This is a genomic window from Polaromonas sp. (assembly GCF_030680935.1).
Lineage (GTDB): Bacteria > Pseudomonadota > Gammaproteobacteria > Burkholderiales > Burkholderiaceae_C > Polaromonas.
In genome coordinates, this window is the sequence record NZ_JAUXUP010000002.1 from 1 (window position 1) to 57,671 (window position 57,671).

General features: G+C 62.0%; 48 protein-coding genes and 2 tRNA genes (1 of these 50 running past the window's edge). 25 read left to right on the forward strand and 25 right to left on the reverse strand.

The window, feature by feature from the left end:
* Positions 1-28: 28 nt before the first annotated feature.
* Together Q8L50_RS00160 and Q8L50_RS00165 are read right to left on the reverse strand one after the other, a co-directional pair.
* Positions 29-1,252, reverse strand: coding sequence for an ISL3 family transposase (locus Q8L50_RS00160; protein ID WP_305346619.1), 1,224 nt, complete (start codon positions 1,250-1,252; stop codon positions 29-31).
* Between the two features lie 51 nt (positions 1,253-1,303).
* Positions 1,304-2,092, reverse strand: a complete 789-nt coding sequence (locus tag Q8L50_RS00165) for a FimV family protein (protein ID WP_305346620.1) — start codon at positions 2,090-2,092, stop codon at positions 1,304-1,306.
* Positions 2,093-2,230: 138 nt separating this feature from the next.
* Between Q8L50_RS00165 and Q8L50_RS00170 the strand changes: the two genes are divergently transcribed.
* The 6 genes from Q8L50_RS00170 (at position 2,231) to Q8L50_RS00195 (ending at position 8,344) form a co-directional block, all read left to right on the forward strand.
* On the forward strand, positions 2,231-2,626 hold the full coding sequence (locus tag Q8L50_RS00170) for a hypothetical protein (protein ID WP_305346621.1): 396 nt from the start codon (positions 2,231-2,233) through the stop codon (positions 2,624-2,626).
* A gap of 103 nt (positions 2,627-2,729) precedes the next feature.
* Positions 2,730-4,250: a 3-hydroxyacyl-CoA dehydrogenase gene (locus Q8L50_RS00175; RefSeq protein WP_305346622.1), complete on the forward strand. Its 1,521-nt coding sequence runs from the start codon at positions 2,730-2,732 to the stop codon at positions 4,248-4,250.
* Position 4,251: 1 nt separating this feature from the next.
* A complete protein-coding gene (locus tag Q8L50_RS00180) occupies positions 4,252-5,031 on the forward strand; it encodes an oxepin-CoA hydrolase, alternative type (RefSeq protein WP_305346623.1) in 780 nt (259 codons plus the stop codon).
* Between the two features lie 107 nt (positions 5,032-5,138).
* On the forward strand, positions 5,139-5,864 hold the full coding sequence (locus Q8L50_RS00185) for a Crp/Fnr family transcriptional regulator (RefSeq protein ID WP_305346624.1): 726 nt from the start codon (positions 5,139-5,141) through the stop codon (positions 5,862-5,864).
* 4 nt (positions 5,865-5,868) lie between these two features.
* A complete protein-coding gene (locus tag Q8L50_RS00190) occupies positions 5,869-6,966 on the forward strand; it encodes a phosphotransferase family protein (RefSeq protein WP_305346625.1) in 1,098 nt (365 codons plus the stop codon).
* 118 nt (positions 6,967-7,084) lie between these two features.
* Positions 7,085-8,344: an acyl-CoA dehydrogenase family protein gene (locus tag Q8L50_RS00195; protein WP_305346626.1), complete on the forward strand. Its 1,260-nt coding sequence runs from the start codon at positions 7,085-7,087 to the stop codon at positions 8,342-8,344.
* Between the two features lie 110 nt (positions 8,345-8,454).
* Here Q8L50_RS00195 and Q8L50_RS00200 read toward each other — a convergent pair whose 3' ends face one another.
* Positions 8,455-9,135 carry a hypothetical protein gene (locus tag Q8L50_RS00200; RefSeq protein ID WP_305346627.1) on the reverse strand — a complete coding sequence of 227 codons (681 nt, stop codon included), beginning with the start codon at positions 9,133-9,135 and terminating at the stop codon, positions 8,455-8,457.
* A gap of 160 nt (positions 9,136-9,295) precedes the next feature.
* On the opposite strand from Q8L50_RS00200, the gene Q8L50_RS00205 reads away from it, so the two are divergent.
* Positions 9,296-9,372: transfer RNA gene (locus Q8L50_RS00205), tRNA-Pro, on the forward strand.
* A gap of 73 nt (positions 9,373-9,445) precedes the next feature.
* Positions 9,446-9,522: transfer RNA gene (locus tag Q8L50_RS00210), tRNA-Arg, on the forward strand.
* Between the two features lie 67 nt (positions 9,523-9,589).
* Here Q8L50_RS00210 and boxB read toward each other — a convergent pair.
* The 3 genes from boxB to Q8L50_RS00225 form a co-directional block, all read right to left on the reverse strand.
* Positions 9,590-11,014, reverse strand: a complete 1,425-nt coding sequence (gene boxB, locus Q8L50_RS00215; protein WP_305346628.1) for a benzoyl-CoA 2,3-epoxidase subunit BoxB — start codon at positions 11,012-11,014, stop codon at positions 9,590-9,592.
* Positions 11,015-11,113: 99 nt separating this feature from the next.
* Entirely contained in the window at positions 11,114-12,808 is a 1,695-nt protein-coding gene (boxC, locus tag Q8L50_RS00220; RefSeq protein ID WP_370869702.1) for a 2,3-epoxybenzoyl-CoA dihydrolase, read from the reverse strand.
* A 32-nt stretch (positions 12,809-12,840) separates the two neighbouring features.
* Positions 12,841-13,809, reverse strand: a complete 969-nt coding sequence (locus Q8L50_RS00225) for a helix-turn-helix transcriptional regulator (protein ID WP_305346630.1) — start codon at positions 13,807-13,809, stop codon at positions 12,841-12,843.
* Between the two features lie 101 nt (positions 13,810-13,910).
* Here Q8L50_RS00225 and Q8L50_RS00230 point away from each other — a divergent pair, with 101 nt between their 5' ends.
* From Q8L50_RS00230 to Q8L50_RS00270, 9 genes are all read left to right on the forward strand, one after another.
* Positions 13,911-14,402: a flavodoxin domain-containing protein gene (locus Q8L50_RS00230; RefSeq protein WP_305346631.1), complete on the forward strand. Its 492-nt coding sequence runs from the start codon at positions 13,911-13,913 to the stop codon at positions 14,400-14,402.
* A gap of 80 nt (positions 14,403-14,482) precedes the next feature.
* Positions 14,483-16,069, forward strand: coding sequence for a benzoate-CoA ligase family protein (locus tag Q8L50_RS00235; RefSeq protein ID WP_305346632.1), 1,587 nt, complete (start codon positions 14,483-14,485; stop codon positions 16,067-16,069).
* 140 nt (positions 16,070-16,209) lie between these two features.
* Positions 16,210-17,409, forward strand: a complete 1,200-nt coding sequence (locus Q8L50_RS00240) for an ABC transporter substrate-binding protein (protein WP_305346633.1) — start codon at positions 16,210-16,212, stop codon at positions 17,407-17,409.
* 80 nt (positions 17,410-17,489) lie between these two features.
* Positions 17,490-18,116 carry a LysE family translocator gene (locus Q8L50_RS00245; RefSeq protein ID WP_305346634.1) on the forward strand — a complete coding sequence of 209 codons (627 nt, stop codon included), beginning with the start codon at positions 17,490-17,492 and terminating at the stop codon, positions 18,114-18,116.
* A 9-nt stretch (positions 18,117-18,125) separates the two neighbouring features.
* The gene (locus Q8L50_RS00250; RefSeq protein ID WP_305346635.1) at positions 18,126-18,989 is read left to right on the forward strand and encodes a branched-chain amino acid ABC transporter permease; all 864 of its coding nucleotides are present in this window, start codon (positions 18,126-18,128) and stop codon (positions 18,987-18,989) included.
* Positions 18,986-20,005: a branched-chain amino acid ABC transporter permease gene (locus Q8L50_RS00255; protein ID WP_305346636.1), complete on the forward strand. Its 1,020-nt coding sequence runs from the start codon at positions 18,986-18,988 to the stop codon at positions 20,003-20,005. Before Q8L50_RS00250 ends, Q8L50_RS00255 begins: the two co-directional genes overlap by 4 nt.
* A complete protein-coding gene (locus Q8L50_RS00260) occupies positions 20,002-20,751 on the forward strand; it encodes an ABC transporter ATP-binding protein (RefSeq protein ID WP_305346637.1) in 750 nt (249 codons plus the stop codon). Before Q8L50_RS00255 ends, Q8L50_RS00260 begins: the two co-directional genes overlap by 4 nt.
* 46 nt (positions 20,752-20,797) lie before the next feature.
* Complete coding sequence (locus tag Q8L50_RS00265) at positions 20,798-21,508, forward strand: ABC transporter ATP-binding protein (protein ID WP_305346638.1); 711 nt, start codon at positions 20,798-20,800, stop codon at positions 21,506-21,508.
* 124 nt (positions 21,509-21,632) lie between these two features.
* On the forward strand, positions 21,633-25,052 hold the full coding sequence (locus Q8L50_RS00270; RefSeq protein WP_305346639.1) for a PAS domain-containing protein: 3,420 nt from the start codon (positions 21,633-21,635) through the stop codon (positions 25,050-25,052).
* A 66-nt stretch (positions 25,053-25,118) separates the two neighbouring features.
* Here Q8L50_RS00270 and Q8L50_RS00275 read toward each other — a convergent pair whose 3' ends face one another.
* The gene (locus Q8L50_RS00275; protein WP_305346640.1) at positions 25,119-25,958 is read right to left on the reverse strand and encodes an IclR family transcriptional regulator C-terminal domain-containing protein; all 840 of its coding nucleotides are present in this window, start codon (positions 25,956-25,958) and stop codon (positions 25,119-25,121) included.
* Between the two features lie 114 nt (positions 25,959-26,072).
* On the opposite strand from Q8L50_RS00275, the gene pobA reads away from it, so the two are divergent.
* Positions 26,073-27,257, forward strand: a complete 1,185-nt coding sequence (gene pobA / locus Q8L50_RS00280) for a 4-hydroxybenzoate 3-monooxygenase (protein WP_305346641.1) — start codon at positions 26,073-26,075, stop codon at positions 27,255-27,257.
* 131 nt (positions 27,258-27,388) lie between these two features.
* Here pobA and Q8L50_RS00285 read toward each other — a convergent pair whose 3' ends face one another.
* Together Q8L50_RS00285 and Q8L50_RS00290 are read right to left on the reverse strand one after the other, a co-directional pair.
* A complete protein-coding gene (locus Q8L50_RS00285; RefSeq protein WP_305346642.1) occupies positions 27,389-27,613 on the reverse strand; it encodes a helix-turn-helix transcriptional regulator in 225 nt (74 codons plus the stop codon).
* A 9-nt stretch (positions 27,614-27,622) separates the two neighbouring features.
* Entirely contained in the window at positions 27,623-28,192 is a 570-nt protein-coding gene (locus Q8L50_RS00290) for a DUF2975 domain-containing protein (protein ID WP_305346643.1), read from the reverse strand.
* Between the two features lie 185 nt (positions 28,193-28,377).
* On the opposite strand from Q8L50_RS00290, the gene Q8L50_RS00295 reads away from it, so the two are divergent.
* The gene (locus tag Q8L50_RS00295) at positions 28,378-29,283 is read left to right on the forward strand and encodes a CoA transferase (protein WP_305346644.1); all 906 of its coding nucleotides are present in this window, start codon (positions 28,378-28,380) and stop codon (positions 29,281-29,283) included.
* 147 nt (positions 29,284-29,430) lie between these two features.
* Here Q8L50_RS00295 and Q8L50_RS00300 read toward each other — a convergent pair whose 3' ends face one another.
* Both Q8L50_RS00300 and iaaH read right to left on the reverse strand, forming a co-directional pair.
* The gene (locus Q8L50_RS00300; RefSeq protein WP_305346645.1) at positions 29,431-31,677 is read right to left on the reverse strand and encodes an ATP-binding protein; all 2,247 of its coding nucleotides are present in this window, start codon (positions 31,675-31,677) and stop codon (positions 29,431-29,433) included.
* A gap of 290 nt (positions 31,678-31,967) precedes the next feature.
* Positions 31,968-33,500: an indoleacetamide hydrolase gene (gene iaaH / locus Q8L50_RS00305; protein WP_305346646.1), complete on the reverse strand. Its 1,533-nt coding sequence runs from the start codon at positions 33,498-33,500 to the stop codon at positions 31,968-31,970.
* Positions 33,501-33,661: 161 nt separating this feature from the next.
* Here iaaH and Q8L50_RS00310 point away from each other — a divergent pair, with 161 nt between their 5' ends.
* A complete protein-coding gene (locus tag Q8L50_RS00310) occupies positions 33,662-34,399 on the forward strand; it encodes a helix-turn-helix transcriptional regulator (RefSeq protein ID WP_305346647.1) in 738 nt (245 codons plus the stop codon).
* Between the two features lie 53 nt (positions 34,400-34,452).
* Here the strand turns inward: Q8L50_RS00310 and Q8L50_RS00315 are convergent, their stop codons facing one another.
* The 3 genes from Q8L50_RS00315 to Q8L50_RS00325 form a co-directional block, all read right to left on the reverse strand.
* On the reverse strand, positions 34,453-35,298 hold the full coding sequence (locus Q8L50_RS00315; RefSeq protein ID WP_305346648.1) for a hypothetical protein: 846 nt from the start codon (positions 35,296-35,298) through the stop codon (positions 34,453-34,455).
* Positions 35,299-35,440: 142 nt separating this feature from the next.
* Positions 35,441-36,121, reverse strand: a complete 681-nt coding sequence (locus Q8L50_RS00320) for an SDR family oxidoreductase (RefSeq protein WP_305346649.1) — start codon at positions 36,119-36,121, stop codon at positions 35,441-35,443.
* A gap of 239 nt (positions 36,122-36,360) precedes the next feature.
* Positions 36,361-38,739, reverse strand: a complete 2,379-nt coding sequence (locus Q8L50_RS00325; protein WP_305346650.1) for a YgiQ family radical SAM protein — start codon at positions 38,737-38,739, stop codon at positions 36,361-36,363.
* Between the two features lie 178 nt (positions 38,740-38,917).
* Between Q8L50_RS00325 and Q8L50_RS00330 the strand changes: the two genes are divergently transcribed.
* Entirely contained in the window at positions 38,918-39,877 is a 960-nt protein-coding gene (locus Q8L50_RS00330) for a tripartite tricarboxylate transporter substrate binding protein (protein ID WP_305346651.1), read from the forward strand.
* 48 nt (positions 39,878-39,925) lie between these two features.
* Here Q8L50_RS00330 and Q8L50_RS00335 read toward each other — a convergent pair whose 3' ends face one another.
* The 3 genes from Q8L50_RS00335 to Q8L50_RS00345 are packed head-to-tail and all read right to left on the reverse strand — an operon-like array spanning position 39,926 to position 42,175.
* The gene (locus Q8L50_RS00335) at positions 39,926-40,351 is read right to left on the reverse strand and encodes a MarR family winged helix-turn-helix transcriptional regulator (RefSeq protein ID WP_370869696.1); all 426 of its coding nucleotides are present in this window, start codon (positions 40,349-40,351) and stop codon (positions 39,926-39,928) included.
* A 37-nt stretch (positions 40,352-40,388) separates the two neighbouring features.
* Positions 40,389-40,595 carry a hypothetical protein gene (locus tag Q8L50_RS00340; protein ID WP_305346653.1) on the reverse strand — a complete coding sequence of 69 codons (207 nt, stop codon included), beginning with the start codon at positions 40,593-40,595 and terminating at the stop codon, positions 40,389-40,391.
* Positions 40,592-42,175 carry an FAD-dependent monooxygenase gene (locus Q8L50_RS00345; protein ID WP_305346654.1) on the reverse strand — a complete coding sequence of 528 codons (1,584 nt, stop codon included), beginning with the start codon at positions 42,173-42,175 and terminating at the stop codon, positions 40,592-40,594. Before Q8L50_RS00345 ends, Q8L50_RS00340 begins: the two co-directional genes overlap by 4 nt.
* A 130-nt stretch (positions 42,176-42,305) precedes the next feature.
* Here Q8L50_RS00345 and Q8L50_RS00350 point away from each other — a divergent pair, with 130 nt between their 5' ends.
* The gene (locus tag Q8L50_RS00350) at positions 42,306-43,208 is read left to right on the forward strand and encodes a crotonase/enoyl-CoA hydratase family protein (protein WP_305346655.1); all 903 of its coding nucleotides are present in this window, start codon (positions 42,306-42,308) and stop codon (positions 43,206-43,208) included.
* Positions 43,209-43,218: 10 nt separating this feature from the next.
* Here Q8L50_RS00350 and Q8L50_RS00355 read toward each other — a convergent pair whose 3' ends face one another.
* The gene (locus Q8L50_RS00355) at positions 43,219-43,398 is read right to left on the reverse strand and encodes a hypothetical protein (RefSeq protein WP_305346656.1); all 180 of its coding nucleotides are present in this window, start codon (positions 43,396-43,398) and stop codon (positions 43,219-43,221) included.
* Positions 43,399-44,012: 614 nt separating this feature from the next.
* Between Q8L50_RS00355 and Q8L50_RS00360 the strand changes: the two genes are divergently transcribed.
* Together Q8L50_RS00360 and Q8L50_RS00365 are read left to right on the forward strand one after the other, a co-directional pair.
* Complete coding sequence (locus Q8L50_RS00360) at positions 44,013-44,255, forward strand: hypothetical protein (protein ID WP_305346657.1); 243 nt, start codon at positions 44,013-44,015, stop codon at positions 44,253-44,255.
* 51 nt (positions 44,256-44,306) lie between these two features.
* A complete protein-coding gene (locus Q8L50_RS00365) occupies positions 44,307-46,475 on the forward strand; it encodes a catalase (RefSeq protein ID WP_305346658.1) in 2,169 nt (722 codons plus the stop codon).
* 27 nt (positions 46,476-46,502) lie between these two features.
* Here Q8L50_RS00365 and Q8L50_RS00370 read toward each other — a convergent pair whose 3' ends face one another.
* Positions 46,503-49,052 (reverse strand): penicillin acylase family protein, encoded by a 2,550-nt coding sequence (locus tag Q8L50_RS00370; protein ID WP_305346659.1) that lies wholly within the window; start codon positions 49,050-49,052, stop codon positions 46,503-46,505.
* A gap of 63 nt (positions 49,053-49,115) precedes the next feature.
* Positions 49,116-50,543, reverse strand: coding sequence for an aldehyde dehydrogenase family protein (locus Q8L50_RS00375; RefSeq protein WP_305346660.1), 1,428 nt, complete (start codon positions 50,541-50,543; stop codon positions 49,116-49,118).
* A gap of 293 nt (positions 50,544-50,836) precedes the next feature.
* On the opposite strand from Q8L50_RS00375, the gene Q8L50_RS00380 reads away from it, so the two are divergent.
* The gene (locus Q8L50_RS00380) at positions 50,837-51,178 is read left to right on the forward strand and encodes a hypothetical protein (RefSeq protein ID WP_305346661.1); all 342 of its coding nucleotides are present in this window, start codon (positions 50,837-50,839) and stop codon (positions 51,176-51,178) included.
* A gap of 13 nt (positions 51,179-51,191) precedes the next feature.
* On the opposite strand, the gene Q8L50_RS00385 is transcribed toward Q8L50_RS00380, so the two are convergent.
* The 5 genes from Q8L50_RS00385 to guaB form a co-directional block, all read right to left on the reverse strand.
* A complete protein-coding gene (locus Q8L50_RS00385) occupies positions 51,192-52,142 on the reverse strand; it encodes an LD-carboxypeptidase (RefSeq protein WP_305346662.1) in 951 nt (316 codons plus the stop codon).
* Complete coding sequence (tadA, locus tag Q8L50_RS00390) at positions 52,139-53,560, reverse strand: tRNA adenosine(34) deaminase TadA (RefSeq protein ID WP_305346663.1); 1,422 nt, start codon at positions 53,558-53,560, stop codon at positions 52,139-52,141. The genes Q8L50_RS00385 and tadA overlap by 4 nt, the downstream gene beginning before the upstream one ends.
* A 63-nt stretch (positions 53,561-53,623) precedes the next feature.
* Positions 53,624-54,247 (reverse strand): FMN-binding negative transcriptional regulator, encoded by a 624-nt coding sequence (locus tag Q8L50_RS00395; RefSeq protein ID WP_305346664.1) that lies wholly within the window; start codon positions 54,245-54,247, stop codon positions 53,624-53,626.
* Positions 54,248-54,523: 276 nt separating this feature from the next.
* Positions 54,524-56,143: a glutamine-hydrolyzing GMP synthase gene (gene guaA / locus Q8L50_RS00400; RefSeq protein ID WP_305346665.1), complete on the reverse strand. Its 1,620-nt coding sequence runs from the start codon at positions 56,141-56,143 to the stop codon at positions 54,524-54,526.
* A gap of 65 nt (positions 56,144-56,208) precedes the next feature.
* A protein-coding gene (guaB, locus tag Q8L50_RS00405; protein WP_305346666.1) for an IMP dehydrogenase crosses the window boundary here: on the reverse strand, positions 56,209-57,671 show its 3' portion. 7 nt of this gene lie beyond the right edge of the window; 1,463 of the gene's 1,470 nt are visible here — the last part of the coding sequence; its start codon lies off the right edge, out of view; its stop codon occupies positions 56,209-56,211.

A 57,671-nucleotide genomic window follows, 5' to 3' on the forward strand; every position in this document is an offset into this window, starting at 1 on the left:
GGAGCTTCGTTGAATTCACTGTGAATTTCTAGGCCATCGCCAAATTCAACTTGCCACAATGAAACAAAATTCTTGCCCGGTAGTTGGTGAAATTACGGAACCCACGGGCATTGGCCTTGATGAGTTGGATGGCGCTGTTGAAGCCCTCGGCACAGGCGTTGCTGATTCTGTGTTGGCTGAAGTTGAGCAGTCCCTCCTCGTGGCGCCTGAGCATCTTGACGACCTTTTTGACCGGTTCCAACTTGCTGCGCATCGCGTTGTTCGACCAGGCTTTGAAGAAGCGCTTGGCAGCACCCTTGTAGCTGTAGCTCCAGAACTGGGTAAAGTTCTCCTTGATGCACCAGGCTCTGCTGGTTTTCAGATTGAGCTGATTCAAAGCGCGAAACGAGACCGCTTCAGCGCTGCGGCCATCGGGGTACTTCTTCAGCCATGCCCATTTGCTGCCCTTCAGAGGCGACGTGCCAGCCTGGGACAGCCTGCGGTGCTCCTGCTTTCTCACCGCATCGACTGCCTCTCCAAGGTACTTGGAGACATGAAACTTGTCATGCACGATGTCTGCCTGCGGCATGCATTGCCTGGTTGCACTCATGTACGCAGGCCACATGTCCATGGCCACCGCCTTGACCGACGCGCGTTGCGCAGGCGTGAGCGTCTCCAGCAAACCCACGGCCGCTTCAAGTTTTCTCTGAGGCACCAGGTCCAACACCCGCGAGCGGTCAATGTCGGTCAGGATGCTGGCGTAGGTGTGGCCCTTCTCGGAACTCTTCTCATCAATACCAAGGTAGGCGATCTCTTCCTCGGTACGGCGCAGCATGCCTCGCTCCACGGCGCTGACCATGATGGCATTGACCGTGCTCCAGGACAGTCGTGTGAGCGTGCATACGGCCTGGGTGGTGGGGCAGGCCTCAAGCAGTTTGATGACAAAGCCGGCCATCAATGTGGTGACCCGGCTGTAGCGCTCGGCCCACGGCACCGTCAGCTCTTCGACAGTGCCGTCGCTGTATTTGAGTTGGGGCACTCGGGCTTTGATGATGGTTTCGAACTGGCAGGTGTCCAAGTGGCGCCACTGGCGTTCACTCCAGCCATTGACATGTGCTCTCTTGGTTGGGTCCGTTGGGTCTGCCCACACTTGCCCTTTCTTCAAAACAACTTCGACGACCACGCGCTGGTCTGCCAGCGAAAGGTCTACCTTCTTGACCGACCAGGGTGTCTTCAGTCCAAGAAGTTGCTCGTACAGCGTGGTGTCTTTCATGTTCAGTTCAGAAATTTTGAAATACCGGATTCTCCAACACTGAATGAAAAATCACAGTGGAATTGATGAAGAACCCATCTTGAAGACACGGTTGAAATCGTCGCGCAGGTCTTCAAAATTCGCCTCATCGCCGCTCTGGTGATAGAGGTTGAGCAAGTCCAGATACACCAGCGCACTTGTTTTCACGTTGTCCACCAGGTGCCTGCGCAGCAGGGAGATGGCCTGCTCCTGCTTCCCGAGTGAGACGAAAAAGTCGACCTGTTGCTGCAGGTCGAACAATTCCGGAACTTTGACCGTGCGCTGTACAAACGGCACGCTGACAGAAAAACGGGGACGATCCCGCGCTGCCAGAGGCGGAATGGATTCGGGAGGCGGGTGTCGGGAGGCGCGTTTCAATCCATCAAACAGCGACTCATTGACGACGGTGGCCTTGCGCGCCCCGCCTCCGGCAATGGGCGCCTCCGCAGCCCGCTCGGGGTGCATGCCGAAGCCGGTCGGGGGCCCGAAGCCCGTGGGCGGTTCAAACCCGGTGGGTGGGCCAAACCCGGTCTTCAGCGTTCCGCCGGTTGAGGTAGCAGGGGCAATGGAGCGCCGGTAGGAGTGATAAAACAGACCGATCACCGCAGCAGCAAGCAGTACCGCAAGACCATACACCAGCGCCTTGCCATATCGGTCATGCTCAACTTTCTCGAGACGTCCTTCCTTTTCGGCCAGCAAGGCCTGATTTTTGAGGATCTCCTCACGCATCTGCCGCAGCTCAACTTCCAGCGCACGAACCTTCGCGTCGCTGGAGGCGGCGCCTTCGCCAGCCCCTGCGCTGGCGCCAACAGGGGCGGTCAACGTTTTGTCTGCGGCCAGGACGTTTGCCCTGGAAGGCGCGACAGCAAGCACCACATAGCGCCGGGTGCTTTTTTGTACACAGCCGGCCCGCATGTGCACCGTCACAACCGGGCCCTCAACTGGCACGGCAGAGCGCACATGAACCAGGCGATCCTGCGTTGTGCCGGATTTTTCAGCGCTCAACTGGACCAGCGATTTGTCCAGTGGTTTGTCAACGTAAAAAACGTCAGCGTCGAGACAAAGGGCGGAGGGATCCTCGCCTGTAGCGAGCATCAATTGCATGGACAGATCAAGCGGTTGCCCGAGCACGGCAGAGCGAAGATTGGGACCAAGGGTCGCGCCAAAAGAAGCCGCCGCAAAAGACAGCAACAGGCCGCCTGCCAAGAGGCACCGATTTTCGATCAACTGCAAAAATTTAGTCACTTGATGGATTCTGGCATAGCCGACAAGCAAGGACGTGGCACCTTGCCAACCGCCACCCCCCGGCACCACTTTTTTCAGCAGGACACCGCCTCCATTGATTGTCGGAAATAACTGACAAGGCAGTCTACCTCCACCAAGCCACCCACGCAAACCCATCAGCCCGGCATCGGACGGGCAGAAACCGCCCTCTCGCCCTGCGGGATAATACTTTCCCATGAATCCAATTTACCGAACAGTCGGGCTCGTAGGCACCGGCGCCATGGGCCGGGGCATCGCCCAAATCGCCGCACAGGCCGGTAGTATCGTCAAGCTGTATGACGCCCAGCCAGGAGCCGCCGCCAAGGCCATCAGCGCGCTGGCCACCCAATGGGACAAGCTGGTGGAGAAAGGGCGACTCGACGAGGCTACCGCAGCGAGGCACAAGGCCGGTCTCCAGCCGGTCGCTGCACTTGAGGACCTGGCCGATTGCGACCTGGTGGTAGAAGCCGTTGTAGAGCGTTTGGATGTGAAGAAATCACTGTTTTTGTCGCTGGAGACTGTTGTTTCCGGGCAAACGGTACTCGCGACCAACACGTCCTCCCTGTCTGTCACGGCCATCGCCGCTGGCATGCAGCACCCCGGCCGTTTTGCCGGCTACCATTTTTTCAACCCGGTTCCGCTGATGAAGGTGGTGGAGGTGATTGCCGGCCTGAAGACCGAAGCGGCAACCTGCGAGTCGCTCGCGAGCTATGCGCGCCAAATGGGCCACACCCCGGTGCAAGCCCAGGACACGCCAGGCTTTATCGTCAACCACGCCGGGCGCGGCTACGGCACGGAAGCCCTGCGTATCGTCAGCGAGGGCATTGCTGACTTCGCCACCATAGACCGCATCCTCAAGGACCAGGCCGGTTTCAAGCTCGGTCCCTTCGAACTGATGGACCTGACCGCGCTCGATGTCTCTCACCCTGTCATGGAGTCGGTGTACCAGCAGTACTATGACGAGCCGCGCTACCGTCCCAGCGCCATCACCGCACAGCGCCTGGCCGGTGGCCTGCTCGGCCGCAAAACCGGCGAAGGGTTTTATCGCTACAAGGATGGGGCGATGGAGGTGACACCTGAGCCACCGGCCCCGAGCGTCACCGAGATGCCACCGGTCTGGGTCTCGCCGCGCGCCGCGCGCCGATCGGAATTGCTGCAGTTGCTGAAGAACCTGGGCGCCAGTATCGAATCCGGCGCCTCGCCGTCCATGAACGCGCTGGTACTGGTGGCGCCCCTGGGCTTTGACATCACCACCGTCGCCGTGGTCGAGCGTCTGGACCCGGCACGCACCATTGGCATCGACATGCTGATCGACGATGCTGCGACCAAACGCCGTGTGCTGGCCACCAACCCCGCCACGCGCAGCGACATGCGTGATGCAGCGCATGCCCTGTTTGCACGCGATGGCAAGGCCGTCAGCGTCATCCGCGACAGCGGCGGCTTCGTGACCCAACGCGTGGTCGCCACCATCGTCAACATCGCCAGTGACATCTGCCAGCAAGGCATCTGCACGCCAAAGGATCTTGAAACTGCCGTGACGCTCGGACTCGGCTACCCGCTGGGTCCGTTGGTCATGGGCGACCGGTATGGCCCGACCAACATTCTTGAGGTGCTGTTCAACATGCAGACGGTGTACGGCGACCCGCGTTACCGCCCTTCCCCGAGGCTGCGCCGACGCGGCGCCATCGGCCTGAGCCTGATGCATGAGGAGTCCTGACATGGCAGGCGCACTTAAAAGCACCAGCGACGGCGCCACCCTGGTGCTGACCCTGAGCAATCCCGATTTCCGCAATGCCCTTAGCCCGGAGATTTACGCCGCTGGTGTCGAGGCCCTCAACGCTGCCGAAAACAACCCCGAGATCCGCAGCGTGGTGATCACCGGCGAAGGCTGTACCTTCTGCGCGGGCGGCAATCTGCAGCGCCTGCTGACCAACCGCGAGCAGCCGCAGGACGTTCAGACCCAAAGCATCAACGGCCTGCACAGCTGGATCGATTCGATACGCACCTTCCCCAAACCGGTCATCGCCGCTGTGGAAGGCGCGGCGGCCGGCGCCGGCTTTTCGCTCGCGCTGGCCTGCGACTTTGTGGTGGCGGCGGACAACGCCGTCTTTGTGATGGCCTACAGCAGTGTGGCCCTGTCGCCCGACGGTGGTGGCAGCTGGGTCCTGGCCCGCGCCCTGCCGCGCGCGCTGGTCAGCGAGTTGCTGATGTTCGGGGAGCGTATCGGTGCGCAGCGTCTGCAGGGGCTCGGGCTGGTCAATCGTTGTGTAACTCCCGGTGATGCGCTGAGCGAAGCACTCAAACTGGCAGACAAGCTCAATGTCCGCGCGCCCAACGCACTGGCCAGTATCAAGGAGCTCATCAACGATGCTGCGGGCAGCACCCTGGGACAGCAGATGGACGCAGAGCGCGCGCACTTCGTACGCAACCTGCACCACCCCAATGGAGGCGAAGGCATCTCGGCCTTCCTGGACAAGCGCACGCCCCGGTACACCTGAACATCTGCCCACGAGGCCTGCACGGACACCGAGGCGACAGGTGGGCGCCAGCAGCGCCGTCTCTGGCGCGACAATAGAGGCCTTGTGAGTCACTCAAAAGACAGGCCATGGACGATCCCATTCTTACGATAGACGAAAGAGAGGCCATCAATGGTGGCCGCTGGTTTTCATCCCTATCACCCTCACTCAGGCACGACATACTTCGATGCGCTTTCGTCCAACGTTTCAAGGATGGCCAGCTGATCTGCGCCCGCGGCGACCCGCCAGAGCAGTGGATTGCGTGCGCGAAAGGTGCGGTGCGTGTGAGTTCAACATCGATCTCGGGCAAACAGATCACGCTGACCTATGTAGAACCCGGCATCTGGTTCGGCGATGTGGCGATTTTCGACGGCGACCGGCGCACACACGACGCGTATGCGCATGGCGAAACCACCATCCTGTGCGTGGCCAAGGCAGATTTCAAAAAAATCCTGGCGATGCATGTGGAGCTGTACGAAGCCATGCTGCGCCTGCATGCGCGCCGCATCCGCCAGTTGTACGGTCTGGTGGAAGACCTCAACACCCTGCCCCTGCGCGCCCGGCTGGCCAAGCAGTTGCTGCACCTGGTGCGCAGCTACGGTGTGAGCAGCCTCAGCGACGGGCGCGAAGTGCGCATCGGTTTGCAGCTGGCTCAAGAGGAACTGGCCCAGTTGCTGGGTGCCTCGCGCCAGCGGGTGAACCAGGAGCTCAAGGCGATGGAGCGCGAAGATACCATCCGCATAGAGCCGGGTGGCCTGGTGGTGCGCAACCGCGAAGCGCTGATGCGTATTTCCGAAGCCGACCTGGAAAAATGAGCAGATGAGCAACTTTGACCACTTCCTGGGCACCCGCGAGGTGTCGGGCCAGCACGCAGTTGACATGGATGCGCTGACCGCCTACCTAGAAAGCCACTTGCCGGGTTTCCAGGGCCCGCTGAGAGCCGAAATCTTCAAAGGCGGCCAGTCGAATCCAACCTACAAGCTGATCACGCCGTCCCGCGCCTATGTGATGCGCGCCAAGCCGGGGCCAGTGGCCAAACTGTTGCCATCAGCGCATGCGGTCGAGCGCGAGTTCAAGGTCATGAGCGGCCTGCAGGGCACCGATGTGCCAGTGGCCAAAATGTACTGCCTGTGCGAAGACGAAAGCGTGATTGGACGCGCCTTCTATGTGATGGAGTTTGTCGAAGGCCGCGTGCTCTGGGACCAGGCCCTGCCCGGCATGACGAATGCCCAGCGCGCCGAAATTTATACCGAGATGAACCGCGTGATCGCCGCGCTGCACAAGGTGAAGTTTGCCGAGCGCGGTTTGGCCGACTACGGCAAACCCGGCAACTACTTCGAGCGCCAGATCGGACGCTGGAGCAAGCAGTACACCGCCTCCTTCTCGCAGCCCATCCCCGAGATGGACCAGCTGATGGCCTGGCTGCCGGCCAACATACCGGCCAGCGCGCGTGACGAAGGCATGGTCTCCATCGTGCATGGCGACTTCCGCCTCGACAACCTGATGTTCCACCCGACCGAACCGCGCGTGCTGGCGGTACTCGACTGGGAGCTGTCCACGCTGGGCCATCCGCTGGCCGACTTCAGCTACCACTGCATGGCCTGGCACATCCCCCCCGGCGCCTTTCGCGGGATCGGCGGCCTGGACGTTGCCAGCCTGGGCATCCCCAGTGAGGCCGAGTACATCCGTCTGTACTGCGCGCGCACCGGTTTTGCCAGCCCGGAACTGATCAAGGCCGACTGGAATTTTTACCTCGCCTACAACCTGTTCCGCCTGGCCGCGATTTTGCAGGGCATCGCCAAGCGGGTTGAAGCCGGTACCGCCGCCAGCGCCCAAGCCGTCGCGTCCGCCAAGGGCGCGCCGCAGCTCGCGCGCATGGCATGGGACTTTGCTCAAAAAAGCCAATCTGATACATGACCCCCACGCTTGTCGCTTCGCTTACGGCGCTGCCCCCCGAGGGGGCTAATTTTCCTTGGGGCGGCCCTGCGGAAAATTGCTTGCCCGACTAACAAAATCGTTTACCCAGGAGATAACAATGGATTTCAACTACACCCCCAAAGTCCAGGACATGCAGGCCCGCCTGCTGGCCTTCATGGACCAGCATGTGTACCCGAACGAGGCGCGTTTCTTCCGCGAAATTGCCGAGAACCGCGCCAAGGGCAATGCCTGGATTCCGACGACCATCATTGAAGAGCTCAAGCCCAAGGCCCGCGCCGCCGGCTTGTGGAATTTGTTCCTGCCGCACTCGCCACGCGCACCCGAGGGGCTGTCCAATCTGGAATACGCACCGCTGTGCGAGATCATGGGACGTGTACCTTTTGCGCCCGAAATTTTCAACTGCTCGGCACCTGACACCGGCAACATGGAAACCATTGCGCGTTATGGCTCGGAGGCCAACAAGGACCGCTGGCTGGAACCGCTGCTCAAAGGCGAGATTCGCTCAGCCTTCCTGATGACCGAGCCCGAAGTGGCTTCGTCGGATGCCACCAACATCCAGTGCCGCATCGAACGCGACGGCGACGACTACGTGCTCAACGGCCTGAAATGGTGGTCGTCCGGCGCCGGCGATCCGCGCTGCGCGATCTACATCGTCATGGGCAAGACCAACCCCGACGCGGGCCGCCATGAGCAGCAATCCATGATTCTGGTGCCGGCCAACACGCCGGGCATAGAGGTGATTCGCCCGCTCAGCGTGTTCGGCTACGACGACGCGCCGCACGGCCACATGGAAGTGCGCCTGACCAATGTGCGGGTGCCGGTGGGCAACATGCTGTTGGGGGAAGGCCGGGGTTTCGAAATTGCCCAGGGCCGCCTTGGCCCCGGACGCATCCACCACTGCATGCGCAGCATCGGCATTGCCGAACGCGCGCTCGAACTGATGTGCAAGCGCCTGAACACCCGCGTGGCTTTCGGCAAGCCGGTGGCGCGCCAGTCGGTCTGGCACGAACGCATTGCCGACGCACGCTGCATGATTGACCAGGCCAGACTGCTGACCTTGAAAGCCGCCTACATGATGGACACGGTCGGCAACAAGGTGGCCAAGGCCGAGATCGCGATGATCAAGGTGGTGGCCCCCAACATGGCCTGTCAGATCATCGACTGGGCGATCCAGGCGCACGGCGGCGGCGGTGTCTCCGACGACTTCCCGCTGGCCTATGCTTATGCGCACCAGCGCACCTTGCGCCTGGCCGACGGCCCGGACGAGGTGCACCGCGCCTCGCTCGCCAAGCTGGAGCTGGCCAAACACCTGGCCATGCCGGGCGAGATAGAGATGCCGATCACGCGCGGCAGTTGAGTCTCAAGACGCTATAAGTTTTATAGCTGCTGGCGCCTGCCCCTCAAGGGCTGGCGCCATTTTTTATGGCAAGGCGCCGGCGGCAACCTGCTGCCGTGCAGCGGCGCTGATCATAGGGAAATATCGGGCTTCGCACTGGCGAGAGCGGCCTCGCAGGCGCTGGTGAAAATCACCGCAGCATGCTGCAAGCTGGCGATGTCCCCCGCGTTGTACTGCATGCGCAGGTAACACTTGCCGCGCAGCAGCATGAGGATAAACGGCGTCTGCGCGTCCACGCCCGGTTGCGGCCAGTGCAGGAGCAGCTCTGCCAGGTTGCCGTCGATCCAGGCGAGCGCGTGGTCGCGTTGATCGGCCAGCACGGTGTAGCGCTCCCAGAAATCCGGCACCAGACTGCTCCAGCCGAATTCTTCATACATCGCCAGCCATCGCATTTCTTCTGGCAGACTGGGATCGGCGGTGGTTTGCAGCGTGTCGGTGTAAATCGCATAGGCCCGCTTTTCCAGCGTTTCCTTGAGCGGCCGACTCATGATCAGCACCGACATGTCGCCATCAATACCCAACTCGGCCCGGGCACGCAGCTCTTCACCACGGATGTAGTCGCGCGATGCGGCGCCGCTTTCGAGTTTCCAGGGTTTGCCGCGAATTTTCCCGCTGAGCACCAGACCCTGGCCTTTTTCCGGACCGGAGTAACTGAAGCCATGGGTGCCAGCCCACTCGGACACCGCGTCGGCGCGCACCACCTCACGGGGCGCGGCACTCGACACAAAGACTTTCTTCAGGCGCTCAAACATGATTCGGGCATTTCTTTACGGTCCTTCAAACATCATAGTTCCAAAGGCCGGATTCATGCTTTCAGCCTACGCTGGCCAGCTGGCCACTGCGCGAAATTTGCTGCCACCGGTCCCCGAGTCCAACAAGCCGCCTGGCTTCAGGCTATAATCTTGGACTTGGCGGAGTGTGGCGCAGTCTGGTAGCGCACCTGGTTTGGGACCAGGGGGTCCAAGGTTCGAATCCTTGTACTCCGACCATCGAATCATCCAAAAAAGCTCACTTCAGTGGGCTTTTTTCGCATCTGCGTTTACATTCTCCGTATCCGCTTTTCTGCCCGTAGCTCAGTTGGATAGAGCATCAGCCTTCTAAGCTGAGGGTCGGGGGTTCGATCCCCTCCGGGCAGACCAGAATGAAAAAACCCCGAAGCAAAAACTGCATTCGGGGTTGTGCCGGGGCCCTGTGGCCAGGCCTTGATCAGAGCTTCACGTATTCGTATTCCACCGCGTTGGCATTGATGCCACGATCCGGCGGTGCGATCCAGCCAGCCATCTTGCCGGGCTCGGTCACGCGGTGCATCAGGCTGTGGATGTAGGTCTTGTCGGCGTCGTTAGGCAGCCAGTCGTCTTTCCGGGCGGTGAACTCAGCTTCGCTGAGCGGATTGCCTTGCGGGTCGGTGTGCACGCCGGCCCAGGCGCCAACGCTGCGGCGGAAACGCGTGTTCGGCAGGCTCAGCTCAAAGTCCACACCGGCGCGTTTGATCGCCATGTTCCAGCGCGTGACGCCGACATTGCAATCCTTCACGTATTCGAGGCGCGTGATCTCGTTCATGCCGTTGCGCGTTGAAATCGTTTCATTTTTCAAACCACCCTTGCCGTCGGGTACCTGGATGGTCATTTCGCTTTCGAGTTCGACGTGGTCGGCGAACTTGGCTTCATCCGGTCGGCCCTTGATGCCGTTGCTGAAATAGTTGGCGGCGTTGGACGAGGCTTCCGAGCCGAACAGGTCCAGCGAGGAGGTGAACCAGAAGTTCATGAATTTCTGGATGGTCGGCAGGTCGATCACGCCGGCCTTGCGCAGGGTATCGACGTTGTCGGTGTCCAGTTCCTTCATCACTTCCAGCGTGCGCTTGATGACGCGGCCTATGCCGGTCTCGCCGACAAACATGTGATGCGCTTCCTCGGTCAGCATGAAACGCGTGGTGCGCGCCAGCGGGTCGAATGCGCTTTCGGCAAAAGACTTGAGCTGGAACTTGCCGTCGCGGTCGGTGAAGTAGGTGAACATGAAGAAACTCAGCCAGTTGTCCATGGGCTCGTTGAAGGTGCCCAGGATGCGCGGCTTGTCGGCGTCGCCACTGTGGCGCGTCAGCAGCTCTTCCGCCTCTTCGCGGCCGTCGCGGCCAAAGTGGGCGTGCAGCAGGTAAACCATGGCCCAGAGGTGGCGCCCTTCTTCGACATTGACCTGAAACAGGTTGCGCAAGTCGTACAGTGAAGGTGCGGTGTGGCCCAGCAGGCGTTGCTGCTCGACAGAGGCCGGCTCGGTGTCACCCTGGGTCACGATCAGGCGGCGGAAGGCGCTGCGGTACTCGCCCGGCACTTCCTGCCAGACGTCCTGGCCCATGTGGTCGCCAAAACCGATCTTGCGGTTTTCTTCCTTGTCCGCCAGAAAAATGCCCCAGCGGTAGTCCGGCATGGGTGTATAGCCGTAGCTGGCCCAGCCGGACGCGTCCACGCCGACGGCGGTGCGCAGGTAGACCTCTTTCGCGTTGAAGTCGCTGGGGCCCATCTCGTCCCACCAGCTCATGAAGGCCGGTTGCCAGTGCTCGAGCGCGCGCTGCAACTGGCGGTTCTCGGCGAGGTTGACATTGTTGGGGATCAGGGCCTGCAGGTCGATGGTAGACATGATGATTTCCTTAAAAATATCCGTTCGGGCTGAGCTGGGCCAAGCCCCTCGTCATTCGCACCAGCACTTCGACAGGCTCAGTGCGAACGGTCTAAAAAATTAGATTCTTTTCCAGTCAAACTTGGCTTTTTTGCCGGTGCCGAAGAGTTTCAAGGCGCCGTCTTCACCGACCGCATTCGGGCGAATGAATATCCAGTTCTGCCAGGCGCTGAGGCGGCCGAAAACACGCGTTTCCATGGTCTCCTTGCCGGGGAAGCGCAGCGAGGCTTCCATGCCTGTCATGGCGTCGGGCGACATCGAAGCGCGCTCTTCCAGCATGATGCGGATCTCATCCATCCAGTCGATGTCGTCGGGGGTCAGAGTAACCAACCCCAATTCCAGCGCCTGATCGGCGCGCAGCTTGCTGTCGCCCAATTTTTCAAGCTGGTTGATGGTGGCTGCGTCTTCGTAGAAACGCGTCTGCAGGCGGGTCAGGCCGTTCACCGCCGGGAACCAGCCGAAGTTGGCCGGACTCAACTGCAGCGCGGGCGCGGCATCGGGAGAGTCGGGCAGGTCCAGCATGTAAATGCGGTCGCAGGCCAGTGCCAGTTCGTAAAACGTGCCTGCAAAACACGAGCCGGCATCGACCAGCGCAATCAGCGAGCGGCTGGTCACGTCGATGCGGGCCAGCGTGCGGCGCAGCGCGCCCGTGGTTTCCCTGACCAGCCAGTGGTCCTTCAGTTTGGCCAGCACCTCGTCCATGCGAATCACCTGACCGGCGTCACCAGTCGTTTTGATCACCCAGGTGCCGACTTCGAGTTCGTTGGTGCGCAGGTTCAGGATGGCGTCGTCGAGTTCGCGCTGCAGCTTGAGCGGGTACCAGTTGGCACCTGCGGCTTCAATGGCTTCAGGTGTGGACTCGATCGCAGCGGCCGGAGCCTTGATGGTAAGGGTGGCGATACGTGTGGCCCTGTCCACCAGGGCGTCCACCACGCTGTAGTGGTAACCGGCATCGTCAATTAACACCTTCAGCGCCGTCAGCTCAATGCCTTTTGAGCCTGCAGCCCTTGTGGACTGTGCGCGCAGTGCTTCTATTTCAGTAGCAAGCAAGACGCCGAACTGCTGCGGCTTGGCAAACGCATCGATCAGTTTCCAGTCTTTCGCGCGGTCGGCTCGCACGCCTTCGCTGGTGGTGCAGAAGATGTCGGCCAGGTCGCGGCGCACCTTGCGCTTGTCGGTCACGCGGGTCAGGCCGCCGGTGCCTGGCAACACGCCGAGCAGCGGCACTTCAGGCAGGCTCACGGTGCTGGAGCGGTCATCGACCATGACGATGCGGTCGCAGGCCAGGGCCAGCTCGTAGCCACCGCCGGCACAGGCGCCGGTCACAGCCGCAATCGCCTTGAGGCCGTCATGGCGTGAAGAGTCTTCCAGGCCGTTGCGGGTTTCGTTGGTGAACTTGCAGAAGTTGACCTTCCAGCCGTGGGTGGACAGGCCCAGCATGTAGATGTTGGCGCCCGAGCACCAGATTTTTTCCTTGCCAGACTCGAACACCACTACCTTGACGGATGGATGCTCGAAACGGATGCGGTTAATCGCATCATGCAGCTCGATGTCCACGCCCAGGTCGTAGCTGTTGAGCTTGAGCTTGTAGCCGGGCTTGATGCCGCCGTCTTCATTGATGTCGAGCTTCAGGCGCGCAACGTCACCCTCGACGGAAAGCGTCCAGTGCTGGTATTTGCTGGGGTGGGTGGCAAAGCTCACGAGCTCGCGCTCCTGGCCTTCAATCATCTGTTTGAACAACAGCGGTTCGGTCATGGCGTTCATGGGGCGGTCTCCGTTAATTTCATTCAGGTCCGTTCGCCCTGCGCTTGCCCTTCGACAAGCGCAGGATGATCGGAGCTAGGGGCTTCGACAGGCTCAGCCCGAACAGTAGTGGGTGGAACAGCACGTTCCATGTCTTTGAGGCTTTGCTTGAGCGTGCGGGCCGAGGTGTCCACCACCGCGTCTGCGCGTGCGTACAGGCTTTCGCGGCTGGCCAGAATGCGGCGCAGGTCTTCCATGGCCTCTTGTGTGGCGCCGCGTGTGCTGTCGAAGGGCCGCATATCACCCTGCGCCACCACCCTTGCCATGTGCTCTTCCGGGCTGGCCTTGAGCCAGACGCAGTAAAAGCGGCTTTGGAGCAGGTCAAAGGTTTCCCGCTCGCTGACAATGCTGCCGCCCGTGGTCATCACCACGCCAGAAACATGCTCTTCGGCAATGCGAAACAGCGCCCGGCGCTCGTAGCGTCGATAACCAGCCTGTCCGTGCAACAGCAAAATTTCATTCATGCTGGTACCGGCTTCGCGCTCAATCTCACGGTCCAGCTCGACAAAAGGCACGCCGCGCGCGCCAGCCAGCTTCAGTCCCAGGGTAGATTTGCCAGCGCCGCGCAGCCCTATCAGCGCAATGCGCCGCTCGCGGCCCTGTGCATCGCCCAGGCCGAAGGTGCTGCCCAGCAGCCCGTAAGCCTGATCCAGCTGGGTGTCGTCCAGCCGTCCGAGCAGGCTTTGCACGCGCGCCAGCGCGGGCCGGGGCGCATCCTGCAGCAATTCCAGAATGGAAATATTCAGCGCGCGGGCGGCAGCTTCGAGCGAGTTGATGGACACATTGCCCTTGCCGCTTTCAACATCCGCCAGAAAACGCTCACTCAGGCCCGAATCACTTGCCAGTGCTTTGCGTGTCATGCCGCGCCGCGCACGCCAGGCCCGTACACGGGCGCCAAGCTCGCTGAGCGTGACATTGCTGGCCAGTTCGGTCATGGTTTCTACGTAGGGCATCGAATATTTGAAAAAAGTTTGCGCTGGATCAATATTGCACTATACTTCACTTCATTCGATTGTCAAGCAGTTTATTGCATCTTTTTTCACGGAGACCCTTGATGAAGCTCAAAATCCTGGTGGGTACCATGACCAGCACCGCCGACTATGTGGCTCAAGCCATTCAGATGGATTGCGCCGATCTGGTCCCGGAGATCGAGGTGCAGCTGATGGACGGCCTGTCCATCAGCACCTTTGATGCTGCGCCAGAAGAAGATGCAATATATCTCATATGCAGCTCCACATACGGCCAGGGCGATGTGCCTGACAACGCCCGTATGTTGTACGACTCGCTGGACAGCGAACCCCGGTTTCTGGGCCATGTGCGTTACGGCGTGATTGCGCTGGGCGATCGCACCTACCTGCAAACCTTCTGCTTTGGCGGCAAAAAATTTGACGAACGCCTGCAAGGCCTGGGGGCACAGCGTATCGGTGAAGTCTGGTGCCACGACGCCAGCAGTGGCACCCTGCCCGAGACCGAGGGCGCCGAGTGGTGCCGGCAGTGGCTGACCACGGTTCTGGCCAGCACCGACCACACCGAGACCACCACCTGAATTTTTAACGACAAAACAAGCCTCCATCTCAAGCCCTGCGGGCGCAAGCAGCTATAAAAAGAGAGCATCCGGAGACCCCAATGAAACTGAGCAGCGCCGACCACAGTGTCAGCCCACCCCGGGTGGACATTCCGCGCGCGTACAACGCCGCCCACGACCTGCTTGAGCGCAATGCCAGCCGCAGCGGCAAAGTTGCATTCATCGACGCCGCCAGCGGCGTTACGCTGACTTATGGTGAACTGAGCGACCAATCGCATCGTTTTGCCAATGCACTGCGGGCGCAAGGTTTTGCACCCGAGAGCCGCGTGCTGCTGGCGATGCTGGACACGGTTGAATGGCCGGTGGCTTTTCTGGGTTGCATTCTGGCGGGCGTGGTACCGGTGGCGGCCAACACACTGCTGACCACGCCGGACTTTGACTTCATGCTGCGCGACTCCCGGGCCCAGGGCCTGATCGTGTCAGATGCCCTGCTACCTGCATTTCAGCCGCTGATTGGCCAGATAGCCGGCCTGCGCACCGTGATTCTGGCTGGCACCACCGAGGATTCAACATCAAATATGGTGCTGGCCCATATGGTACGTGCGCAAGCAGCTACCAAAATCGTAGCGCCCACCTGTGCGGACGACGCCTGCTTCTGGCTGTACTCCAGCGGCTCGACCGGTACACCCAAGGGCACGGTGCATCTGCACAGCCACCTGATTCAGACCGCAGAGTTGTACGGGCGCGCTGTACTGGGAATCAAGGAGTCGGACCTGGTGTACTCAGCCGCCAAACTGTTTTTTGCCTATGGCCTGGGCAACGGGTTGACTTTTCCGATGAGTGTGGGCGCCACCACCATCCTGCTGCCGGCTCGGCCCACACCTGCTGCTGTTTTCGGCATTCTTGAAAAACACCAGCCCACCATCTTCTACGGCGTACCCACTTTGTACGCGGCCCTGCTGGCCGACCCTGCCCGTCCCCCGGCGGCAAAACTCAGCCTGCGGGTCTGCACGAGCGCCGGGGAGGCCCTGCCGGCAGAGATAGGCCGCAAATGGACAGCCGAATATGGCTGCGAGATTCTGGACGGCATCGGCTCGACCGAAATGCTGCATATCTTCCTGAGCAACCGGCCCGGTGAAGTGCGATACGGCACGACGGGCAAGGCGGTGCCCGGTTATGCCCTGCGTATTGTGGGCGATGCCGGCCAGGAATGCGGCGTCGGCGAAGTCGGTGAGTTGCAGATTGCAGGCCCCAGCTCGGCCCTGATGTACTGGAACAACCGCGCAAAAACCAAAGCCACCTTTGCCGGCGACTGGACGCGCAGCGGCGACAAATACACCGTCGATGCCGACGGCTACTACACCTACAGCGGTCGCAGCGACGACATGCTCAAGGTAGGGGGCATCTACGTCTCGCCGTTTGAAGTGGAAGCCTGCCTGATGACGCATCCCGCGGTGCTCGAAGTGGCGGTGATCGGTTTGGCCGACGCCGACCAACTGGTCAAGCCCAAAGCCTACGTCGTCCTCAAAACGGGGCAGTCGGCCTCGGCAGCAGACCTCCAGGCACACGTCAAGCAACAACTGGCACCCTACAAATACCCGCGCTGGATCGAGTTTGTGGACGAACTGCCCAAAACCGCGACCGGCAAAATCCAGCGCTTCAAATTGCGCCAGGGCGCCGCGAGCTAAAAAGCTGGCAGGGTAATTGCTTTAGATGTAAACAATTTAATCTTCAATCTCGGGTTTTTCACTAGGGTCATTTCACCCGCTGGCCCTTACCATTTGTACCAGCGCACGCATCCCTTGACGTTTTCAACTAGGAGTTATCCATGACATCACGCCTTCCTTCACGCCGCCTGATCCTGAGCCAAAGTGCGGCCGTTATTGGTGCGGCCTCATCCGGCCTGCTGCTCCCCCAAATGGTGCGGGCGCAATCGGGCAAGGTGCGCGTGGGTTTCATGCTGCCCTATACCGGCACATTCGCCCAATTGGGCGTGGCGATTGAAAACGGTTTTCGCCTGGCCATCGACCAGCAAGGTGGCAAACTTGGTGGCCGCGAGATTGAATACTTCAAGGTGGACGACGAGTCCGATCCGTCCAAAGGAATTGAAAACGCCAACAAGCTGGTGCAGCGCGACAAGGTGGATGTACTGGTTGGCACCGTTCACTCCGGCGTGCAGATGGGCATCCAGAAAGTTGCCCGCGACTCCGGCGTTCTCAGCCTGATCCCCAACGCCGGCGTGCATGCCGCCACACGCGGGCTGTGTGCACCCAACGTGTTCCGCACGTCCTTCAGCAACTCGCAACCGACGCGCGCGCTGGGCCAGGCCATGGTTGCCAAGGGCCACAAAAAAGCCGTCTGGATCACCTGGAAGTACGCAGCTGGAGACGAGGCTTTTGAGGGCTTCAAGGAAAGCTACACCGCGGCCGGCGGCACGATCATCAAAGAACTGGGCCTGCCTTTCCCACAAGTCGAATTCCAGGCGCTTCTGACCGAAATCGCCGCCCTCAAGCCCGACGCTGTTGCCTGCTTCTTCGCTGGTGGCGGTGCAGCCAAGTTCATCCGCGACTATGCCGCTGCGGGCCTCAAGGACAAAATTCCACTGTATGGCTCTGGTTTTCTGACCGAAGGCGTGCTCGACGCTGCCGGCCCTGCAGCCGATGGCATCGTGACCACCATGCATTACAGCGACTCGCTCGACACGCCTCGCAACAAGGCGTTCCGCCTGGCCTACGCCACCGCCTTCCGCAGCCAGCCCGATGTGTACGCGGTGCAGGGTTACGACACCGGCCTGCTGCTGGCCCAGGGCGCCAAGGCGGTCAAGGGCGACTTCAACAGCAAACCGGCGCTGTACAAAGCACTGGAGTCTGCCGTGATCGACAGCCCGCGCGGCAAGTGGACCATGAGCAAGTCGCACAACCCGGTGCAGGACATCTACCTGCGTGTGGTCGAAAACAAGGAAAACAAAGTCATTGGCGTGGCCGCCAAAGCGCTGGCCGACTCTGGCGCCGGCTGCAAGATGGGCTGATTTTCTTCGCTTCAAAATGGGAGGTTTCGGGCCTCCCATTTTTTTTGCCTTGTTTCGCAGCAACGCCTTCACTTCCCACCATGACCCTCACCACCTACTTTCTCTACCTTGCGGCAGTGGCGCTGCTGATCCTCACACCCGGTCCGACCATGCTGATGTGCATGACGACCTCGCTGAACCATGGCGCGCGAAAAGCCATGACTTCTGCGGCTGGCAGTGTCAGCGCGGTGTTGGGCGTGATGCTGCTGTCAGCGCTTGGCCTGGGCGCGCTGCTGGCGGCGTCTGAAACTGCGTTCACGGTGGCCAAGGTGGTCGGAGCGACCTACCTGATTTATCTGGGTATCAAGACATTCCGTAGTGATGCAGCAGTGCTGCGCTCTGATGAAGGCATGACTGAAATACCTCGCCGTTCGTTTTTTCTACGGGGTTTTCTGGTCGGCGCCAGCAACCCGAAAGCCGTGCTGTTTTTTGCCGCGTTTTTCCCCCAGTTTCTGAATCCCGCTGCACCGTTTGTGCCGCAGTTCGCCATCCTGGCCCTGACTTTCATGGCGTTTGAGTTGAGCGTGCTGAACGCCTGCGCACTGGGTGTGTCGCGCCTGGCTCCGCTGCTGCGTTCCAGCCGAGCTGTACGCTGGTTCAACCGCGTTTCTGGCGGGCTGTTTGCCTTGATGGGCGGCCTCTTGCTGCTGACACGCCGGCAAGCCTGACCGCACCCCATGGATCTCGCCAACTTCCTCATCCAGCTGCTCAACAGTGTGCAGTACGGCCTGCTGCTGTTCATGCTGGCCGCCGGCCTGACGCTGATCTTCGGCATCATGGGCGTGGTCAACCTCGCACACGGCAGCTTTTACATGCTGGGCGCCTACCTGGCCTGGTCGCTCAGTGCGTATTTCGGCAGCCTCACGCTGGCCATCCTTGGGGGCGCAGCGTTATCGGCCATTTTCGGGCTGGCGCTGGAGTGGCTGCTGTTTCGCCACTTCTACCACCGCGACCACCTCGACCAGGTCTTGTTGACCTTTGGCCTGATCTACATCTTTGAAGAACTGCGCTCCATCCTCTGGGGCGACGACGTGCACGGCGTGCCGATTCCCGAGCTGCTCGGCGCTTCGATTCCGCTGACCGAGAACCTGTCTTACCCGGTCTACCGTCTCTTCATGTCGGGCGTGTGTATTGCGCTGGCGCTGGGTCTGTATCTGCTGATCTCCAAAACCCGCCTTGGCATGAAAATCCGTGCCGGTGCCTTCAACCGCGAGATGGCCGGCGCGCTGGGCATCAACATCAAGCTGATCCATGCGGTGGTTTTTGCGCTCGGTGTCACCCTGGCCGCAGTAGCCGGCATGATTGCCGCGCCTGTCGCAAGCGTCTATCCCAACATGGGATCGCAAGTGCTGATCATGTGTTTTGTGGTCGTGGTGATCGGGGGCATCGGCTCGGTGCGCGGCGCCATGATTGCCGCGCTGCTGGTCGGTCTGGTGGATACCTTCGGCAAGGTGCTGCTGCCGCAGGTGGCCGGCATGCTGGTGTACATGCTGATGGCAGCAGTGCTTCTCTGGAAGCCTGAAGGGCTGTTCAAGCAATGAGCACGATGAAAGCCAACCTCGAAGTCCTGCCGCGCGGCGTGCAGGTGGCGCTGGCGCTCGGTCTGATTGCCCTTGTCGCCTTTCCGTTCACAGGCACCGATTTTTACGTGCAAATGGTCACGCGCATGATGATCATGGCGATTTTTGCCATGAGTCTTGACCTGTTGCAGGGTGTCACCGGCCTGGTGTCGCTCGGCCATGCGGCCTACTTTGGCCTGGCTGGTTATGCGCTGGCCTTTCTGACGCCACAGGGCGAAGCGGTCAGCCTGTGGTGGACCCTGCCGCTGGCAGTACTGGCCTCGGGCCTGGCGGCGCTGATCATCGGTTTTTTTGTGGTGCGCACCCACGGCATTTATTTCATCATGGTGACGATGGCGTTTGCACAGATGGTGTTTTTCCTGTTTTTTGACAACAAGGTGCTGGGTGGCTCTGACGGGCTGTACATCAACTTCAAGCCCGACGTAGCGCTGTTCGGCTGGGTGCCTTTCTCGTGGTGGGATCTGGAGAACAAACGCACCCTGTACTACTTCACGCTGGCGGTCCTGCTGCTGGTCTACGCCTTTCTGCGCCGTCTGCTGTGGAGTCCGTTTGGCCGCGCACTGGCCGGCATCCGTGTCAACGAGCATCGCATGCGCGCCATGGGCTTTGGCACCTTCCGCTACAAACTGAGCGCTTTCACGCTGGCCGGTGCACTGGCCGGTCTGGCCGGGTATCTGTGGGGTACACAAACCGGGTACATCAACCCGGAATTGATGGGTTTTCACATGAGCGCGCACGGCATCATGATGGTGATCCTGGGCGGCATGGGCAACTTTGCCGGCGCCATCGTCGGTGCCTTTGCATTTGAGTACCTGCTGCATGTGTTCAAGGACTTGCCGCAGGTCGGTAGCGTCAACCTGGGCAAACACTGGCAGCTGTGGATGGGTCTTTTTATTGTGCTGCTGGTGACATTTGCGCCGCGCGGCATTCTGGGGCTGGTCGAACGTTTTGGCAGAAAAAAAAGGTGCCGGCGATGAGTGAGGTCCTGCTCTCGGCGAAAAACCTGACCAAACGTTTCGGCGGTCTGGCCGCTGTGAACGATGTGTCCATCAATTTGCAGCGCCGGCAGATCCACGCGGTGATCGGCCCCAACGGCGCTGGCAAATCCACCTTGACCAACCTGCTGTCTGGAGATTTGCTGCCCACATCCGGCTCGGTGCAACTCGGCGACACAGATATAACAGGCTGGAGCCCCGAGAAAATCTCGCGCCAGGGCCTGGGCCGCAGTTACCAGAAAACCAACATCTTCCTGCCCTTCAGCGTCTGGGACAACGTGCGCCTTGCGGCCCAGTCGCGCCAGCCGCATGCAGCGCGCTGGTTTAGCCCTGCTACTGATTTCATAGCTGTCAATACAAACGCAGAAAGGGCCATTGAGCTTTCTGGCCTTGAACACCGGAAGAGCGCCATTGCCGGCACCATCAGCCACGGCGAGCAGCGCCAGCTTGAGATCGCCATGACGCTGGCGACCGGGCCGCAGGTGTTGCTGCTCGACGAACCATTGGCCGGCATGGGTGTGGCCGAGGCCGAACGCATGGTGGCCCTGCTGCTCACACTCAAGGCCGAGCACGGAATCCTGCTGGTGGAGCACGACATGGACGCCGTCTTTGCGCTGGCCGACCGGCTGACCGTCATGGTCAACGGGCAGGTGATTGCCAGTGGCACACCGGCCGAGATTCGCGCTGACGCCGGCGTGCAGGCCGCTTATCTGGGGGAAGAACACTGACCTGCTCCCTTTCCCACTGGGAGAGGGCTGGGGTGAGGCAGCAATTATGCAGAACCTGATCGAAGCTAAAAACATCCACACCTATTACGGCGCCAGCCATATCCTGCGCGGCATCAACTTTTCCGTCGCGCGCGGGGAAACCATAGGCCTGATGGGCAGAAACGGCATGGGCAAAAGCACTTTGCTCAAAAGCATCATGGGCCTGGTCAAGCCACGTTCCGGCACGGTGGACATCATCGGCAAGCCGATGGCGGGCCGCGCGCCTTACGAAATTTCCCAGCTCGGCATTGCCTACGTACCCGAGGGCCGCGGCATCTTCGGCAACCTCAGTGTGGTCGAAAATCTGAAGATGGCGGCACGCGCTGGAACCCGGGGTCAGCGCGACTGGACCTATGAGCGTGTGCTGGAGACCTTTCCGCGCCTGAAAGAACGCCTGGGCCACGGTGGCCAGCAACTCAGTGGTGGCGAGCAGCAGATGCTCACCATAGGCCGGGCGCTCATGACCAACCCCGACGTGCTGATTCTCGACGAGGCGACCGAAGGGCTGGCCCCGCTGATTGCCCGCGAGATCTGGCGGATATGCCAGCTGGTGCGGGAAACAGGCATCAGCAGCGTGATTGTCGACAAAAACTGGAAACACGTCACCCGGATCACCGACCGCAACGTCATCCTGGTCAAGGGTGAGGTGGTGTTTGAAGGCAGCTCTGCCGAGCTGCATGCACGGCCAGAGCTGCTGACGCAATACCTCGGTGTCTAGCCGCACACCGGAGGGCAAACACTGAATCGACAAAGCCCGCCCTGCATGGCATCATGACTTACCCGGTGCTGCGCCGGCTTAACCGTACATATTGGTGACCGCATCGAACTGAAAGGCTACATTCATGCGTTGGCCCTGGCAAGTTGATGCAGCCTCTCCGCCATACCAGCGGCCCTCGGGCTCTCCACAGCCATCCATTGTCCGGCCCATCGCATGGCTGGTAGCCGGGCTGCTCATCGTATCGGCCTGCGCCATTGCCATCGCGCTTTATTACCTTCGCGGCGAAGCCCTGCGTTCGGGCGAAGTCCTGACCGAGTCACTGGTTCAGGTGATTGAAGAGCAGACCAGCCGCACCTTCCAGACGGTGGATCAGCGCCTGCAGCTTGCGGCCAGCCAGCTGCGTGCCCTGCAGGTTGAAAAGAAGCTTGACGAAAACTCGGCCCGGGCCATGCTGCGTGAGCAACTCAAGGCCCTGCCCTTCGTACGTGCCATCTGGGTGCTGGACGCTGAAGGCCACATCCTGTTTGACTCGGACACCGGCAACATTGGCGTCGCTCTGGGCGACCGCGAGTACTTTCAGATCTACCAACAACAACCGGCTACCCAGTTCCACCTCAGCGCCCCTGTACGCAGCCGCACGACGGGCACCTGGCTGATCAGCGCGTCCAGGCCGCTGCACGCCAGTGGAGAGGTATTTTCCGGGGTGATTGTGGCCGCCGTTGAGCCGCCCTACTTCGACAAGCTCTGGCGCGGGATCAACCTCGGCGAAGGCGGCGCGATTGCGCTGTTTCGCAAAGACGGCGCGCTGATGATCCGCAGCCCCATGGACGAAGCAGCCATGGGCAAGGCTTTCCCCGAACTGCCTCTTTTCCTGGAGCTTGCCAAAAACCCGCAAGGCACCTACACCACCACCAGCGTCTTCGACAGCCGTATTCGCATGGTCGCCTACCGCGGGCTTGAACCTTACCCCGAGCTGGTGGTCCTGGTGGGATCGCCCTATGACGAGGTGCTGGCCGCATGGAGGCGTTTCGCCACCCTGACCTGGTTGATCTGGTTCGCCGCAGCGGTGACCGTCACGCTGCTGTCGGTGCTTATTTTCAAGTATGCGCAGCAACGCGAACGCACCGAGTCGCGTTTTCGCCAGCTGGCCCAGGCCATGCCGCAAATCGTATTCATCACCGATGGCAACGGTTTCATGGTTTTCATCAATGACCAATGGACCCATGTCACCGGTCAACCCGTGGAAGCTTCCCTCAATGGGGGCTGGTTCAAGCGTGTGCACCCCGATGACCTGGCGCAGACCATGGAGGATTTTCGCGTCGCCATCGACAGCGGGCAGAGCATGCACAACGAGCATCGCCTGCTGTGCAATGACGGCAGCTACCGCTGGCAACTGGCGCGCGTCCTGCCGAATCGCGACGCCGGCGGGCGCATCATCTCCTGGTACGGCACCTCTACCGACATCGACGAACTGAAACAGGCCGAAGCCGCCCTGCAGGCCAAAACCGGACTGCTTCGCATGGCGGGCCAACTCTCCAGGCTGGGCGGTTGGGCGCTGGAATTGCCCGAGCGTCGATTTATATGGTCCGACGAAGCCTCCTACGTTCTTGAATTGCCCAAGGGCAGCGCACACACGCTTGAGTCGGCCATTGGCCTGTGTGCGCCCCAGTCGCAGGCGCTGGCGACCGCCGCAGCTCAGGCTTGCCTCGACCACGGCAGACCCTTTGACGTCGAGGTGGAGATGCTGACGGGTACGGGCCGCAGCATCTGGGTGCGTTCCATGGGTCAGGTCGTGCGCGACGCCAGCGGTAACATCGTGCGTATGCAGGGCGCGCTACAGGATGTCACCCTGCGCGTCCAGGCAGAGCAGGAAGTCAAGGCCCAGCTGCATACCCTGCAACGCGCCGCCGAAGCGGCCCAGACCATCGGCCGGCACCAGAGCCTGCAAGCGACGATGCACGAAGCCGCGGAACAGGCGCGTGTCATTCTCGGCGCGCGGCAGGCGGTGATCGGCCTGTCGCACAAAGGCAGCCGGGGCGAAAAGGTCACGGCAGTGGCCCCGTCTGCAAATGACGCCAGCCAACGGCGGCTGACCGACAATCCGCAAGCAGTCAGCGCACAAGCCCTGGTCTGCGCCACCAACCGGCCGCGGCGCACGACCCAGGCCGAGCTGATGCCCCACCCCGATGGGCGCGCCTCTGGCAGACCCATGGGACCCATGGGCGCTTATCCGCCAAGCGGCTGGCTGACCGTTCCGCTGACAGGTCGGGAAGGCGCGAACTTCGGCTTTCTGCAACTGTCGGACAAACTGGGCGGCGAATTCACGCAGCAGGACGAATACATCGCCACGGAACTGGCCCAGCTGACCGCCATCGCCATTGAAAACTGCAAACTGCTGGCTGAGGTTCGCAACCTCAACAGCGGCCTGGAGGAAAAAATCACTCAGCGCACCCAGGAGTTGTCCCGCCAGGAGGCCTTGTTCCGGGCATTGGCCGAGCAGGCTCCCCACCCGATCTGGACCATTGACACGCGCGGCCATGCCACCTTCATCAGCCGCGCCTGGTACGAACTTTTTGGCGGTTCGCCACCAGATTGGCACGGCCCAGCCTGGATGGACCTGGTGAAGGAAGATGACCTCGCAGGCATGAAGGACACCTGGAGCGACGTACGCAAAACCCGCGCACCTTACAGCGGTACCCGGCGCCTGCGCGCCAGGGACGGCAGCTACCGCACCATGTCCTACCGCGTATCGCCCGTGCTGAATGACGCCGGCGAGGTGATGTTCTGGGTGGGCATCGACGTGGACATCACCGAGATCAAGGTCATTGAGGCCGCCTTGCGCCAGTCCAACGCAGAGCTGGAAGCGTTCTCCTACTCGGTCTCCCACGACCTGCGCTCGCCCCTGACCACACTCGATGGCTTCAGTCGCCTGCTGGAAAAAGAACTCGGCGACCACGCTTCGGCTCGCGTGCAACACTACCTGTCCCGAATTCAGGCAGGCGCCGGCAAGATGGGTCAGTTGATTGAGGGTCTGTTGATGCTGGCCCATGTGGCACGCCAGGAGCTGCAGCGCGAGCAGATCAACCTGAGCGAGGTCAGCACCGAAATCCTGGAGCGTCTCCAGTCGGCCGAACGCAACCGCCAGGTCACCTTCCATGTGGAGTCGGGTCTGCAGGTCCAGGGCGACAGAAGCCTGATCTGCGCCATCATGGAAAACCTGTTGGGCAACGCCTGGAAGTTCAGCTCGGGCCGAACGCAGGCTGAGATCACGGTCGGCCGCTCCAGCGAGCATGGCGCATTTTTTGTGCGCGACAACGGCGCCGGCTTTGACATGGCTTACGCAGACAAGCTGTTCGGCACTTTCCAGCGTCTGCATGGCGTATCGGAATACCCCGGCACCGGCATCGGCCTGGCCACCGTGGCTCGCGCGATCGGGCGCCACGGGGGCAGGATCTGGGCCGAAGCGGCCCCGGGCGAGGGCGCAAGCTTCTTTTTCACATTGTCGGGCGACGAACTGGACCCCCAGGCTGCCCGGCCAACGTAGACGGAAACCGGCTTTCGCTTCCTTCGCCTGAATTCAGCTCGGTCGCACCCGCCAGAACCGCCGGCATCACATCAGCGGCCGCAACTCGCGCGCCGCATCCAGCAGCAGCGGCAGCAGATCTCGCTGCATCACCTGGGCAGAAAGCCGCTGCGGCGATGCCACCACATTGAGCGCCGCCACGGTTTTTCCCTGCATGTTGCGCAGCGGCACCGCCAGCGCGTGCACGCCCAGTTCGTGCTCTTCCACTGCCAGACAGAAGTCGTCCGCGCGCACCTGCCCCAGCACTGCCCGGAACTGCTTGAGGTCAATGATGGTGCGCGTGGTCAGGCGCGGCAAGCTGCGGCCCTTGAGCCATTGCGTCAGCGCGGTTGGGGGCCTGGCGGCGAGCAGCACCCGCCCGGTGGACGTTGCATGAGCGGGCAGGCGCGCGCCCAGATGCAGGCCATAGGCCAGGATGCGCACGGCGCCGTCCGCACCGCTTTTCCATTCATAACCGCTGCGCCCTACGACCACCACCTCGTCACCGTCGAGCACGCCGGCGGAAAACGACTCCTGGGTCTGCGCGGCCAGCCGGTTCAGCGTCGGTTGCACCGCACGCGGCAAACGCGCCGACGCCAGGTAGCTGCCGGAAAAACGCAACACCTTGGGCGCCAGCCAGTAATAACTGCCATCGGTCTCCAGGTAGCCGAGGTGCGCCAGCGTCAGCAGGTGGCGGCGCGCGGCGGCGCGTGTGATGCCGGCGCGTTCTGCGGCCAGCGTGGCGTTCAAGCGCTGGCGCTGGGTGTCAAAACTCTCCAGTACCGCCATGCCTTTGGCCATGCCTTCGATCAGGTCGGCTTTGGCAATCGCTTTGGCGGACTGCAACACGCCGTTCGCAGGGGTGGACGAGGATGGTGGGCCGCTCATTGCGCGATCATCGCACAAATGACCCGCAGATCGTGCAGCGCCAGTACGTCCGGCGGCTTGCGGGCAGACGCAGGGTCTACGCTATCGGTTCGCCAAAACAAAGCGGAGACAGACATGCGTACCCAGGTAGCCATCATCGGTGCAGGCCCGTCCGGCCTGCTGCTCGGCCAGTTGCTGCACAAGGCCGGCATAGACGCGGTGATTGTCGAGCGCCAGAGCGGCGACTACGTGCTGGGCCGCATCCGCGCCGGCGTGCTGGAACAGGTCAGCGTTGACCTGCTGGACGAAGTGGGTGTCGGCGAACGCATGCACAAGGAGGGCATGGTGCATGGCGGTTTTGACATGCTGTTCAAAGGCGAGCGCCACCGCATCGACATGAACCGGCTGACCGCCGGCAAAAACGTCATGGTCTACGGCCAGACTGAAGTCACCCGCGACCTGATGGACGCACGCCAGGCGGCAGGCCTGACCACCATTTACGAAGCCGGCAACGTGGCTGTGCACGGCTTTGACACGACGAAGCCCCGCGTGACCTACGAAAAAGACGGCCAGACGCATGAGATCGAATGCGACTTCATTGCCGGCTGCGACGGATTTCACGGCGTGTGCCGCGCCAGCGTGCCCGAAGGCGCCATCACCGAGTACGAAAAGGTCTACCCTTTCGGCTGGCTGGGGGTGCTCGCCGACACACCGCCGGTGCACCATGAACTCATCTACGTCAACAGCACACGCGGCTTTGCGTTGTGCTCGCAGCGCAGCCACACACGCAGCCGCTACTACCTGCAGGTACCGCTGACCGACAAGGTCGAGGCCTGGTCGGACGACGCTTTCTGGAACGAACTGCGCCTGCGCCTGGACGTGGGTGGCCGCGAACACCTCGTCACCGGCCCGTCCATCGAAAAAAGCGTTGCGCCTCTGCGCAGTTTTGTGGCCGAGCCCATGCGTTTTGGGCGCATGTTCCTGGCCGGAGACGCCGCGCACATCGTGCCGCCTACCGGTGCGAAAGGACTGAACCTGGCCGCAAGCGACGTGAAATACCTGTCCGGCGCGCTCATTGAGTTCTACGCGGAAAAAAGTGAAGCCGGCATCAACGGCTACTCGGAACGCTGCCTCAGGCGCGTCTGGCGCGCCGAGCGCTTTTCATGGTGGTTCACCAACCTGATGCACAACCTTCCTGAAAACGGCCCCATCGGCCAAAAGCTGCAGGACGCCGAGCTGGACTACATCGTTCATTCGGAAGTCGGTGCGCGCTCGGTCGCCGAAAACTACGTCGGCCTGCCGCTCGATTTCGGCGTTTGAGCCGCAAGTCAGCCAGATGGGCTGAACTGCTGACCCGTTCGCCCTGCGCCTGTCGAAGGGCTCTTCGTCAAGCTCAGAACAGGCTTCGACAGGCTCAGCCCGAGCGTTGGGCGCAATGAATCCCCGCCCCCTTAAAGAGCCTGACGGCCACCTTCGGCCTCATGCACCAGCAGGTCACCCGGCTGACAGTCGAGAAATTCACAGATTTTCAGCAGCGTGTCAAAACGCACACCCTTGACCTTGCCCTGCTTGAGCAAAGACAGGTTGGCTTCGGTGATGCCGACATACGCGGCCAGATCTTTCGACCGGGCTTTGCGCTGGGCCAGCATCACGTCAAGTTTGACGACGATGGACACGGGAAAAGCTCAGACGAACTGTGCATTCTCTTCAGCCAGCGCAACTGCCTTGGCCATCACGGCGGCAATCTGCCAGACCATGCCGGCAAACAGCAGCGTCAGCAACTCATTGCTGCCCAGGCCCATGGCCAGCGCGCGCTGGCCTGCCGGTGCGCCCAACGTCAGCAGCACACTGATGGCCATGGCCACAAAAAAGCCCGCCACCACCGAGGCAAAAACCCCTGCGGCGAAACCACGCAGATAACGCACATTGCGCAGGCTGAAATACTCGCTTTGGGAGAAGCCCGAAAAGCAGCGCATGGCGCAGACCAGTCCGTAGGAGGCGCAAAACACCGGCACCATGCCCAGCGCCACTGCCAGAACGCGCTGCCACAACTCCACTTCCAGCACGGCCACCTGCAGCGTCGACAGGCTGACGCCAGATCGCAGCAGCAAACCCTCGGTCGGAGTGGTCACCAGCTGGTAGAACACTGCCAGCGGCAAGGCCACAGCCAGCAGGGCACAAACCCACGCAAAAGCACTGTTCAGGCGTTGCACATCAGGGCGTGTCAGGGTGCTGGCTGCGAATGCGTTTTTCATGGGATGCCTCGTGGGTCGTGAGGCCTCTATTATGACCATTAATATCTGCAAAACAATAATTAATATCTGTTTTACATGTATTTTTGTCAAATAGAACCAGGCGCGCATGGGCCGCAAAGTCTGGTAAGGTTCCGTACATCCCGATGCTTTGCGCCCCGCTTGCCTACCGACCATCGAGCACCACGATGAACTCACCCGCCTCCGACAAAACCCCTGCCCTGCAAGGCATCCGTGTTCTGAGCCTGGCACTCAACCTGCCCGGCCCTGCCGCGCTGATGCGTTGCCGCCAGATGGGCGCAAGCTGCATCAAGCTTGAGCCGCCGTCCGGCGACCCCATGGGGCTGTACAACCCACCGGCCTACGCCCAACTGCATGAAGGCGTGAAGGTGCTGACGGCTGATCTGAAAACCGAAGCCGGGCAAAAGCTGCTGCACCGCGAACTTGAAAAAACCGACGTACTGCTCACCTCGTTTCGTCCCTCGGCCATCGACAAGCTTGGTCTGAGCTGGAAAAAAATCCACACGCTGTACCCTGCACTGTCTCATGTCGCCATAGTGGGCGCTCCCGGCGCACGCGCCGAGGAACCCGGCCACGACCTGACCTATCTGGCTGAAAACGACCTGGTACCCGGCCTGGAGTTGCCGGCCACGCTGTATGCCGACATGAGTGGTTCGTTGATGGCCAGTGAAGCGGTGCTGCAAGCCGCGCTACGCCGGCAGGAGCCCTACGCCGGCTCGGGCGATCCACATCCCCAGGGCGCCTACAGGGAGGTGGCGCTGTCCGACGCTGCGGCTTACCTGGCGCTGCCGCGCCAATGGGGCCTGACCCAGCCCGGCGGCTCCGTCGGTGGAGCGCATGCCGGCTATCGCATCTACCCCTGCCAGGACGGGCGCGTGGCCGTGGCTGCACTGGAGCCGCATTTTGCAGCCGCCCTGTGTGCCGCAGCCGGTGTGGCGGTGGCTGACATGAAGGCCATGTTTGCCCCGACCACGTACCAGGCCATCGCCGCGTTTTTGCGCACACAGACGCGCGCGCAGCTCGACACGCTGGCGCTGGAGAAAGACATTCCGCTGCACACGCTATCAAACTAATAGCTGGTGGCGCAGGAAGGGAAAGGGCTACAGGCCAATTTGGCCTGAACTTTTCAGGAGCGCGGCTTTTTTCCGATGGCGGTGTCCGCCCGCCTTCCAGGCCGTAGAACCAGGGCGCAGCACCGATTCAAACTGCGCAGCGTGCAGTCAGTCCGCTGCCTCGTCCTTGCGCCCCAACACACCCTCTATCGTGGCCACCAGCTCATCCGGGTCCACCGGCTTGACCAGATGGGCATTAAAACCCGCCAGCGCTGCGGCTTCCTTGTCACGCACCTGGCCATAACCTGTCAGGGCGATCAAGGGGATGGTGCAGGTGAGAGGATCGGCGCGCAAGCCTCGCGCAACCTCGTACCCGTCCATGTCCGGCAGCCCGATATCCATCAGCACCAGATCGGGTTGCACGGCGCGAACCGCAGACAATGTGCTGGCGCCGTCGGTCACCTCGGTCACGTCGTAGTCGAGCATGCGCAGCAGCTCGGCCAGTGTGGCGCGTGCGTCAACGTTGTCCTCGACATAGACGATTTTTCGACCGGCGGGCACGCGCGACGCCGCTGTGGGATTTTCGGCCTGCCTTGCCGGCTCTGCCTGCGGTACGGGAGCGGCCGCAAGGTCAGGCAACCAGAATGAAAAGGTACTGCCCTGCCCCAGACCGTCACTCAGGGCCCGCACCTGGCCGCCATGCAGTTCGACCAGTTGCCGCACCAGCGCCAGGCCAATACCCATGCCGCTTTGCAGGCGGTTGCCCGGGGCCGGCCCCTGGAAAAAGGGCTCAAAAACCCGGTGCAGAAGATCGGACTGGATGCCTGTTCCGGCATCGCGGACGCTCACCACGGCGGCACCCGACTCCTCAGCCACAGCCACCACAATCCTGCCGCCGGCAGGCGAAAACTTCAGTGCGTTGGTCACCAGGTTGTTGACGATCTGCTCAACCCTCGCCCTGTCGGCGTTGACCCACACCGGCGCACTGCGGATGTCAATGACATACCCCTGCGCCCGATCCGTGGTGCGCAGCGCCTCTGCACAATGGGCCACACACTCGGCCAGGTCGAAGGGGCGCCTTTCGAGCATGATCTTGCCCGCCATCAGACGGCTCACGTCCAGCAAGTCGTCGACGATATGTGTCAGGTGTTTGCTCTGCCGGTTGATGATGCCCAGGTAGCGGTCCGTGCGTTCTTTGTCGGGGCCTGCGGTCTCCAGCAAAGCGGTGGCTCCCGAAATGGCGGCCAACGGGTTTCTTAACTCATGGCCCAGCAGGGCCAGAAACTGGTCCTTGGCCTGGTTCTGCGCCTGGGCTGTCTCGCGCGCCAGGGTCTCGTTTTGCAACAAACGCTCACGCTCGGACTCGGCCGCCAGGCGTGAACTGCGCTCGGCCTGGAGCAAAGCACCCGCGTTCACCAGCGCGCCATTGAGCTCCCTCAGCTCGGCAACCGGCGTGCGGCTGGGCCGGGGGCTTTCACCCCGCCCCAGCGCCGCAGCCGCTGCGCGCGCACTGTCAATGGCTGCAATAAACCGGCGACCGAACAGCACCACAGCCGCTATGGCAGTCAGCAGCGCAAAGCCGACGCCCAGCAGAGACAGGTAGACCGCATTGGCCGCTGCCTCTTCAACCAGCGCGACCGGCGCGGCTACCGCAATGGCCCACCCCGTCAACGACGAGTGCATGAAGGCGTCGTAAGACTCGATGCCCTCGTGCGTTGAATGTCGGATCAGGCCATCGGGCGAAGCTGCTGCGGCAGCCACCAGCTCCGGCCTGGCCAGTTTGCCCAAAAACTCATCCCGGCGATGGCTGCGCGAGATGAATTTACCGTCGCGGTCAAACACGGCAACAATCCAGGCGGGCGGCAAATCGACATTGAGCGCCGCTTTTCTCCAGTGATCCACCGAAAATGCCTGCGCCACCACAAACGATTTACCCCCAGCTGCAACGGCCGGCACATAAATCATGGTGACATGTTTCCCGGAAAGCGGCTCCATAAAAAGATCGGTGACCAGCGGTTTTTGGCTGGCAATGACCTGCTTTACCTGCGCCGCTGCAGAGGGCGGTCGCGCGGGACTTCCAGACGGCAGCTGGGTATTGACAAGCTCTGCGCCCGTCTGATCGAACAACAGCGTCCAGACATCGGGCTTCTGGTCCAGAGCGGCCGCCTGCTTGTAAAACTTCTCAAAATCCCGGTCGTTCAGATTTTCAGAGTTTCCCAATGTCTTGAGCGCCGACAACGACCCCTGCACATCGCGATCCACCGTCAGTGCAGTGGCCCGCACCGTCTCGCGCAAGCCGCGCAAGCTTGCTTCGCGCGCGTCCCCGCGGATTTTTTCTATGGCAAAACTCGATGCCAGCAGCACCGGGGCAAGCACGGCCACCGTCATGAGCACAAGCTGAGTACGAATTCGCATGCGGCTATTTTTACATGGCCTTTTTTTAAACCCGTCAACCCGGTCAACCAAGGTGGCGCCCGTGCGACCGGCATCGTCCTGCACCGGATACAAAACCAAACTGCCGGGGCCTGCTCACACCATGGATGCAAGGCGTTGCGGGGAAAGTTTTCGGGCCTGGCTAACAGGCGGGTTGCTGGCACTGGGTGTGTCGCTCGTGTGGCCAGGTTTATAGAGACAAATCGGCCTGAAGCCCTTATTCCACGTGCACAAACAGCTATGAAGAAGATAGCAAATCAGGCCAGACCAGATCAGGGTGCAGGGTTGGCGCGCGCCGCCGGCAAACGCCCCAACACCTTTTCAAGCGCCAGGCCAATGGCGATCAGTCGCCGGTCACTACCGGCCGGCCCGTCCAGCTCCAGCCCGACCGGCATACGGCTGCTGGCGCCCAGGCCCATGGGCAACTGCAGGCCGGGGATACCGGCGTTGCTGCCGGGGTCGGTGTTCTGGATGAACAGGCCGAAGTTCGCCAGGCTGCTGGTCTCGGGGGTCGCCGGCAGCGCGGTGCGCGGCACGGTGGGAAACACCAGCGCGTCCAGCCGCTGGCCGGCGAAGGTGTCGGCATACAGCCTGACCAGCGCGGGCCGATGCACGGCCATTGCGGCCTGGTAAATCGGCGCGGCGTCGACCAGGCCGTTCGGGCCGGGCAGCTTGCGCGGGATCACCAACGCGTCGTAGGTGCCCTTCACATCCGGGCTGGCAATGCTTGCTGCCATCTGGTTGATGCTGATACCGGTGTTGTACCGGGCCAGGTAGGCCACCATGTCGTCGTAGGCTTCGTACAGCGCCACCGGAAAACCCACCTTGCCGTTGAGATCGACCAGCTGGGGCATGGCGACGTCGACCACGGTGACACCGGCCGCCTTCAGCCGGGCCAGCGACGCATCCCAGGCGCCGCGCGTGTCGCTGTCCAGATTGGCCAGGAAGCCGGGTACCACGCCAAGGCGCACCGCTTTGAGGTCCGCAGGCAGCAGTGCGGGCGCGCCGGTGACCACGCGGTCCAGCAACTCCACGTCGGTCATGGCCACGGCCATCGGGCCGGCCGTGTCGCGCGTGTGCGAAATCGGGGCGATGCCGGCCTGCGGGTAACGTCCCATGCTGGGCCGCAGCGCGGCACAGCCGTTCAGTGCGCAGGGGATACGCAGCGAGCCGCCGGTGTCGGTGCCTAACCCGGCGGGTGCGATGCGCGCACCCAGCGCGGCCGCGCTGCCAGCCGACGAGCCGCCGGCCATCTTGCTGGCGTCATAGGCGTTGCGCACGCCGGGCTGGGGGCCGGTGTTGAAGGCCGGGTTGTAGCCCGAGATGCCAAAGGCCAGCTCGTGCAGGTTGGTCTTGCCGAGCACGATGGCGCCGGCATCGCGCAGTTTCTGCAGCACCGGTGCGTCGGCGGTGGGTACAAAGTTTTTCAGCGCCGGTGTGCCGGCCGTGGCGGGAAGGCCCCGGGCGTGGATGTTGTCCTTGACGACGATGGGCACACCCTCCAGCGGCAGGCAGGCGCGACCCTGGGCACGGCGCTGGTCGGCCGCTCGTGCGGCCTGCAGGGCGCCGACTTCGTCCAGCGTGACAAAGGCGTTCAGCTCGGGCCTGGCCTTGGCGCGCAGCAGGTAGGCCTGCACCAGCGCTTCGCTGGTCAGCGCGCCGCTGCAGATGCGGGCCGCGGCGTCGGTGGCGGTAAGCGTGTCGATGTCTGGCGCGCTGCGCAGGCCGCCCGGGCCGCTACAGGCTGAAAGTGCGGCGGCGGTAGCCAGGACGCCGCAGGTATGTAGAAGGGGAAAGCGGGACATGGTCACTCCTGGGTTGTGGTGTTCGCCGCAAATCATCGCGCCTGCCGCCCCGGTTGTCTGTCATCGAATTCAATGACACGGCAGATTGACCGGCAACGGTGTTGGCGCTAGGCTTGCCACAACAACCACGCCCCCTGTCTGCTCTTTCATAGAGGCCTGCCATGTTCCTGTCCGGCACCGAGCAACGCGCTTTGGCCACCTGCTTTTCGCTGCTGGCCGAAGACCTGAACGAGCGCGAGATCCGCGAGCGCATGGGCCAGGCCACGCTGGCGCTGTTTCGCGCCGACCACTTTGCCTCCTACATCTGGAGCGCACCCTCGGGCTGCTTCGCGCTTCCGGTGTCCATCAACATGGACCCGGCCAACCTGCAGCGTTACGAGGCCTGGTACCAGTACCGCGACCCGATCACCTTTGCCCTGCAGTCACGCCGCCACGCCACCCTGGTCAGCGAGGTGATGCCACGCCGGGACTTTCTGAAAACCGAGTTTTTCAACGACTTCCTGGCGCGCGACGGCCTGCACTGGGGCATCAACCTGCATGCCTTCGACGGCGACGAGGCGCTGGGCGACCTGCGCATCTGGCGCGGCCGCAGCGGCCAGGAGTTCACGGCCCATGACAAGCAGTTGCTGGACATGCTGGAGCCGGCCTTTGTGGCCGCGCTGCGGCGCGCGCGCCGCGCACTCCCCCCAGAAAGTACAAGCACCCTGCCACTGGCGGTATTGAGCAGGCGCGAAATGGAAGTGGCACGCTGCGTGTGCCGCGGCCTGACCGACAAGGAAATAGCGCGCGAACTGGCCATCGCGCTGCCCAGCGTGCGCACCTATCTGCAGCGCCTGTTCGACAAACTCGGTGTGCACCGGCGCGCCGGGCTGGCGCAGCTGGCGGACCGGCTGCACTGAGCCGCGTTCGTCGCGGGTTTGCTCCTGAATAGATAGCTGGCTGCGCCGCTGTATCAGGGGCTGACTGCCAATTTGTCTTGTGATAGCGGCCGACCCTGCCATTCAAACACCCGCCGCGCCACACCGTACATGGCCCACAGCAGCAGCAAGGGAAGCACCAGCGTCTGAAGCATGAAAACGGCAATCAGCTTGATGATGTGCTCGGTGGCTTGTTCCGCCGCCTGCTTGAGATCGTCGAAGTTCTTTTTGACATCGGCGTTTTTGGCGACCCAGCCCTTGAGCTTGTCAATCAGGCCGGCGTTGTCCGGCGCGATCGGCATGTTGGGGCCAAGCTGCTGCACCTGACCTGATGCGCTGCCTATCAGTTGTTGACTGGACTGATAGTCGGCCGCCAGAAACTTCTGCCACAACACGTCGCTGCCCAGCGTGACCACCGGCACCGCAAAGCGCAACATCAGGACAATCACCAGCAAGCGTGACAACCAGGCAGGCGGGCGCAGCCCGCACCAGCAGCACCAGCCCCAGCCGAGCACCGCGCCGGTCAGTAGCACCGACAGGGGCCAGTAGCCACCCATGCTGATCAATACCTTCTGAATCCCGAAGACGACGCTGGCTGCCAGCATCAGTTTGGAGAACTGCTCCACCAGATCATTGACCGGGTCCAGCACCTGGCCAGGCGCCAGCGTGACACCAAAACCAAAGGGCTGGACCAGGGCCTCGGTACCCTGCGCCACCGAGATGGCAGCATTGAGAACCCGTGCACTTGCAAAACTGACCAGCGCCCGCTTCAGCCCGGCATCCACCTGCGCCATCGCGGGCGCGTCCATGGGTGCCAGCCACGAACACAGGACCAGGGTACCCATGGCCAGGGCAAGCAGATATCGGCGGGCGGTGTGCATGGGATGTCCTTCGTCTTGACGGTGCGTGCGGTGTACATGCGTTGCGCTGGCATGGGTCAGCTTGGCGTTTGACATGAGGGGATGCACAAAAGGTGCAGCCTTTGGTGCATCCCCTCGATCGAAGGGTCAGGCGTCACTCGTGCTACCGCGCAACCCATCCGCCGCACACGGGAAATACCTGACCGACGAAACAATTGGCTGCCTCGCTGCAAAGATAAGCGGCGAACGTCGCGTCTTCCTTTGCGCTCACCAGGCGACCAAGTGGCACCTCTCGCTTGAGTCTTTCCTGGAAGCGCGGATTGGCCTGAACTTCGGCGGGAAAGTACGTGGGGTTCTCTACGAAGTTCTGCGCGATTGCATTGACTTGAACGTTGTGTGGCGCCACTTCGATGCCTACGGACTGGACATAGGCCAGTTGCGCACCGCGTGCTGCGCTGTAGGTAGAAGTGCGCTTTATGCCGCGCAACGCAGAGGCACTACCGATGAGCAGTATCTTTCCAGCGCGGCGCTCAATCATTTGTGGAAGGGCCGCGCGGAACAACCTTGGCAAAGGATCAACGAGGGCTGCGAACGTGTCGCGCCACTCCGACTCGGACGCCTCGGTTGCAAGAGACGTTGGAGCGGCGATGGCGAGGTTGGCCACCAATACATCCACCACACCCGCCGCCTTGATCATGGCCTCTGCTGCCCCGGCATCGGTGAGCGCGTCAGTGTTGGCAATGACCATCGCACCATGTTGCGCAAGGACCTCGCAAAGAACCGGACCCATGAAGGAAGTCGCCTGAGTGACAAGGATGCGCTTACCTGAAAGGATCTGATTCATACATGAACCTTACAACAGTCAGTTGGGCTTTATCGCGGACATGCAGTTCTTTCAGGCATCTGTTGTTTATGCCACACGATTAAATTGAACCCACACACCCCTTGATTTAATAGCTGCTTGCGCAGGTCCAACAAGGGCTGGTGGCCGATTGACCTTGATGTCATGGCGATAAAGACGCCATCGGTCACCTCGGGCGCAGAGATTGCCCACCAAGCGCGGGGCTGGCCTGCAATAGCCGTTCAGCGCGGCTTGCGCAGCCCAGGTTTGCCGCCCGGCTTGCCGGAGCCGTTGTCGCGCGGCGGCAGGCCGGTGTGCTGGGTCAGGATGCGGCCCTTCACCGGGGTCACGGGTTTCAGCGCCACGGTGGTCGAGTTCTTCTTGCGTGCGCTGACGTAGCCGCCGTCGGTCAGCGGCTGGAAGGTCGGGATCAAATGGTGTTTGCCATTGCCGATCAAATCAGCCCGGCCCATGGCTTTGAGCGCCTCGCGCAGCAGCGGCCAGTTGTTGGCGTCGTGGTAGCGCAAAAAGGCCTTGTGCAGGCGTCGCCGCTTGTCGCCGCGCACGATGTCCACCGTCTCGCTGTCGCGCGTGATTTTGCGCAGCGGGTTTTTGTTGGTGTGGTACATGGTCGTGGCGGTGGCCATCGGCGACGGATAGAAGGTCTGCACCTGGTCGGCGCGAAAGCTGTTTTTCTTCAGCCAGATCGCCAGGTTCATCATGTCTTCGTCACTGGTGCCGGGGTGGGCGGCGATGAAGTAGGGAATCAGAAACTGCTTCTTGCCGGCTTCGAGGCTGTACTTCTCGAACATCTGCTTGAACTTGTCATAACTGCCGATGCCGGGCTTCATCATCTTGGTCAGCGGGCCCTGCTCGGTGTGCTCGGGCGCGATCTTCAGGTAACCGCCGACATGGTGGGTGACCAGCTCTTTCACATACTCGGGCGACTGCACCGCCAGGTCGTAACGCAGGCCGGAGCTGATCAGGATTTTCTTCACGCCCTTGAGCGCCCGCGCACGGCGGTACATCTTGATCAGCGGGTTGTGGTCGGTGTTGAGGTTCTGGCAGATGCCGGGGTAAACACAGCTGGGCTTGCGGCAGGCGGCCTCGATCTCGGGCGACTTGCAGCCTATGCGGTACATATTGGCGGTGGGACCGCCGAGGTCGGAAATCGCGCCGGTGAACCCCTTGACGGTGTCGCGGATGGCTTCAATTTCGCGGATGACGGAGTCTTCCGAGCGGCTCTGGATGATGCGGCCCTCGTGCTCGGTGATCGAGCAGAAAGTGCAACCGCCAAAACAGCCACGCATGATGTTGACGCTGAAGCGGATCATTTCCCAGGCCGGGATTTTGGTGGCGCCGTCGTGGCTGCCGTTTTCGTCGGCATAAGACGGGTGCGGCGAACGCGCGTACGGCAGGTCAAACACGTAGTCCATCTCGGCGGTGGTCAATGGAATCGGCGGTGGCGTGATCCACACGTCGCGCGCGGTCGCGCCCTCGCCATGCGCCTGCACCAGCGCGCGCGCGTTGCCGGGGTTGGTCTCGAGATGCAGCACGCGATTCGCGTGGGCATACAGCACGGCGTCGCTCTTGACCTGCTCGTAAGACGGCAGGCGGATCACCGAGCGGTCACGCGGCGGGACCTTGATCTTGCCCTGCATGTGGGACAAAGCCGGGTTAGGCACAAAAGTCAGAGGCTTGATGGCGGGGTTGGCCTGCGAAACCTTGGCGAGCACCGGCGAGCCGGCTGACTCGGCTTTGACCGCAACGTCTGCCGCCTCGTCTTCGCGTGCGCAGCTGGCGCCCTGCTCTTTGGCCTGCTCCGAAATCATCAGGTAGGGGTTGACGTGCGCCTCGACCCGGCCCGGGGCGTCCACGCTGGTCGAATCGATCTCAAACCAGCCCTGGGCAGTCTCGTCGCCGCTACGGCGAATGAATGCCGTACCGCGGATGTCGGTCATGCTGGCCACCGGCTCTTTGGCGGCCAGGCGGTGCGCGATCTCCACAATCGCACGTTCGGCGTTGCCGTACAGCAGCAAGTCGCACTTGGCGTCGATCACAACGGAGCGGCGCACCTTGTCGGACCAGTAGTCGTAGTGCGCGATGCGGCGCAGCGAGCCTTCAATGCCGCCGAGGATGATTGGCACGTCCTTGTAAGCCTCGCGGCAGCGCTGCGAATAGACAAGCGCGGCGCGATCAGGACGTTTGCCGCCTATGTCACCGGGGGTGTAGGCGTCGTCGCTGCGGATTTTGCGGTCCGCCGTGTAGCGGTTGATCATCGAATCCATGTTGCCGGCGGTCACGCCGAAAAACAGGTTCGGTTTGCCCAGCGCCTTGAAGGGGTCGGCGCTTTGCCAGTCGGGCTGGGCGATGATGCCGACGCGAAAGCCCTGCGCCTCCAGCATGCGGCCAATGACCGCCATACCGAAGCTCGGGTGGTCCACATAGGCGTCGCCGGTGACGATGATGATGTCGCAGCTGTCCCAGCCCAGCACGTCCATCTCGGCCCTGCTCATGGGCAAAAATTTCGACGTGCCGAAGCGGCTGGCCCAGTACTTTCGGTAGCTGGTCAGCGGTTTGGCGGCGCGCGCGAAAAAGGAAACGTCGATGGGGGCGTTCATGGGGCTTCAGGGGTAACCCTGCATTTTAGGCCTTTGACGTCGCGAAGGGAGCCTATAAGGCTATTGACCGCCAGCGATAGCCCTGCCAAGCGCGCGTTTTCACCTAGTTTGCGGACAGCCGAATGACAGCCTCGCTGCGCACCATGCAGGCTCACCACCACCCCAAGAGGAGACAAACATGCGTCGCGATACCTTTCTCAAATCCATGGCCGCACTGGCCGCTGCGGGCGCTCTGCCCCTGACAGCAGGCGCTGCCCCCGCCGTCAAGATGATGATCCCCGCCAACCCCGGCGGCGGCTGGGATACCACCGGCCGCGCCTTGGGCAAAGCCCTGCAGGAGGCCAAACAGGCCGATGCAGTGGTGTACGACAACAAAGGCGGCGCCGCCGGCGCGCTGGGCCTGGCGCAGTTCATCAACAGCAGCAAGGGCGACCCAAACGCCATGATGGTCATGGGCGCGGTCATGCTGGGCGGCATCATCACCGGCAAGCCGCCGGTCAACCTGACCCAGGTCACGCCGATAGCGCGCCTGACCAGCGAATACAACGTCTTTGTGCTGCCGCCCAACTCGCCCTTCAACAGCATGAAGGATGTGGTCGAGCAGCTCAAAAAAGACCCGGCCAGCGTCAAGTGGGGCGGCGGCTCACGCGGATCAACCGAACACATCGCGGCCTGCATTCTGGCACGCAGCGTGGGGGTGGACCCGAGGAAGGTCAACTACGTTGCCTTCCGTGGTGGCGGCGAAGCCACCGCAGCCATTCTGGGGAGTAACGTCACGGTAGGCGGCAGTGGCTACAGCGAGTTTGCCGAATACATCACAAGCGGCAAAATGCGCCCGATTGGCGTGACGTCGCAAAAACGCCTGCCGGGTGTGGCCGTGCCCACGATGAAAGAGCAGGGTTATGACGTAGTGATTGGCAACTGGCGCGGCGTTTATGGGGCGCCCGGTATCAACGCCGAGCAGCGCGAGACCCTGACACGCATGGTCGTCGAAGCCACGCGCAGCAAAACCTGGACCGACGCGATGGCAGCCAACAAATGGACGCCCGCATTGTTGAAGGGCCGCGAATTCGACGAGTTTGTCGACTACGAATTTTCATCACTGCGCGCCATCATTTACCTGGCCGGCATGGGCTGACAAGACCCCTCGCTTGCTGGCCGGGTGGCGCTTGTGCCCGGCGAGCAGCTAGCTCTCGGACCCGGCTTGCGCTATCAGGCGGTCCAGCATGGCGCCCAGTTGCCGACGCTCGGCGCCCGACAGGCAGCCGAAGATTTCCTGGTTGCGCCGCGCGATCAGCGCCATCACCCCGGTCCACAGCTTGTGTCCCTTGCGGGTGGTGGTCAGCACCACGCCGCGCCCATCCAGCGGGCTGGCCTGCTTGCTGACCAGCCCTCGCTCCGTCAGCGCCTGGGCCGCACGGCTGGCCTGGGCCTTGTTCAGATTGGCGCGGGCGGCCAGGTCCTTGACCGACAAGGGCGCAAAGTTTCCGATCGCCGCCAGGCACCGCGCCTCCCCCACCGGCAGGCCAAACTCCTGTGTATAGGCATCACTGCTGAGCTTGTCGCTGAGCTTGTTGATGCGGTGCAGCCGCCACGTCAGGTGCTGGTCCAAGGCCAGTGGTACGGCGGACCTAGGTGGTACGGCGGACCTAGGTGGCACGGGCAGGCTCCGCCGCGTCATCTGCGCATTGCAGCAGGGCATTGGTGATCAGGGGCAGGACATCGCCAGCCTGACCCGCGCGGCTCATCAGCGAGAGGCATAACATCGCCAGCAACAGCGGAGCCTTGCCTTCCCCCACCTGCGCAAGCGCCTCGCACAACGCGGAATAACTGGTGTCGAGATCGGCATCGGTCATATTGCAAAACCTTTCTGCTCAAGCGCCTTCAGCAGTGGCGCCGAGTCCAGCCCGCGCCAGCGCCCCATCACGTAGCCATCCGGCCGCACCAGCACCAGCGCAGGTGCCGCGGCATCGGGCAGTCCATAACGCTGCCGCGCCTGGCCAAGGGTATCGGCACCGGCCTCAATGGCCAGCACGGCGACACCGTGTTTCGGCAGCGCCCGAATTGCATCCGGCAAAGCGCCATCCGTAAACACCAGGCAAAGCAGGTCCCGGCCAAAACACCGCGTCAGGTGCAGCGGACCGTCAGGCCCGGCCAGCAAGGCTTCGGGTGCCGGCCTGCCTGGGGCGGCCAGATCACTGGTCCACTCGCCGGCCTGCGCGGCGTTGAGCATTGAGCCCTCATAGGCGACGGGAGACGACTGGCGCGGGTTGATCAGCGGCCGCAGCGTCGCGTCGCTGGCAGCCAGCCGCAGCGTCGCCTCGCGCATGAGCTTGAAGGCAAAGTCGGGCGGCGCCATGAACTCCGTGCTTTTGGCGCCATAGGCGATGTTTTCGTGGGCGGCGCAGACGCGTTCGGTCGAGTAGGAGTCGAGCAGGCCGTCGGCCGCGCGGCCTTCAATCACCGCGGCCAGTTTCCAGGCCAGGTTGCCGGCGTCGTCCAGACCGGAATTGAGACCACGCACGCCGAAAATCGGAACCAGATGGGCGGCGTCACCCGCAAAAAACACCCGCCCATGGCGGTAATCGTCCAGCGTGAGGCATTTGGCGTTGTAGATGGATATCCACAGTGGCGTCCAAGGCTGGTCTTCCCCGATCATGCTCAGGTGGCTTTGCACGCGCGGAAGTACGTTTTCGGGCTTGACGGCCTCCGCCGGGTCTTCGTCGTCACGTATCTGGTAGTCGATGCGCCACACGTCATCAGGCTGGCGGTGCATCAGGATGGTGGAGCCGGGGTTGGACGGTGGGTCAAACCAGGCCAATCGCTCGACCGGCCTTCTGGTCTTTTGCACCACATCCACAATCACGTATTTTCCGTCGTACTGCGTGCCCTTGAGCTGCAAGCCCAACTGCTCTCGCACCGTGCTGCGTCCACCGTCGCAGGCGATCATCCAGTCGGCGTGGACAGTGTGCAGTCCCGCCGGACTTTGCACAACCACCTCGACGCCGTCGTCACGCGGACGTACCGCCGCGACCCGGCTTGCCCAGCGCACGTCCATCGCACTGGTTCCGGCACGATGCGCAAACTCCTCCACATAAAACTGCTGGATGTTGACCATGGGCGCAAAACGCTGCGTCGGCTCACTGGGCATCTCGAAATGCAGTACCTCTGTGTCGCGCCAGTAGCTGCGTCCGCCGACCCAGGACAGACCTTTGTCCACCAGCGCTTTGTCGGCTCCGCCCCAGGCCAGAATTTCCTGCGATCGCCGTGACACGCAGATGGCGCGGCTACCGCTGCAGTAACCCTCATCGGCCTCGACCACCATGCAGGCGATGCCGTAATTGGAAAGTAACGCCGCCAAAGTCAACCCGACCGGGCCACCCCCGGCGATCAGCACGGGAACACGATCGGGAGAAGGAGAAGCCGGGGAAGTCATGGTGGGGATCGCGCGTAGTTGCGGCCACAACTGTAAATTAATCTGGTTGCATGCGCAACCAGTTAATACGCCCTTCACAGCCCCTCTGGCAATGTCTATGATGAGTCGTAGACACCACCCGGGAGACCCCATGCCTGACTTCAGCACCCTGCGCATCCACCAGGACACCCACCACCCGCGCATCGCCCGCCTGCTGCTGAACCGTCCCGAACGGCTCAATGCCATCAACGATGCGATGCCGCGCGAGATCCGCGCCGCCATCGACTGGGCAGCGGCCGAGGACGAGGTTCACGTCATCATTGTGGAAGGCGCGGGCAAGGGTTTTTGCGGCGGCTACGACCTGAACCACTTTGGCGAATGCAACATCGACCATCCCTGCCAGCAGGAGCAGTTCCCCTGGGACCCCATGGTCGATTACGCCTACATGAAACGCAACACCGAAGACTTCATGAGTCTGTGGCGCAGCCCGAAACCGACGATTGCCAAGGTGCACGGCTACGCTGCGGCTGGCGGCAGCGACATTGCCCTGTGCTGCGATTTGCTCGTCATGGCCGACGATGCCCGCATTGGCTACATGCCCACCCGCGTCTGGGGTTGCCCCACCACCGCCATGTGGACCTACCGGCTGGGCCCCACGCGCGCCAAACAGATGATGTTCACCGGCGACACCATAGACGGCAAAAAAGCCGCCGAATGGGGTCTGGCCAATGAGAGTGTGCCTTTTGATCAGCTGGAAGCAGCCACCTTGAAACTGGCGCAGCGCATCGCCGGTGTGCCGCGTTCGCACCTCGCCATGCACAAAATGGTGGTCAACCAGGTGATGCTGACCATGGGACTGGAGCAGAGCCAGATGATGGCCACGGTGTTTGACGGTATCACCCGCCACAACCCTGAAGGCATGTGGTTTCGCCGTTATGCCCAGGCCGAAGGCTTCAAGGCGGCCGTCCAGTGGCGCGACAGCGGTGAGCCGATTCCGGAAGGCGACGCAGCGCGCCGTGCCGTGCAGGAAATGGACAGCCGCCGAGACCGCTGACCCGGGGAAATCAGGCCTGCATCGGCACCACCTTGCCAGGCTCGCGCACCGGAAGCGCTGGCTGGTCGGGCGGCAAATCGACCACTTCGGGCGGCACTTCCGGCAGCGGGGGCATGACGGGCGGCGGCATTTCGGTTGGAAGCGGCGTTGCAGGCCCGGTGACGACTGACAGCATTAAATCGTCCTTCATGCTTGGCGCCTGCGGCGCTTGATAACTGACCGCAGCAAGGCTGTAGCGATTGCACCAGCTCCAAAAGCCAACAGGGACGCCGCCAAGGGCTGCTGCGCCACCCGCCGTGCGAGCGTGGATCGCTGACTATTCAGCAAACCATGCGCGCGGCTGGCGGGCATGGCCGGCGGATGGCCCTGCCCCGGCAACACGGCGGCAGGCGCCGCATTCGCGAGTACTGCCTCCCCAGCCGACTGCAATACATCGTCGTCCAGCATCCGGGCGGGTTCTGATGTGCCCCTTGTTTCATTCTCAAAAATAGCTGTCATGCAGATTTTCTCCAGCAGAAAAATCGACCAAAAGTGGCATGACCAACTTTAAAACCTGGTGCCACCAAGGCTTGAGGGAAAGGTGGATGTACCGGTGTAGGCCAAGTACCCGGTGCATTGCCTCGTCGTAAGACGGGTCTTACAGCTAGACGAGCCGGCCCTTACAACTGCTGGCGCAGACGAGCTACGGTTTCCAGGCGACTCCTTGCATAAGCTTCCCTCAGTGGACACCCTCGTCCGCCACCAGCCACCAGAGTCATCGATTTCCTGCCGTATTGCCCGCCTTATTGCCTGGGAGTTTTCATCATGACCATTGCCACCACACCTGAGTTACACGCCCAGGCGCCGGCGCCGCTGGCTCGCCGGGCATGGCGGTGGCTTTTCGGCGCGGTGGGCGCTCTCGTGGCGCTGCTGATTGGCCTGCCGGAAGGTGTCGCAGAGCCCCTGCAATCGGCACTGGCCTGGACCGTAGTCGCCATGGTGGCTGTCCTGGCGGTGATGGTGCTTGCCAAAGGGCTGGACCTTTTGCTGGACAGCGAAACCCGTTGACCCATTGACCGGGTAGACCTCTTTTCTTTTTTTACCTTTCAAGGACCCCAGATGCCGCAACCCAAGCGCAATCCCGCCAGCCAGCCCAAAACAGGCAGCGCGGCAGAAAAGCAAAAACAGCTACAGGCCTTCACCATCGAATCCGGCACCAGTCTGACCACCAACCAGGGGCTGCAAGTCCCCGACAACCACAACTCCCTCAAAGCAGGCGTGCGCGGGCCCACGTTGCTGGAGGACTTCATACTCCGCGAAAAAATCACCCACTTCGACCATGAGCGCATCCCGGAGCGCGCCGTGCATGCACGCGGCAGCGCCGCCCATGGTTACTTCAAGCTCTACAAACCGCTTGAGCAGTACACCCGCGCCGGTTTTTTGCAAAACCCGGAAGTGGAGACGCCGGTTTTTGTACGCTTCTCCACAGTCGCTGGGTCCGCAGGATCAGCCGACACCGTGCGCGATGTTCGTGGCTTTGCAGTGAAGTTTTATACCGACGAGGGCAACTACGATCTGGTGGGCAACAACATCCCGGTCTTCTTTATTCAGGACGCGATCAAGTTTCCGGATCTGGTGCATGCCCTCAAGCCGGAACCGCACCACGGCATGCCGCAAGCGGCCAGTGCCCACGACACCTTCTGGGATTTTGTCTCACTGATGCCCGAATCCACCCACATGCTGATGTGGGCCATGTCGGACCGCGCCATACCGCGCAGCTACCGTATGATGGAAGGGTTTGGCGTACACACCTTTCGCCTCATCAATGCGCGCGGTGACGCCCATTTTGTGAAGTTTCACTGGAAACCCAAACTCGGCGTACACAGTCTGGCCTGGGACGAAGCGCAGAAAATTGCCGGCAAAGACGCCGATTTCCACCGCCGCGATTTGTGGGAAGCCATTGACAGCGGTAATTTCCCCGAGTGGGAGCTCGGTGTGCAGGTCATTGCCGAAGGCAAGGAAGACAAACTTGGCTTTGACATCCTGGACCCGACCAAGCTGATTCCCGAATCCGTGGTGCCGGTGCAGCTGATCGGCAAAATGGTGCTGAACCGCAACCCCGACAGTTTTTTTGCCGAGACCGAGCAGGTCGCTTTTCACCCTGGGCATCTGGTGCCGGGCATTGATTTTTCCAATGATCCTCTGTTGCAAGGTCGGCTGTTTTCGTACACCGATACGCAGATTTCCCGTCTGGGTGGCGCCAACTTTCACGAACTTCCAATCAACAAGGCGGTTTGCCCGATGCACAACTTCCAGCGCGACGGCATGCACCGCCAGAGTGTCAACAAGGGCCGCGTGGCCTATGAGCCGAACACCCTGGGCAATGGCACAGAATTTCGCGTCGATGGCGGGTCGCAGGGCTTTCAGTCCCACCCGGAGGTGCTGGAGTCACCCACGATACGGCGGCGTAGCCCTTCCTTCGACGATCATTTTTCGCACGCCACGCTTTTCTGGAACAGCCAAAGCCCCACTGAAAAGGACCACATCGTCGCCGCCTTCCGGTTTGAGCTGTCCAAAGTCGAAGTCCCCGACATCCGCCAGCGCATGGTGGATAACCTGGCGCATGTGGATGCCAAACTTGCCGCCCGCGTGGCCGCGCCGCTGGGCATCCAGGCGCCGGACGCCAAGGCGGCTGCGGGCCGCCTCGGTTTCAGGGACTACAAAATAGCGCAGACTGTCGAAGAAGACGCCGCGCTGAGCATGGCGCGCCCGGCACCCGACATCAAGACGCGCAAGGTGGCCATTTTGGTAGCCGATGGGGTAGACCTGTTCACCTTCAAGCGTATTCAGCAGGACCTGCTGGACGCTGGTGCAGTGTGCAAGGTGATTGCGCCCCAGCTTGGGACGGTCAACACCTCCTCAGGCAAACAACTGGCGGTGGACCACACCTTTGCCAACATGCCTTCGGTGATGTTTGATGCGGTGCTGCTGCCCGGCGGCGTCAATAGCGCTTCCGCGCTGGCACAGTTAGGTGATGCGGTGCACTTTGTGCTGGAAGCCTACAAGCATTGCAAGACCGTCTGCGCGCTCAATGAAGGCGTGCAGCTTTTGAGCACGCTGGGCTTTGCCCTGGAGAGCCAGGGCAACCAGGTGATGGAGCCCACAGCAGGTGTGCTGATGGCCGACGCGCGCAAGGCCGCTGAAGGGCAGATTTCGCAGGCATTGATGGCCGCCATGGCCAGGCACCGCCACTGGGACCGGGTCAACGTGGACGCGGTACCGGCCTGAGCCTCACGGGCTCAGGGGCTCAGGGGCTCAGGGGCTGAGTTTCAGCTGGTGTGCAAATGCCGCCGGTTTCATTTGCAGCGGCCGGTAGGCCACCTCGGCCCAATCGGCGCTCATGTCGCGGTAGCGGCTGGAAAAAACCAGCCCGCTTTGCCCGGTCTGGTAGATGAACTGGGACTTCTCCAGATCGGCCAGGTCGTACACAGCGCGCAGCGAAGCAGCGTGGCGGTTGGCAAACGGGATTTTGGGATCGTTGGGCCAGTACTGGCCGACGTTGACGGTGAAGGAGTCACCGCCGGTTGGCACCTTCACATCAAACGCCCGAGCCAGCACTGGCACACTGCCAAACGGTCTGTGCACCGACACCGCCTGGTGGACCTTGCCCCATTGCCACGCCGAAATTGCGTCGCCATGGCTGGCCTGCAGGCGCGTCAGGGTCCGATCCAGCGCTGCGCTGGACTGCACAGCGCAGCCTGCGGCTCCGCACCAGAATCGGTCGTCGCGTTGCAGGATGTCTTCCATCGCGCTGCGGAAATGCCGCTTGCCGTACATCGCGGCAAAACGCTCCGCGCCCAGCTTGCCGCCAACCACACCGCGCGTAAACTCGTCGGCCCAGACCGAGACAATCAGCGGTGCTGCCGTGTTGGCCTGCATGTTGCCGTCAAAACCTGCCAGCGCCGCCTGCGCGTCTTTGGCCAGCGCATGCTGCGACGCGACTTTCTGTAAAAACGGCAGCAGCTTGACAGAGGCCAGGGAGAGCTGGTCACCCTGGATGGTTTTCATGGATGCGATATCGTGCTGGGGCGTGGCAGACAGCAACTTTTCAATGCGCTCAAAACGGTAGGGCACCACCCAGTCCTGGCCCATAAAAATCCCGTCGCCGGGCGTGGTCACCCGCTGGTTCCCATTGGCAAACCAGCCTTTGGCAGCGATTGCGGCGGCATTGCTCTGGGGGGTTTGCGCATACGGCAGCCAGCCCGCCCAGTCGTAGCGCACCTCCCAGCCGGGCGACGGAGCCAGGCCGCGGATATCGTTGTCGGCGTGACGCAGCGGCACCCTGCCCACGGCTTTGTAGGCCACCTTGCCCGCCACATCGGCCATCACCACGTTCTGCATCGGTGAGTGGTAATCGGCGTAGGCGGCGGTCAGTTCGTCGACCGACTGCGCGCGGTTGGCCCGCACGCCAGCCAGCACCGTGAGGTTGTCGGTCTCCAGTGCACTCCAGCGCAGGGCAAGTACATATTTACCCGTGTCAATGACCTCGCCATGGGCCTTTTGCACGTCGCTGAGCACCGGGCCGTGGCGGCTGCTGCGCACCGTCAGGCTGACGTCCGGCTTGCCCTTGACGGCGATGGTTTCACGGCGCGTCTTGAATTCGGCCCATTGCGGCTGTCCCGAAGCCCCCGGCACTCTGTACTGCTGCGGGTTGGCGGGGTTGATCTGTTCCAGATACAAGTCCTGCATATCGGGCCCGGTGTTGGTGAAGCCCCAGGCCACCTTGTCGGTGCGCCCCAGCACCACAAAAGGCAGGCCAGGCAAGGTGGCGCCAATGACGTCCATGCCGGGCTGGCTGAGCCCGCCCGGGGTCTGGCCAGCGGGGGCCTTCAAATGTGCAAAGTACCAGATGGCTGGCGCCGACAGGCCCAGGTGCGGGTCATTGGCGAGCAGCGGTTTGCCGCTTCGCGTACGGCTGCCGGGCAGCACCCAGTTGTTCGAGCCCTTGCCTTCGACGTTGCCCAGATTGCCAGACCAGTCCTGGATGCCCTGCGCCAGCTGGCTCCGCATGTCACCCAGGAGTTGAGTGTCAAAAGTGCCTCCAGCCCTTTCCCGACCTGTGCCAACAGCTCCTGTTTTAATAGCATCCGGTGGGGTTTTGTAAAGGCCCAACCCGGCGTACAGTTTTGAAAAATCAGTGCTGGAAGCGGGCGCTTCACCAGGGTAAGGCGTGAACAACTGCCACAGCTGTTCGGTGTTCAGCACCTGTGCGGCCGACAGACGTGCAAATTCGGTGCCCCAATTGCCGCCCAGGTCCAGCGCCATCATCAGCGACCAGCCCAGGCTGTCCTGCGGCGTCCAGGGCTGGCCCGTGCGCCCGCCTGGCTTGACCCCAAGGATGTGGAACTCCGGTGACAGCGCCTGTGAGCTGCTGGCGTAAAAAGCGTTGATGCCGTCGCTGTAGGCCTGCAGAGCGGCTTTGCCGTCGGCAGGCAATACCTGCCACTGGCGTGCTGCAGCTTCCATGATGCCGAGGGTACGCAGCAGCTTGTCGGTCTCCAGTGTGGCCTCGCCCAGTACCTCGGACAGCTCGCCGTGCATCACCCGTCGATTGAACTCCAGCTGCCAGCCACGCTCCTGCGCATGTACATAACCCAGCGCCAGCCACGCATCGTGCGGCGATTGCGCCTGGATGTGGGTCACGTCGGCTGCGTCGCGCGCCACGGTGACTGGGGCACCCAGGCCGGCCAGCTTCAGCTCGCCGTCCAGGGCGGGAAAACTGCGGTACACATACACCGCCAGAGCAGCCGCCAGAAGAACGGCCAGCAACAGCAGCAAGCCAAAAAATCGTTTGGTCCAGACCATGGGTGTCTCCTCTTGTTGGTATCGGTATATCGGGCCCCCACCCCACGGCCACCTGGACGCCGGTCAGGCGGCGGCGGGCTTGAGCTGCATGGATTTGAACTCCAGAAACTCTTCAAAACCATACACACCGTTTTCTCGGCCATTGCCAGATTGCTTGTAGCCGCCAAAGGGTGCGCTGCCATTGAAGGGGCCCCCGTTGATGTCCACCTGCCCGGTGCGCAGGCGACGCGCCACTTTCATCGCGTGTTCGTCGCTGCCACTCCAGACGCCGCCACCCAACCCGTAAATGGTGCTGTTGGCAATCGCCACCGCGTCTTCTTCGTCCTTGTAGGGAATCACCACCAGCACCGGGCCGAAGATTTCTTCCTGCGCGAGCGTGTCTGTGGCCTTGATCCCCAGGATCGTCGGCTGCACAAAGTAGCCTTTGGCCAGCGCTGGTGGCTCGGCACCGCCGGCAATCACATCGGCACCTTCTTCAATGCCGGTGCGGATAAAACCCAGCACACGTTCGCGCTGATTCGCACTGACCAGCGGGCCGAGCCTGCTGCCCTCTTCCAGGCTGGGGCCGACATTGAGCTTGGCAACTGCGGCCTGGGCCAGCGTCCTGACCTGGTCATAACGGCTGGCAGGCACGAGCATGCGCGTGTGGGCCGAGCAGGTTTGCCCGCTGTTGAGCATGCAGGCCGACACCGTGCCTTTGACGGCCGCTTCAAAGTCTGCGTCGTCCAGGATGACACTGGCCGACTTGCCGCCCAGCTCCAGCGCCACCCGTTTGACAGACTGGCTGGCCAGCTCGCTGACCCGTTTGCCGGCGCGGGTGGAGCCGGTAAAACTGACCATGTCCACTTCCGGGTGCGTGGCCAGCACCTCGCCCACTACCGGGCCCATGCCGTTGACCAGGTTGAACACACCGGGGGGCAAACCGGCCTCATGAATCACCTCGGCCAGGATCATCGCGTTGATGGGTGCGATTTCACTCGGTTTGAGCACGACGGTGCAGCCCGCAGCCAGCGCGGGTGCCACCTTCAGCGTGATCTGGCTGAGTGGAAAGTTCCAGGGGGTGATGCAGCCCACCACGCCTATCGCCTCACGCACCACCAACGAGTTGCCAACCTTCTTTTCCCACTCAAAATTGCGCGCCACCTTGGCGAAATTGCCCCAGTGCCAGGTGGGCCCGCCTACCTGCACCGCGCGTGCGATTTTCAAAGGCATGCCCACCTCGCGCGCTATGGCCAGTGCCAGCTCGTCCGTGCGGGCTTTCAGGCCAGCAGCCACCTTGTCGAGGTAGGCAGCACGCGCCTCTACCGACAAACCGGACCAGCCCTCAAACGCAGCACGTGCGGCAAGCACGGCACTTTCGGCTTCCAGCGCCGTCCCGGCCGGCACCGTGGCCATGATTTCTTCGGTGCTGGAGTCATGCACCGGCAGCGTTTCGGCCGATTGCGCTTTGACCCATTGGCCGTTGATGTAATGCGATGGATAACTTGTCATATAGGTGGTTTCAAAAGAAAGAGTTGCGAGAAAACGGCCTGCTGACCGGTAAATAAATCACAAGAAATGAAAGTGCCTCTTCTCCAGAAATTCGCTCGAAAAATGAGGCAGTAAGTATTCATATTGAATATCAGCCCCAGAACTGACATGACATTTGGTTACTAACACGTTGATTTATTTGTTGTTTTGCGTTAACCAAGTCACGCATTACCGCTTGCTTGTCTGGCGATGAAACCTTAATCTACCAGACCGCGAGCTTCGTATTGGCCTGTTCAGTGAAAGTTCTTAACCCCATGCGATGGATTAAACCTGATTTGAAAAGCAGTTTGCTGGGCCTGCTCAGTGGCGGTGAAGCCAGCTCGACCAGCCTGCAAAAACGCACTGAGGGCATTCGGCAACTGATGCTCAACGAACTCGGGGAGTTTGGCGAAAAACATTACCCGAAAATCGCCCTCCGGGTGCGCTACGCCCAGGACGCGCAAGGCCTCTGGTATGCCCGGGGTGATGTGATGGCGGTTCTGTCGGCCATGCAAGGCGAAACCATCGCCCGGCAAAAAGTCAGCGGCATCACCAAAATGTTTGACGGCCTGCTGCCCGGCGGGCTGGGGTCGCGCCGCAGTTCACTGACGAATTGAGGCTTGTCCGCACTCAGTGCGTGTGACCCCAGAGCAAAAACGCATCCCTGTCCTCCACCGCCAGGGTCACCTTGGCCCCCACCGGCAACACCACCTTGGTCGGCACATGGCCAAAAGGCAGGCCAGTCAATATCGGCGCCTTGATCTGCTTTTGCAACCAGGCCACCACTGTGGCCAGCTTGAAGCCGCGATCATGCGGCACCAGTTTGTAATTGGTGAATTGCCCCAGCACCACAGCTTTTTGCCTCGCCAGTACGCCCGCGTGCAGCAACTGGGTCAACATGCGCTCCAGCCGGTAAGGGTGCTCATGCACCTCTTCCAGAAACAAAATGCCGCCCTTGACATCGGGCAGGTAGGGCGTGCCGACCAGCGACGACAACACCGCCAGGTTGCCACCCCACAAAACCGCATTTTTGACGCTGAATTGGCCTTCAGCCCTTGCGCCACCTGCGCAAGCAGCTATTGAATCAATAGCGCTTTTAGGAAGTCGCCAGCCGGCGCCCTCGCCCTGCCCGCTGATCAGGTCGTCAAAGCAGGCCTCCATGATGTCATCGGGCTCGCCCTCCACCCCAAAGTCTTCGCCCAGTGCCGGGCCGGCCCAGCTAACGGCACCGGTTTTGGCCAACAGCGCGTTTTGCAGTGCAGTGAAGTCACTCAGGCCGACAAACCGCGTTCCGCGCGAGACGGCCTTGTCCAGCGCCTTGTAGTTGATGCGGGGCAGGATGCGGGTCAGGCCGTAGCCACCCCGCGAGATCAGCGCCACATCGGCGCCGCTGGCCGCCGCCCGGTTTATCGCGGCCAGCCGGGTGTCGTCGTCACCGGCAAAACGCTGGTGGCTGCTCAAGGCGGCTGCATCAACCTCCACCTCATAACCCAGTTTTTTCAGGCGCAATACGCCGCGCCTGAAGGCTGGCTTGTCGCGCACCGCGCTGCAGGGGGAGAAGATGTAGATATGTTTTTTCACGAACTGGAGTATCCCATTGCACCAGCCGTAAACACGCCAAGCGCTTGCTCTGCAATCGCCTGGCCGTGCTCCTGGACAAAATGCCCGGCCTGCTCCAGCACCAGGGGTGCGGGGCATCCTCGAATCACCTTCTGAAGCCCATGCATCACCGGCAAACCCAGCACCGGGTCTTGCGCCCCCACCGCCATCAGGGCCTGGCCCTGCCAGCGCTCGCGCCAGAAATCACGCGCCTGGCGCGACACGGCAGCGCCGTCCGAGTCTTCAAACTCCGGCACCATGGCCGGAAAGGCGCGCAGCGCTGCGCGGTGGCCTTTGTCGGGGAAAGGCGCGTTGTAGGCGGCGCATTCTTCTGCGCTCATCTGGGGATTGCCGCGTGCAAACAGCCGCGCCACGTCGAACTCGGCGTTTTTGGCGCACATCTCGCGCCAGGCTACAAAGCCCGGCGAAAGCGGGACATCGCCCGTTCCGAGTGTTGTGTTCATGACCAGCAGGCCGCGGTAGCGCTGCGGCGAGGCCATCGGAAGCGTCAGGCCCAGCAGGCCGCCCCAGTCCTGCACCACCAGCACCACGTTTTTTAAATCCAGGTGTTTCACCAACTCCAGCAGGATTTGCCGGTGCCGGCTGAAGGTATGAAAACCGTCTTTTTTGGGCTTGTCGCTTTTGCCAAAGCCAATCAGATCGGGCGCCACCACGCGGTGCCCAGCAGCCAGAAATAGCGGAATCATCTTGCGGTACAAAAAGCTCCAGGCCGGGTTGCCATGCAGGCACAACCAGGTCAATTGATCCGTTCGTGCTGAGCTTGTCGAAGCACCCTCGTCCAGGTAATGCATACGCAGGCCCGCCAGCGACGGCAAATCGCTGATGTAATGCGGCGCCCAGGGGTAGCCTGGCAAGGCATCAAAGGCCGTGTCAGGCGTGCGAAGCGCGTCATCACGCAGGGGATGGTTCATTTTTGTTTCCTTGCGTTGTTCGTCCCGCCTTTGCTGGAAAAAATCCTGCAACACGGCACCACATTCGTCGGCCAGCACCCCGCCCTGCACCCCGGTCTGGTGATTGAGCTGTGGATTGGCAAACAGGTTGACGACGGAGCCGGCAGCGCCGGTTTTCGGGTCAGACGCGCCGAACACCACACGTTTGAGCCGGGCGTGCAGCATGGCGCCAGAGCACATGGCGCAAGGCTCGAGGGTGACAAACAGCTCACAGTCGTCCAGGCGGTAGTTGCCATCGGCCGCCGCAGCAGCCCGCAGGGCCTGTATCTCAGCGTGGGCTGTTGGGTCATGCTTGCCAATCGGGCCGTTGCGCCCACTGCCGATGACGTGGCCATCGCGCACCAGCACCGCGCCAACAGGCACTTCACCCTCGGCAGCCGCCTGCCGGGATTGCGCCAGTGCCAGTTGCATGAAGTCGGCATCACTCATAAATGCTTCTCTTTTGATAGCTGCTTGCGCAGCCTGGACAAGGGCTACGGCCCACTTTTATGCTCAGGATAACCTGTCCGTCCAGCCGGCGAGCGCCTGTTCGTCGGGTGAACCGGCCGCATACATGGCCTGCATCGCCGCACGCGCCTCGGGCCGGTGCTGGTTGAGTTTGACCTTGCACTGCCAGTCAGTCACCTGGAGCTCGAAAGCCACAATGCCGGCCAGCATCTTGTGGACGAAGTCCTCACCCAGCCCGCGCCACTGTTCCGCATACGGCGGCTCGTGGTCACCGATCAGCTTTTTCAGCAAGGCGTCCTTACCGGCGGGATCTTCAATCAGCGTGGCCTGCACCGTGCAATGCACCGCCAGGTAGTTCCAGGTGGGCACGCGCGCCAGATCCGGGTACACCTTGGGCGACATGTAGGCGTGTGGACCCAGAAAGGTGACTACTGCCTGCGGCCTGGAGAGCAGATAGCGCCAATGCGGATTCGGTTTGGCGACGTGGCCGAGCAGCACAAAGTCCGTTTGCCCTGAGCCCGACGAAGGTCGCTCTTCGAGGTGCAGCGGCAGGTGCGTCACATAGGGAAGACCCGCCTCATCCACGCTGATGAGGCTGGCAAACGGGTGCTCTGTCATCAGCGCTGCAGCCTGAGCGCGATCACCTTTGAAGTGGGGAGGCAGGTACATGGCGAGAGTATGCGATGAAATGGGGGTGGGTGGGTTTAGCTCCGCGGGGATCCACCGTCCCGGGCCGCGCTCTCCTCAATGGCCCATCGAGGGCAATTGACTCGCCGGACGCTACGCTGGGCTATCCCGCTGACGCGGGGGACGCCGTCCTGTGGCCGCGCTCTCGCCAATTGCCCATCGAGGGCAATTGACTCGCCGGACGCTGCGCTGGTCGATCCCGCTGACGCGGGGCCCTCGCCCTTCGCTTCGCGTCCTCCTCGCCCTTCGCTGCTAGCCTTACTCCCACTCAATCGTGGCTGGTGGTTTGCTGCTGACGTCGTAGGTGACGCGGTTGATGCCACGCACTTCATTGATGATGCGGCTGGACACTTTTTTGAGCAGCGCATAGGGCAGCTCTGCCCAGTCTGCCGTCATGAAGTCGCTGGTTTGCACCGCACGCAGGGCCACGACGTAGTCGTAGGTGCGGCCATCACCCATGACGCCGACACTTTTCACCGGCAGAAACACAGTGAAGGCCTGGCTGGTCAGCTCGTACCAGCTCTTGCCGGTATCCAGGTCCTTGAAGTTGCGCAGTTCCTCGATGAAGATCGCATCGGCCTGGCGCAGCAGGTCGGCGTACTCTTTTTTGACTTCGCCGAGTATGCGCACGCCCAGGCCGGGGCCGGGAAACGGGTGGCGGTACACCATGTCATGCGGCAGGCCCAGGGCAACGCCAAGCTCGCGTACCTCGTCCTTGAACAGTTCGCGCAGCGGCTCCAGCAGTTTGAGGCCCAGTTGCTCGGGCAGGCCACCCACGTTGTGGTGGCTTTTGATGACCACAGCCTTCTTGCTTTTGGCGCCGCCGGACTCGATCACGTCAGGGTAAATCGTGCCCTGGGCCAGCCACTTGGCGCCTTTGTGGCCGCCATCACCAGCCTTGAGGCGCGCGGCCTCGGCCTTGAACACTTCGACAAACTCGCGGCCGATGATCTTGCGTTTGGCCTCAGGCTCGCTAACACCGGCGAGGTGACCCAGAAACTGATTGGCCGCATCAACCCGGATAACCTTCGCATGGAGCTTGCCGACAAACATGTCCATCACCATGTCGCCTTCGTTCAGACGCAGCAGGCCGTGGTCAACGAACACGCAGGTGAGCTGGTCCCCAATCGCGCGGTGGATCAGCGCCGCCGCGACCGATGAATCAACCCCGCCCGACAGGCCGAGGATGACTTCTTCATCACCCACTTGCTGGCGGATTTTCCCGACTGCTTCTTCAATGTAGTCGCCCATGATCCAGTCGGGCCGGGCGCCGCAAATGTCCAGAACAAAGCGGTTCAATATCGCCTGACCCTGGGTGGTGTGGGTGACCTCTGGGTGAAATTGCACAGCGTAAATTTTGCGCGCTTCATCGGCCATGCCGGCAATGGCGCAACTGCTGGTCGATGCCATCAGCTTGAAGCCTGGCGGCATCGCGGTGACGTTGTCGCCATGGCTCATCCAGACGTTCATCATGCCGTGACCATCGGCCGTGGTGAAGTCGGCGATTCCATCCAGCAGCGCAGTGTGGCCATGCGCGCGCAACTCGGCATGGCCGAATTCGCGCTTGTGGCCGCCTTCTACGGTGCCGCCCAGTGCCTCTGCAATGGCATACATGCCAAAGCAGATACCCAGCAAGGGGATGCCCAGTTCAAACACGGCTTTGGGGGCACGCAGGCTCTCGTCTTCCCACAGGCTGGCATGGCTGCCCGACAGAATCACGCCTTTGAGGTTTCCGTCTTTGGCGTAGTCACGCACCCAGTCGTCGGTCACATCGCAGGGGTGCACTTCGCAGAACACGTGGGCTTCACGGATGCGGCGGGCAATCAGCTGGGTGACTTGCGAGCCGAAATCGAGGATGAGAATTTTTTGGTGCTGCATGAGAGGCGTTTCAGGCAAAAAAAGAAAAAGGCGTCTCTCAAGACGCCCTTGGCAAGCCAAAGCGGTCAGTCTGCCCGGTAGTTGGGCGCTTCCTTGGTGATCTGCACATCGTGCACATGGCTTTCGCGTATGCCGGCCGTGGTGATCTCGACAAACTCCGCTTTGTTGCGCATGTCTTCAATCGTGGCGCAGCCGCAGTAGCCCATGCTGGCCCGCAGACCGCCGGCCATCTGGTAAACGATGCCGACCATGGACCCTTTGTAGGGCACCCTGCCTTCAATGCCCTCGGGCACCAGCTTGTCTGCATTCGGGTTACCGGTGGTGGCCTCCTGAAAATAGCGGTCAGCGCTGCCTTGCTGCATCGCGCCTATGCTGCCCATGCCGCGGTAGCTTTTGTAGCTGCGGCCCTGGAACAAAATCACTTCACCCGGTGCTTCCTCGGTGCCGGCAAACATGCCGCCCATCATCACCGTGCCGGCGCCGGCGGCGATGGCCTTGGCGATGTCGCCGCTGTAACGAATGCCGCCGTCGGCAATCAGCGGAATGCCACTGCCACGCAACGCTGTAGCCACGTTGTCGATGGCCATGATCTGAGGCACACCCACGCCGGCGACGATGCGGGTGGTGCAGATGCTGCCCGGGCCGATACCGACCTTGACCGCGTCGGCACCGGCCTCGGCCAGCGCCAGCGCAGCTGCGCCGGTGGCAATGTTGCCGCCAATCACATCGATCTGGGGATAGTTCTTTTTGACCCAGCGCACGCGCTCGATCACGCCGTGGCTGTGGCCATGGGCGGTGTCCACCACGATGGCATCCACACCGGCCCTGACCAGTGCCTCCACCCGCTCCTCGGTGCCCTCGCCCACACCGACGGCCGCGCCCACACGCAGGCGGCCCGAGGCGTCGCGCGCGGCATTGGGGAAGTTGGTCTGTTTGGTGATGTCCTTGACGGTGATCAGGCCCTTGAGCTCAAAATCGTCGTTGACCACCAGCACGCGCTCCAGCTTGTGCTTGTTCAGCAAGGCCTTGGCTTCGGCAGCCGAAGTGCCTTCCTTGACGGTGATGAGCCGTTCACGCGGCGTCATGATCTGGTGCGCCTTGACGTCGTAGCGGGTCTCAAAACGAAGATCGCGGCTGGTCACGATACCCACCACCTTGCCGCCGTCGCACACCGGAAAACCGGATATGCCCAGCTGCTCGGAGAGCTCCAGCACCTGCAGCACCGTGTGCTCGGGCGTGATCACCACCGGATCACGCACCACACCGGACTCATAACGCTTGACCTTGGCCACATGGGCGGCCTGCTGCTGCGGCGTGAGGTTCTTGTGAACAATGCCTATGCCACCTTCCTGAGCAATGGCAATGGCCAGCCGCGCTTCGGTGACCGTGTCCATGGCGGCCGACACCAAGGGCAAATTCAGGCGGATGTTTCTTGAGAACTGGGTGGAAAGCGAGGTGTCCTTGGGCAGGACCTGGGAGAACGCTGGCACCAACAATACGTCGTCGAAGGTGAGCGCTTTGCCGAGTA

Coding starts and splice junctions, on each gene's coding strand:
- Q8L50_RS00160 (WP_305346619.1), bottom strand. CDS start 1,252: ATGAAAGACACCACGCTGTACGAGCAACTTCTTGGACTGAAGACACCC.
- Q8L50_RS00170 (WP_305346621.1), top strand. CDS start 2,231: ATGAACCAGGCGATCCTGCGTTGTGCCGGATTTTTCAGCGCTCAACTG.
- Q8L50_RS00175 (WP_305346622.1), top strand. CDS start 2,730: ATGAATCCAATTTACCGAACAGTCGGGCTCGTAGGCACCGGCGCCATG.
- Q8L50_RS00180 (WP_305346623.1), top strand. CDS start 4,252: ATGGCAGGCGCACTTAAAAGCACCAGCGACGGCGCCACCCTGGTGCTG.
- Q8L50_RS00185 (WP_305346624.1), top strand. CDS start 5,139: ATGGACGATCCCATTCTTACGATAGACGAAAGAGAGGCCATCAATGGT.
- Q8L50_RS00190 (WP_305346625.1), top strand. CDS start 5,869: ATGAGCAACTTTGACCACTTCCTGGGCACCCGCGAGGTGTCGGGCCAG.
- Q8L50_RS00195 (WP_305346626.1), top strand. CDS start 7,085: ATGGATTTCAACTACACCCCCAAAGTCCAGGACATGCAGGCCCGCCTG.
- Q8L50_RS00200 (WP_305346627.1), bottom strand. CDS start 9,135: ATGTTTGAGCGCCTGAAGAAAGTCTTTGTGTCGAGTGCCGCGCCCCGT.
- boxB (WP_305346628.1), bottom strand. CDS start 11,014: ATGTCTACCATCGACCTGCAGGCCCTGATCCCCAACAATGTCAACCTC.
- boxC (WP_370869702.1), bottom strand. CDS start 12,808: ATGACCGAACCGCTGTTGTTCAAACAGATGATTGAAGGCCAGGAGCGC.
- Q8L50_RS00225 (WP_305346630.1), bottom strand. CDS start 13,809: ATGCCCTACGTAGAAACCATGACCGAACTGGCCAGCAATGTCACGCTC.
- Q8L50_RS00230 (WP_305346631.1), top strand. CDS start 13,911: ATGAAGCTCAAAATCCTGGTGGGTACCATGACCAGCACCGCCGACTAT.
- Q8L50_RS00235 (WP_305346632.1), top strand. CDS start 14,483: ATGAAACTGAGCAGCGCCGACCACAGTGTCAGCCCACCCCGGGTGGAC.
- Q8L50_RS00240 (WP_305346633.1), top strand. CDS start 16,210: ATGACATCACGCCTTCCTTCACGCCGCCTGATCCTGAGCCAAAGTGCG.
- Q8L50_RS00245 (WP_305346634.1), top strand. CDS start 17,490: ATGACCCTCACCACCTACTTTCTCTACCTTGCGGCAGTGGCGCTGCTG.
- Q8L50_RS00250 (WP_305346635.1), top strand. CDS start 18,126: ATGGATCTCGCCAACTTCCTCATCCAGCTGCTCAACAGTGTGCAGTAC.
- Q8L50_RS00255 (WP_305346636.1), top strand. CDS start 18,986: ATGAGCACGATGAAAGCCAACCTCGAAGTCCTGCCGCGCGGCGTGCAG.
- Q8L50_RS00260 (WP_305346637.1), top strand. CDS start 20,002: ATGAGTGAGGTCCTGCTCTCGGCGAAAAACCTGACCAAACGTTTCGGC.
- Q8L50_RS00265 (WP_305346638.1), top strand. CDS start 20,798: ATGCAGAACCTGATCGAAGCTAAAAACATCCACACCTATTACGGCGCC.
- Q8L50_RS00270 (WP_305346639.1), top strand. CDS start 21,633: ATGCGTTGGCCCTGGCAAGTTGATGCAGCCTCTCCGCCATACCAGCGG.
- Q8L50_RS00275 (WP_305346640.1), bottom strand. CDS start 25,958: ATGAGCGGCCCACCATCCTCGTCCACCCCTGCGAACGGCGTGTTGCAG.
- pobA (WP_305346641.1), top strand. CDS start 26,073: ATGCGTACCCAGGTAGCCATCATCGGTGCAGGCCCGTCCGGCCTGCTG.
- Q8L50_RS00290 (WP_305346643.1), bottom strand. CDS start 28,192: ATGAAAAACGCATTCGCAGCCAGCACCCTGACACGCCCTGATGTGCAA.
- Q8L50_RS00295 (WP_305346644.1), top strand. CDS start 28,378: ATGAACTCACCCGCCTCCGACAAAACCCCTGCCCTGCAAGGCATCCGT.
- Q8L50_RS00300 (WP_305346645.1), bottom strand. CDS start 31,677: ATGCGAATTCGTACTCAGCTTGTGCTCATGACGGTGGCCGTGCTTGCC.
- iaaH (WP_305346646.1), bottom strand. CDS start 33,500: ATGTCCCGCTTTCCCCTTCTACATACCTGCGGCGTCCTGGCTACCGCC.
- Q8L50_RS00310 (WP_305346647.1), top strand. CDS start 33,662: ATGTTCCTGTCCGGCACCGAGCAACGCGCTTTGGCCACCTGCTTTTCG.
- Q8L50_RS00315 (WP_305346648.1), bottom strand. CDS start 35,298: ATGCACACCGCCCGCCGATATCTGCTTGCCCTGGCCATGGGTACCCTG.
- Q8L50_RS00320 (WP_305346649.1), bottom strand. CDS start 36,121: ATGAATCAGATCCTTTCAGGTAAGCGCATCCTTGTCACTCAGGCGACT.
- Q8L50_RS00325 (WP_305346650.1), bottom strand. CDS start 38,739: ATGAACGCCCCCATCGACGTTTCCTTTTTCGCGCGCGCCGCCAAACCG.
- Q8L50_RS00330 (WP_305346651.1), top strand. CDS start 38,918: ATGCGTCGCGATACCTTTCTCAAATCCATGGCCGCACTGGCCGCTGCG.
- Q8L50_RS00340 (WP_305346653.1), bottom strand. CDS start 40,595: ATGACCGATGCCGATCTCGACACCAGTTATTCCGCGTTGTGCGAGGCG.
- Q8L50_RS00345 (WP_305346654.1), bottom strand. CDS start 42,175: ATGACTTCCCCGGCTTCTCCTTCTCCCGATCGTGTTCCCGTGCTGATC.
- Q8L50_RS00350 (WP_305346655.1), top strand. CDS start 42,306: ATGCCTGACTTCAGCACCCTGCGCATCCACCAGGACACCCACCACCCG.
- Q8L50_RS00355 (WP_305346656.1), bottom strand. CDS start 43,398: ATGAAGGACGATTTAATGCTGTCAGTCGTCACCGGGCCTGCAACGCCG.
- Q8L50_RS00360 (WP_305346657.1), top strand. CDS start 44,013: ATGACCATTGCCACCACACCTGAGTTACACGCCCAGGCGCCGGCGCCG.
- Q8L50_RS00365 (WP_305346658.1), top strand. CDS start 44,307: ATGCCGCAACCCAAGCGCAATCCCGCCAGCCAGCCCAAAACAGGCAGC.
- Q8L50_RS00370 (WP_305346659.1), bottom strand. CDS start 49,052: ATGGTCTGGACCAAACGATTTTTTGGCTTGCTGCTGTTGCTGGCCGTT.
- Q8L50_RS00375 (WP_305346660.1), bottom strand. CDS start 50,543: ATGACAAGTTATCCATCGCATTACATCAACGGCCAATGGGTCAAAGCG.
- Q8L50_RS00380 (WP_305346661.1), top strand. CDS start 50,837: ATGCGATGGATTAAACCTGATTTGAAAAGCAGTTTGCTGGGCCTGCTC.
- tadA (WP_305346663.1), bottom strand. CDS start 53,560: ATGAGTGATGCCGACTTCATGCAACTGGCACTGGCGCAATCCCGGCAG.
- Q8L50_RS00395 (WP_305346664.1), bottom strand. CDS start 54,247: ATGTACCTGCCTCCCCACTTCAAAGGTGATCGCGCTCAGGCTGCAGCG.
- guaA (WP_305346665.1), bottom strand. CDS start 56,143: ATGCAGCACCAAAAAATTCTCATCCTCGATTTCGGCTCGCAAGTCACC.